Genomic DNA, 56,854 nt, shown 5'->3' with positions numbered 1-56,854 from the left:
GAATACGGCCTTGTTTCACGCGTCATTCAAAGCCACTCCGATTTGGAGTAATCGCCAGTTTGCCAGCAACAGCCCTCAGTGATTACTGAGGGCTGTTGTTTTTTATGCGCAGGCAGGCAGAGTCATCTGGCTGAATGCCGGGCAATTTTGTAAGGATTGCTGCAGTGCCGTTTGTGATCTGCGGCAGGCCACAATATGCATACGATTTGCGGCGGCTGCGGCGCGGTAGTTTTTCATGACGTTATGACCTAAAAAGTCGGTAAATAAAATCATGATATCCATGTCTTTTAAACAGCCGGGCTTGCGCTGATGCGCTGGATTTCTGCCGGTAATGTGCTCGCCTATCGTAATACCATACAAGGCAAGTAATTTTGGAATATGGCCAAGGTGATCGGCACCTACAATATATGCTTGCATATTTGCCCTTTATTCGAAAGGTATGCAGTCAGCGTAGCAGTTCTTTATAGTTCTATTTAGACTATTAAATTTGATTTATATATCGATATGTAATTTGCATGCAGAGGCTGCTTTTCATGCTCAGGCTGTGGGCATGGAGCGAGAGGTTTGCATATACTGAATTTAGCCTGGAGGAAGCCATGTCTTATTTGCATATTCGCAGCTATCGTCCCGAAGACGCCTCACAATTGCATCATGTCTATTACACCAGTATTCATCAGTTCTGCCGGAATGATTACACCCCGGCGCAGTTGGATGGCTGGGCGCCAAAGACGTTTGATCCTGTGTGCTGGGGGAAAATTCTTGAGGGGCTGATGCCAAGGGTGGTGGAGTGCAAAGGCCAGTTGGTGGCTTATGCAGATTTGCAAAAAGACGGGCTGATCAGCCACTTTTTTGTGCATGGCGACTGGCAGGGCAAGGGCATAGGCAAGCGCCTGCTCAGGCATTTGGAAGACAGGGCGTTTGAAAAGAATCTGCCAGAGGTATCCAGCTTTATCAGCATCAGCGCCCAGCCTTTTTTTCTGGCGCATGGCTTTACTTTAGACCATACACTTTCAACTGAAGTGCGCGGGCAGTGGATTGAAAATGCCTTGCTGCGAAAACGAATTTTGCCGCCATCCCCGTTGTAAACTTCCCTGTATCAGTGCTGAGTATTGCTGTCCAGCCGGTACAGTAAGCCCATCTCCTGGGCAATTTTAAATCTCCCCTTTACTTGCATTCTGTCAGTGCTCACTTTGACTGGCTGCTGACTGTTCACCAGCACCATTTCTTCTGCGCCGCCGGGCATACAGGTGGCACAAGTGGGCTGCTTCGCAGACAAAATAAAGCGCCGCACTTTCTCCCCGGATTGCAGTGGAAACATAAACCCGGCCAGCCTGATGTCTTTTTGCTCCAGCGATTTGATGGCCGGGTCAAAGATGGTTTCTTTATCCCCGAATAATCCCTGCCTGATTTCAACTTTGGCTAAAAGTGACCAGCTCACCAGATTGTCTTCGGCATTAAAAGCCAAAGATGCGAGCAGGCCCGCTAAGGCGAGCAGACTAAGAGTAAGGATGAGTTTGTGCATACTTGGGGGGGGGGGCTTGTTTGGGCTGATTATAAAGTGACTTCAGCTGGCCTTTACAGAAAGCCAAACCTTAAACCACAGAGTAAAACGAGAATACAGAGGCCACAGTGAAAAGCATCGGATCTATCATTTTCTCTGTGCTCTCTGTGATTCGAGGTTTTGCTCCATCCGCTTAAAGCTGATGCATCTTTATCATCATGTAAGTTGAATGGGGTTGGCTTATTTTAAAACATCCAAAATTGCCTGCGTATTATGGCTGAACATCGCCAGCCAGCTGGGGGCGTTTTTAGATAAGGCATCGGTATAAAGCGCCGGACCGACTTTGGCTTGAGTCTCGCGGGCGATTTGCTCGATCAGTTTGGGGTTGCTGATGTTTTCGGCAAATACGGCGCGGATATTATTTTTGCGGATTTCACGAATTAAAGCAGCCATCTGGCGGGCGCTGGGCTCGGCTTCGGTAGAAATGCTTTGCAAAGGCAGCAATTGCAGCTGATAACGCGCACCCAAGTAGCCCAGTGCATCGTGAGAAGTCACCACTTTGCGCTTTGCGGCCGGAATCGCTGCAAAAGCAGCGCTGACTTTTTGATCAAGCTGGGTGATTTGCGTGGTAAAACGCGCGGCATTTTGGGCATATTCTTTAGCGCCTGCCGGGTCTGCCTTGCTTAATGCCTGCTTGATTTCTTCGACCATCGATACCACTGCGCGTGGATCATGCCAGGCATGCGGATCGGTGTGGTCATGCTGATGGCCTTCATGCCCGTGATCATCCGCCATTGCGCGAGGCTTGATGTTTTTGCTGACGGTAATCACTTGACCTTTATAGGCAGAAGCTTGCTCAACCCGCTTTAACCAGCCCTCAAAGCCCAAGCCATTCACAAAAAATAGTGATGTTGCTGAGAGTTTTTTCAGGTCTGCAGGCCTGGCTTGCCACACATGGGCATCCTCATCCATGCCCACGAGGCTGCTGACCTCCACCCGCTGGCCACCTACTTCCTGAACCAAATTAGAGAGTACGCTAAAGCTGGCCGCTACTTTAAGCGGGGCGGCATGGGCGAAGCTGCTGGCAGCCAGCAGCAGGGCGAGTAAGTGTTTATGCATGGGGAGTGTCCTTTTTTTGTGTGTTGATTGTTATTTTAAGAGTCTTCGGCACGCTGATTTTGCTGCGGGATTCCCGCGGAGTATTTGATTTTTGCTTGTTCGCCTTAAACCGCATGGTGCCTTGCTTTTCGGCGGATAAATAAGCCGAAGGGGGCGAAGAGGAGTGAGAGGCAGTACAGAACGCCAGCGATCAGCACAATGGCGGGGCCTGAGGGTAAATCCCATTGGTAAGATGCGATCAGGCCCGCTACACAAGCAAAGAGGGCGATCAGCCAGGATACGGCAAACAGCATTGATAAGCGTTCTACCCACAGCCGGGCGGTGGCGGCGGGGAGCATCATCAGCCCCACGGCCATCAGCGTGCCCATGGCCTGAAATGCGGCCACAAAGTTGAGCACGGCAATCACCATAAAGCCGATATGAAAGCGCATGCCATTGCCGCTGGTGGCGGCGATAAAGCCAGAATCGGCGCATTCCAGCACAATGCCACGGTATTCAATGGCCAGCCAAAGCAGGGTGATGCTGGCCACTCCGCTCACGATAAGCAGCGATGGGTCGTCAATGGCGAGCACCGAGCCAAATAAAAGGTGAATCAGATCAACGCTGCTGCCCCATTTGGAAACAATCAGCACGCCAATGGCCAGTGCCAGTAAATAAAAGCCTGCAAAGCTGGCGTCTTCATTGAGGCGCGATTTTCGCGCTGCCACGCTGGCGGCAAGGGCCACCAGCAGGCCAGCGATCAGGCCGCCTCCGGCCAGCCAGGGCAGAGTCAGGCCGCCAAGTAAAAAGCCAATCGCAGCACCAGGTAAAACGGCGTGCGACAGCGCATCACCAAATAAGGACATGCGGCGCAGTAGTAATAAAACGCCAACAGGGGCGCAGCCCATGGCCAGCGCCATGCTGCCAACCAGCGCTCGGCGCATAAAGGCAAATTCGCTGATTGCGCTGATGATTTCAAATTGAGCCATTATTCGCACACCTCGCACCAGGCCGCATCATTGCGCCAGTGCTGAGCGCGGCGGTTGGCCTCGGCCAGCAGCGGCTCAGTCAGCACATCGGCTGTGTTGCCCCATGCTATGGCCGATTGGGCCAGCAGCAGCGTTTGCGGGTAATGCGCCCGCACTAGCGAAATATCGTGCAAAACGGTGATCTGTGTTTTACCCATGCGATGCCACTGATGCTGTACTTCCAGAAGCTTGTCTATGGTGTTGCTGTCTACATTTGCAAAGGGCTCATCCAGCAGCAGCACATCGGCGTCTTCCACAATCAGCCGGGCAAAACGGGCGCGTTGCAGCTGCCCGCCCGATAGATTGCTGACAGGTGCACTGGCAAAGTCACTCAAACCCACTTGCTCTAAGGCGCTGTCGGCTTGTTCACGATCTTGCTTAGATAAGCCGCGCCACGGGCCACGCCTCGACCATGCACCCGCTAAGGCCAGCTCTCTGACCATAAGGGGGAATTGTTTATCCAGCGTTGAAAGCTGCGCCAGGTATGCCACTTTGCCGTGGGCATGGATATGCCCTTCGTCCGGCGTTTTGATGCCAGCCAGGGCAGAAAGCAGTGTCGATTTGCCCGCGCCATTGGGGCCGACAATCGCAGTGTGGCTGCCCGTTTCGAAGCGGCCAGAGAGGGTATGGACCGCAGCCCGGTCGCGATAGCACAGGGTAAGGTGGTGGACTTCCATCATGCTTGCAAAGCCCAGTCTGTCAGCGCCCAAAGCAGTAATAATAAAGGCAGCACACACAGCACCCGCTGCCATGCTGCCATTTCAAATAAACCTTTCACAGCCTTATCCTTTTTTACTTGTTTTTATTTTCCTTTTTTACAATAGCAATTTATTGCCTCTTTGTGCAAGTCAGTTGCATTTGTCGTGAATATTACTGGCGCATATGAAGTGGGTGTTGATTAGCCCTTACCGGGTTTGATTTTGAAGCAGATGACTGATTTAGCCCTTACCGGGTTTGATTTTGAAGCAGATGACTGATTTATTCATAAAGAGCATTGGAAAATGATTATTTGTTCCGATCCGGGATAAAAAAAGGGCCGCACAGCGGCCCTTTTTAGTAAAGCAATGCAGGCTTAGAGTTTGCCTTCCAGCCAGGCCGGAACGCTTTCTAATGCACCAGTCAGGTTTTCTGGCTCGCTACCGCCGGCCTGGGCCATATCCGGTTTGCCGCCGCCTTTGCCACCCACTTGCTGGGCCACAAAGTTGACCAGTTCACCGGCTTTGACTTTGCCGGTCAGGTCTTTGCTGACACGGGCGATCAGGCTGACTTTGCCTTCACTCACGCTGGCGAGCAGGGCAATACCACTTTGCAGGCGGTCCATCAGCTTGTCGCTCATTTCACGTAAGACCGCGCCTTCTGCACCTTCTACCACGGCAGCCATGCACTTGATGCCGTTGATACTGCGCAGACCGCCACCAATCAGGCTGTCCAGCTGGGCAAAGGCCATCTGGCCTTTCAGGTTTTGTACTTCTTTCTGGGCCAGCTTCAGCTCGGCTTGCAGTTTTTCCAGTTTAGCGACTAGCTCGCCAGGCTTGGATTGTGTCATCGCGGCAAGGGCTTTGATTTCGCTGTCCTGTGCTTGCACCAGGGCGAGTGCCGCATCGCCGGTGATGGCTTCAATACGGCGAATCCCCGCTGCAATACCGCTTTCGGCAACGATTTTGAAGAGGCCGATATCGCCCGTGCGGCCAACGTGGGTACCACCGCATAGCTCGGTAGAGAATTCGCCCATTTTTAATACGCGTACATCGTCACCGTATTTTTCGCCAAACAGCGCCATGGCACCGGCGGCAATCGCGTCGTCAAAGCTCATCTGGGCCGCGGAAACAGCGTCATTGCGCATGATTTCTTCGTTCACCAGCGCTTCGATCTGAGCGATTTCAGCAGGTGTGACAGGTTTAGGCTGGCTAAAGTCAAAACGTGTGCGCTCAAATGTCACCAGTGAGCCTTTTTGCTCTACATGCGTGCCGAGTACGGTGCGCAGTGCAGCGTGCAACAGGTGCGTGGCGCTGTGGTTGCGCTGGCTGGCCTGGCGTTTGGCCAGATCAATGCTGGCAGTGACGGCATCGCCTACTTTCAGATTGCCGTTGCTGACCGTGCCCTGATGGCCAAATACATCGGACTTCACTTTTTGGGTGTCAGTGACGTCAAACAGGATACCGCCCGCAGCACGAATGCTGCCCACGTCACCGGCCTGGCCGCCTGATTCGGCGTAAAACGGGGTGTGATCCAGCACAACCACGCCTGTTTCACCTGCGTTCAGCACTTCAACCGGCTCGCTGCCACGGTAGAGCGCCAATACTTTGGCGGCATGGCTGCTTTCGGTGTAGCCATGGAAACAGCTTGCTTCCCCGTCGTACACGAGGCCGGTTACGGCTTTAAACTGACCGGCTGCTTTGGATTGCGCACGCTGGGTGTTCAGCGCCACTTCAAAGCCTTCCATGTCCACACTGACATTGCGCTCGCGGCATACGTCAGCAGTTAAGTCGATTGGGAAGCCATAGGTGTCAGAGAGTTTGAAAGCCGTTGCGCCATCCAGCACGGTTTTGCCACCCGCCAGAGCGGTGTCGAGCAGGGCCATGCCGTTTTCCAGCGTTTTGGCGAACAGCTCTTCTTCGTACTTCAGTGTTTCTTCGATCAGCGTTTGTTTTTGTACCAGTTCCGGGTAAGCCTGCCCCATTTCTGCTACGAGCGCTGCAACCAGGGTAAAGAAGAAGGATTTCTTCTGGCCCAGTTTATAGCCATGACGTACAGCGCGGCGGATGATGCGGCGCAATACATAGCCACGGCCTTCATTACTTGGCAATACGCCATCAGCAATCAGGAAGGAACACGCGCGGATATGATCGGCAATCACTTTAAGCGAAGGTGTTTCCTGATTGTAAGGCACGCCTGTTGCGGCCGCTGCAGCTTGCAATAGGGCAACAAAGGAATCAGTTTCGTAATTGGTATGTACTTTTTGCAGCACGGCAGACAGGCGTTCCAGCCCCATGCCGGTATCAACCGATGGCTTAGGCAGCGGGTGCATTACACCTTCTGCATCACGGTTGAACTGCATAAAGACGTTATTCCAGATTTCTACAAAGCGATCGCCGTCTTCTTCCGGGCTGCCCGGAGGGCCGCCCCAGATGTGATCGCCATGGTCGTAGAAAATCTCCGTACAAGGGCCACAAGGACCGGTATCGCCCATGGCCCAGAAATTATCCGAAGCATAAGCACCGCCTTTATTGTCGCCAATGCGGATGATTTTATCTGCGGGAACACCAACTTGCTGATTCCAGATCTCAAATGCTTCGTCATCAGAGGCATAGACTGTCACCAATAATTTTTCCTTGGGGATAGCCAGCCACTGAGGACCAGTCAGAAATTCCCATGCGTAATGGATGGCATCACGCTTGAAATAATCGCCAAAGCTGAAGTTGCCCAGCATTTCAAAGAAAGTGTGGTGGCGTGCAGTGTAGCCAACATTTTCCAAATCATTGTGCTTGCCGCCAGCACGCAAGCATTTTTGGCTGGTGGTGGCTCGGGTGTAATTGCGCTTATCAAAGCCCAGAAACACATCTTTAAATTGCACCATGCCGGCCACGGTAAACATGATTGTTGGATCGTTGCCTGGCACAAGCGGACTGGAATTAACGACCTGATGGCCTTTGGAGGCAAAGAAGTCGAGGAATTTCTGGCGGATTTCGTTTGATTTCATAGTGTGTAGGGTCGGTATTCGGTGAATACGAAAGCACCGATTCTAAATGAAAGCCCTTCATCAGGGTAGCGCCCTGTTAATAAGGGGTAGAGCTTTCAGGCAGGAGGAGGAATCTGACGGCTTGCTGGCGCATTTTTAATGCCATGGTCATGGCGGAGCGACAGATTTTACTTTGTTTTACGGGTTTATCCGCCACACAAACAGCTATTCATTGCTTGAGCCGCTGTGTATGGCGGGCGTGGTTCCTAGGTGTGTCGCCCCGAAGCGCGACACTTTGAATGTGATTTAAGCCTTTGCAGCGGTTCCGCTGCGATTCAGAAACCACGCGCCTGTGCCGCATGTGGCGAGCAGAGTCAGCAAGGGGAGTGCGCTGTTGTCATGCCACAGGCCAATTAATAAACCGGCCAGTGTGGCGCAGCCAAATTGCAGGGTGCCAAGCAGGGCAGAAGCCAGCCCGGCTTGTTTGCTTTGGTGCTGCAAAGCCATTGCCGAGGTATTGGGGGTGATAAAACCCATGCTGGTGATAAAAACAAACAGCCCCAGCAGCAAGAGCGGGAAATTGAGCAGGCCAAAAATTTGCAGTAAAAACAGACTAAGCCCGGAAATAGCAGGTAAATAGAGTGCGCGTCTGAGCAAATGAGCCGTGCTGTGGTTTTTAAGTGCGCGGGCGTTAAATTGGCTGCTGATAATAAAACCCGCTGCATTGCTGCCAAAAATCCAGCCAAAGTGCTCGGCCGGTACGCCGAATAATTCGATAATAATATAAGGTGAGCCAGCGATATAGCCAAAGAAACCACCCATGACAAGCGAGCCTGTCAGGGTATGGCGCATAAAGCCTTTATCACGGATCAGCGCGGCGTAGCCTTTTAATACTTTGCCCAATTCAAGTGCCGGGCTGTGCTGGGTATTGTGTGTTTCTTTAAAAAAGAAATGCACATTAATTAAACACGCCAGCGCAAACAGCATCTGGAAAGCAAAAATAGCCCGCCAGCCCAGTGTGGTGACCACCCAGCCGCCCACAATCGGCGCCAGGATTGGGGCAAGCCCCATAATCAGCATCAGGGTAGAAAACGCTTTCGCCATTTCCTGCACATTGCAGCGATCCCTGACTACGGCTCTGGAAACCACCATACCGGCGCAACCGCCTAAGGCTTGTAAAAAGCGTAAAGCAATAAGCTGATCAATATGCGTGACAAAGATGCAGCCTGCGGTGGCCAGAATATAAATCACAAGTCCAAAGTAGAGCGGTGGCTTACGGCCAAAGCGATCGCTGAACGGGCCATAAATTGCCTGGCCAATAGCCAGACCAATGAAAAAGCTGGCCAGTGTGAGCTGCACCGAGCCTGGCGAGGCATCCAGGCTATGTGAAATAGCAGGGAAGCTGGGTAAATACATATCAATGGAAAGTGGGCCAAGTGCGGTAAGCGCACCCAGTAAGAGCAGCCAAGGCGGGAAATAGCGCATGCAGTTTTGCTTTTTTTGAAATGAGGTAAGGTGCTTAATTGTACGCTGACTAAGCAGGGTACAAATAGCGCAGCATTCTATTGTTATGGTGTTTAATAAGGACAGATCGAAGTGACTTGCGCTTTTATGCGGTATGTTTCAAATCTGTGGCAGCAAATTGCGTTATCAGTATTAATAAGCGCCCCATTCTCCTGATGCGGATTGTGGGGCGCTTTTGGGGGCTTTATGCTAAAGCCTGTGTATTAATTAATAGCCCACGGTAAAGCGCTGACGGCTGTGCTGAGCGTTTTCTGCTTCATTCAGCATGGCTACAGCAAAGTCTTCTACCGAGATGCGGCTTTCGCCCTGAGCATCAAGCAGCAATTGATCGCCGCCCAAACGGAACTGACCTGTGCGTGCGCCTGGCTCTAAATGAGCGGACGGGCTGAGCAGAGTCCAATCCAGTGCGCTTTCTTTGCGCAGTAATTCCAGCGCTGTGCGGGCGCCCAGTGCCGAGCCTTTCCATTCGGCTGGAAAACTTGGGGTGTCAACCACTTGCACGCCAGGTGCTACTTCTAAGCTGCCTGCGCCGCCCACAACTAAAAAGCGGGGAACAGCAGATGCTTTTACGCTGTTCAGAATGTGCTGAAAGCCATCTACAAAATACTGGTAAACATCACCTGCCGCATGGCCGCTGAATGCGCTGATTACTAAGTCATGGCCTGCTAATTGAGCTGTCAGTGCAGCTTCATCGTTTACATCTGTTTTAACTGCGGTCAGGGCTGCATGTGTGGGCAGTTTGCTGATGTTTTGTACCAGGGCACTGACCTGATGGCCGCGCTCAAGCGCTTCGTTCAAGAGTTTAGAGCCAACATAGCCTGTTGCGCCGATGATTGCGATTTTCATGGTGATTCCTTGTTTGAATGTAAGTTAAGAGTGAAGCGGGTGCTGCTTTGCTACAAAGTCAATTAAATCTTGCGGGTTCTGGTACATCAGAGAGCTGGGAACAACAGACAGTTGGCCGCCCTTTTGTAATAGCAGTGTGGGTACACCACGTAAGCCGTTTTCTTGCATTAAAGACTGAGCCTTCTGTGTTATAGCGCGTAATTCTTTGGGCCAGCCTGCGGCAAAGTCTTTGGCAAATTGCCCGGCATCCAGACCAAACCCGGCCGCCAGCTCAATAAAGGCCGCTTCTTCTTGTGTGCCTTTTGCATAGCGTAGTTGCTGCACCCGGTGCAGCACATCCAGCGATTGATCCGGTACGGCCTGACTGATCAGGTAGTAAGCCAGTGTGGATGCGCTTGAATCAAATGGTGTATCCAGGTCGGCTAAAATTTGTTCTTTATAAGCCTGGCTGAATTGCTGCCCTGTCATTTGGGCGATGCGCTGATCGTTGCTCCAGAAGTAGCTTGCCATCTCTGCGTTCATTGCCTGCGGATGGGAAAACAGCCCCGTTGGGTGCAGCTGCCATTGCAGCGGGCTGTGTGCTTTTAATGCAGAAAGTGCCGGCGCTGCGCCGTAACACCAGCCACAGAGGGGATCAAATAAGAGATGCAGCATATTGTGTGTCCTGAAAAATATGCTGCTATCTTGCCTGTGTTGATTGATTAGATAAATACGCCAATTAAGAATTGAATGTTTATAAATATGGAACAATGTAGGATAGGGGCTTTGGAGTGCTAAGCAAATTCAAAAAGATCTTTTTAGTACCTTCGGTACGTTAATTTAGGTGCGGGATCCCCGCGAAGTATTTAATTTCTGAACGGCCAGAAATCCTAGTACGCAAAGAAGGCCGCCCCGGCCAGCACGAAACCCCTCGCTGTGGACAATCGAGCGGCGGCTGCGGAACTCGCTTCGCTCAGACAGGCATCAAAGAAACCCCGCCCGCTTGTTCCTCGCTTCGGCGTGCTTCAAGGGGAGGATAAAAGCCCCATGCAGAGAGCGTAATCATTGTGTTTTAGCTTGGTTAGTTCATACGGGACCAATGCCCTGTTTCATAAACCAATAAACGGAATAGTCTTATGTTGGATTTAAATCGTCTCGCCACTTTTGTGGCAGTGGTGGAGTCGGGAGGGTTTACGGCGGCTGGTGACAGGCTGGGGATGGCTAAATCACTGGTGAGCCAGCAAATCAGCAAGCTGGAATCTCAGCTTGGGGTGGCGCTGCTGACGCGCAGTACGCGCAAAGTGCTGCTCACCGAAATTGGTGAGCAGCTTTATGCCGATATTGCCCCGCTGCTGTCTGCTGCGAATGAAGCGCTTGACCGGCTGGGGCAGGTGAAGGCATCGGGGCTGCTGCGTATTACTGTGCCGGTGGATTATGCAGGTGCCGTGCTGGCTCCGCTTTTAGCTGAATTTGCTGTATTGCATCCTCAGCTGGAGATTGAATTACTCGCCACAGATGAGGTACTGGATCTGCTGGCAGAGCGGATTGATGTGGCGTTTCGTTTGGGACGATTACGGGATTCTGCCCTGCATGCGGTTAAGCTGGCGCAGTTTGCCGAATGCGTGGTGGCTTCGCCTGGTTGTTTGGCAAAGTGCCCCGGGCTCAGGCATCCTCAGGATTTAGCTGCGCTGCCCTGGGTGGCGATGACCCGCTTGCATGCGCCACTGACCTGGAAATTTAATCATGGTGAAGAATCGTGCACCGTCAGAATGCGTTCGGTGATGCGGGCCAGTGCGCCGTCTTCTGTGCTGGCGCTGGTCAGGAGCGGGGCGGGTTTGTCGGTCTTGCCCGATTTTATGGTGGCAGAAGACCTGGCTGCCGGGCGTCTGGTGCATTTATTGCCCGAATGGACTATGCCAGCAGGCGGCATCTACGCCGTTTATCCGAGTGCCCGTTATCTGCCTGCCAAAGTCAGAATTCTGCTTGATTTTATGCGCTCAAGGCCGATGACAGGATAGGGCCGTGCTGGTTTGTTTTATCCTCTGGTCTGCTATTGCAATACCTTTGATATGGCTGGAATAAGCTGTCTGCAGAGTTTGCGCAGGAGGCGGTGATGGTACTGAGTTGGATCTTTAGCGCGGCACTGGTGCTTGTCCCCGCTCCTGATGCCGGGGAGGCGCCTTTGCTGCAGGAAAGTTTACTGGCCGCGGCAAAGCTGGAGTCGCAGGATGCCTGGGGGGCTGCGGTTCTTTATTGTGCGGCGGCAAGAAAGGGCTCGATTGAGGCGCAGTATCGTTTGGGTATGTTGTATGCCTTTGGCGAAGGCGTACCGGAAAACAGAAAAATGGCGGCCACTTTGTTTTCCAGTGCGGCAGGGCAGGGGCATGTGCGTGCACAAGCCATGCTGGAAACAATCAGGCTTGGTGCAAGTGTGCTGCCACCTTGCATCATGTCTGAGGTTAAGCCAGAAAAATTGCCCGAGCTGGCTGCGCCAGTTTTACCTGTGCTGAATGCCAGTCAGCAGAAAATTGCCCGCATCGTGCAGCAAATCGCTTTATGGCACGATGTTGATCCGCAGTTTGCTTTGAGCATTGCAAGGGTGGAGTCTCAGCTTAATCCGCAGGCTTTATCGCTTAAATCAGCGCAGGGGGTGATGCAGCTAATTCCGGAAACGGCAGAACGCTTTAATGTGCGCGATACCTTTGATGCCAGCCAGAATATCAGGGGCGGGGTGCGCTATTTACGCTGGCTGCTTGATCGCTATCGGGGCAATGTGGTGCTGGTAGCGGCTAGCTATAACGCGGGAGAAAAGGCAGTAGACCGCTATCGTGGGGTGCCGCCATACCCAGAAACACGGGACTACGTGGCCAGAGTGATGAAGCTTTACCCCTATGCGCAGCACAAGATGAAGCAGCATTACATCAGTAAGGCGCAGATGCGGCCGGTTTTGTAGGGGCTTCACAAATGCGATGCAACGATCTTTGTTTTCGGTGTGCTGATTTTGCTGTGGCATACCCGCGAAGCATTTGATTTTGAACGGCCAGAAATCCTGCTGCTTGTGCCTTTCGTGGTTCAATCGTGGGTTTGAAGCCCTCAATAATCCTCATCCTCCCCGCCCACTACCTTGTAAATGACAGACACAGAAAAACCACGGCTGATAAGAAAGCGCAGCTGTTTGTTTTTTTCCTTGGGGTCCTGGGGCGGGTTGCCAAATTTTCTTCGCCACAGCACACGGGCCTGTTCCAGCTCGGTGTCGCCGTGTTCTTCCATTACGCTGGAAATAATGTCGCTGGAAACGCCTTTTTGCTGCAGTTCGGCGCGCAAGCGTTGCGGGCCATAGCGCTGGGAGCGGTAGAACACCCATTGTTCGGCAAAGCGGGTATCAGATTGCCAGCCGCGCTCGATGAAATCGTCGAGTACTGCATCAACTTCACTGGGGTCATCTGCAAAAGGAAGGAGTTTAAGTCGCAGCTCACCGCGCGAATGATCCCGGCGGGCAAGGTGTTGCAGGGCTTTGTTACGCAGAACGGTCGTCATTTATAACTCTGTTTATTGCACCGGTTCGTATGGGTGAACCGATAGCCGGCCCCTCCGGCAAGGAGGGGCCGGGTCGAACTACTTAAGCATCCAGCTCTTCTTCTTTGCCATCATCAAGTAAAGCGGCCGGATCGATTGGCAGCAAGCCACCCGCGCCTAATTTTGCACGAATTTTCTGTTCAATTTCAGCTGCAACTTCAGGATTATCTTTCAGGTATTGACGGGAGTTTTCCATCCCCTGGCCAATCTTATTGCCGTTGTAGCTGTACCATGCACCGGCTTTTTCAACGATTTTATGCGTTACGCCGTATTCGATGATTTCGCCTTCATGGCTGATCCCTTCGCCGTAAAGAATATCAAAGGTCACAATGCGGAAAGGCGGAGCCACTTTGTTTTTGGCGATCTTCACTTTGGTTTGGTTACCAATGATCTCGTCGCCCTTTTTAACCGCGCCAATACGGCGGATATCAAGACGAACCGATGCATAGAACTTCAGTGCATTACCACCAGTGGTGGTTTCAGGGCTTTGGCCTGGCATCATATTGCCAATCTTCATTCGCAGCTGGTTAATAAAGATCACCAGTGTATTGGTGCGCTTGATATTACCAGTCAGCTTACGCAGTGCCTGGCTCATTAAGCGCGCTTGCAGGCCCACGTGCACATCGCCCATTTCGCCTTCGATTTCGGCTTTGGGTGTAAGGGCTGCAACCGAGTCAACCACGATGATATCCACGCCGCCGGAGCGGACCAGCATATCGGCGATTTCCAGTCCTTGCTCGCCGGTGTCGGGCTGAGAGATCAGCATTTCGGATACGTTTACACCGAGTTTGCTGGCGTAAACAGGATCAAGCGCGTTTTCAGCGTCGATATAAGCGGCCACACCGCCAAGCTTTTGCACTTCGGCTACAACGTGCAGACAGAGTGTGGTTTTACCAGAAGATTCTGGCCCGAAAATTTCAACAACGCGCCCGCGGGGTAAGCCGCCAACACCAAGGCCCAGATCTAAGCCAAGGGAGCCGGTGGAAACCACTTGCAGATCACCCTGAATCTGATTTTCGCCCATTTTCATGATGGCGCCTTTGCCGAACTGACGTTCGATTTGCGCGAGTGCCGCGGCGAGTGCCTTGCTCTTGTTGTCGTCCATGTGTGTGTCCCGAGCGCTGTTTAAATAGATGAGTGATTATAGAACAATCGTTCTGTAAATGAAAAGAGATTTACAGATTTTGTGGATCTTGCCACTTTGAGTCAATGTGGCAAACGGTGATCTGCCTGAGGTTTATTGGGCAGGGTGAAGTAGAAAATTGTCTGGTTGTCTGCCTGAGATTTGGCCCAGATACGCCCGTCGTGGCGGTGAATAATCCGCTGAACGATGGCAAGGCCAATGCCATTGCCAGTAAGCTCGGTGTGCGAGTGCAGGCGCTGGAAGGGTGAAAATATTTTATTGGCATGGGCCATGTCAAAGCCGATTCCGTTGTCCTGAATATAGAAAACAGTCTGGCCATTGATATCATTTGCACCAATGCTGATTTTTGCATTCTGGGTGCGCTCGGTAAATTTCCATGCATTATCAAGTAAATGTCTGAGTGCAATCAGCATGAGTTTAGGGTCAGCATGAGCCCTGAGATTTTCTTCAATCTGGATGTCAATTTGCCGCTGCGGTTGCAGGCTGCGGAATTCATCCACAATTTCTTCGCTTAAGGCGCTCAGATTAATGGTCTGGCAGCGCACCTCAATGCGAGTCAGCTTGGACAGATTGAGTAAATCATCAATCAGGCTGGTCATATTGTGCGTAGTACTGCGGATGCGCGCTAAATAGTTGCGGGCATTCACATCCAGCGAGCCGATATAGTCTTCCAGCAGCACCTGACTGAAGCCTTCTATGGTGCGAAGCGGAATGCGCAGATCGTGCGATACCGAGTAAGAAAATGCTTCCAGCTCATGATTGGCTGAGGCCAGTGCGCGGGTACGGGCTTCTACGACTTCTTCAAGGTGGTTGCGGTAGCGCTCCATATCCAGCTCGGCTTGTTTGCGCTCGCTGATATCAATAATAAAGCCCTGCAAAGTGCGTTTGTTATCGGCATCGCATTGTGCGGAGGCAGTAAGCAGTACCCATTTTTCTTCGCCGCTGCTGCTTAAAAAGCGGCATTCAAATTCAGAAACGCCAGTTTTGCTGGTTTCGCTGAACAGGCGATAAGCATGATGCCGGTCGTCCGGGTGCAGATAGCTGGATAAAAAGCCTTCCTGGTACCATTGGGCCAGCGGATAGCCCAGCAGTGCTTCGGCCTGCGGGCCGACATAGGTAAGCCGCCACTCGTCCGGGTTGGCATCCCATGGGATGATATGCGTTGATTCAACCAGTCTGCGGTAGCGATCCTGGCTGGCGCGCAGGGCCAGCTCAATTTGCCTGCGGCCCAGAATGTCGGTTTCCAGCTGCAGATTTTTTTGTTCCAGCGTCAAAATCAGGTCTTTCAGTGATTTTCGCGTGGTTTCCAGGTTTTGCCCTAAGGTGCCGATTTCATCGCTGCGCCGCCAGACAAAGGCTTCATCCAGCTCACGGCGTGCCAGCTGAATAGCCTGGCGTGACAGCTCGGCGAGCGGGCGGATAATCCTGGATTCAAGCAGTAATAAAATCAGCCCGAGGCTAAGCACAATCTGCAGCAGCACTGCGGCCAGATAAAGGCGCTGTTCGCTGCGGATGCGGGTGGTGGCATTGCCATCATCCAGCTCAATCGTAATGGTGCCAATATTGCTGCCCTGCTTGCTCACCACACGGGTGAGTGAGTGCAAATGCCCGCGGCGGCGCTCTGGTTTGTTGGCCTCAATAAACAGGCCCAGTGTTGAGTCGTTGACGGTAATGCGCACAATGCGCTCATCGCTGATGACCGATTCCAGCAGGGGTTTGCCGGCATCCGGAGACAGATTCCAGAGTGGCTCTTGCATGCCCAGAACCAGAATATCGGCAATACGCTGGTGATCCAGGCTGATCTGGCGCTGGGCGTTGTCCAGCTGGCGGGTCAGGCTGATATAGCCATTTACACCAGAGGGCAGTAATAAGCCCAAAAGAGTGGCAAAAATAATTGCAGTTCGAAGCGACAGATTCATAGCGTGGCGGGGCTTGGTTTTTCGTAAGTGGAGAGTTTCAGATGTTAGTTTAGATCAAGTATCGGCTTTCTAGTAAAACGTATCATCATTTCATGATTCTTAATCAAGTATTATGAATCGCATTTGTTAATCTTTTTGTAAAAAATCATTTAGTACAGAGCCTGTGGCTTGGCTTGAATCAATCTGTTTGCCGGGGCTGGTATATTTTCTAATACAAGACATATTGTTTTCTTTGATTTGTGAGTATCAATTCATTTTTTTGCGGCCGTATAAAAAAATGATGAGTGGCTGCGATATTTTTTGCCCGGTTTTAGCTTGAAAACGTATTCGATTTGAAATTGATTCATAAGGGAAAAATATGAAGGTGATTGTACTGGGGGCGGGCGTAATTGGGATTACTTCGGCATGGTTTTTGAGCCAGGCAGGGCATGAGGTAACGGTGATCGAGCGTGCGCCAGAGGCAGCAAGGGAAACCAGCTATGCCAATGGCGGGCAAATATCGGTGTGCCATGCGGAGCCATGGGCTAATCCCAAGGCCCCCTGGAAAGCATTGCAGTGGCTGGGTGAGGAAGATGCGCCGCTCTTGTTTCGCTTTAAGCCCGACTGGCATCAATGGCGCTGGGGTTTGCGTTTTTTACAACAGTGCACCCGGGAAAAGGCGCGCTATAACCTGCAAAACCTGGTGCGCCTTGGTTTGTACAGCCGCGATACCCTGCAATCCTTACGGGCGGCTACCGGTATCGAATACCATCAGCGCACCGAAGGGATATTGCATTACTACACTGAGCAGGCCGAGTTTGAATCGGCTATCCCTGCAGCAAAGCTGATGGGGGAGCTGGGCCTTGACCGGCAGGTAAAATCTGCCGCTGAGTGCTTATTGATAGAACCTGCTTTGCGCAATTCGATGCGGCCCATTGTGGGGGGCACCTATACGCCCAGTGATGAATCGGGCGATGCGCGCTTATTTACCAATGAACTGGCGGCTCTCTGCGAGCAAGCCGGGGTGAAATTTCGCTATGATTGCGAAATCGCCGGTTTTGATTGTGCAGGCGGGGATGTGGTGGCGGTGCGGACAGAGGGTGATGAGGGGGCAGAATCCCTCAGTGCAGATGCTTTTGTGGTAAGTCTGGGCAGTTACAGCCCGCTGCATTTGCGCCCCCTTGGGATTAATTTGGATATTTATCCGGCCAAGGGCTATTCAGCCACGATTCCGGTGCGTGATGGTCATTGTGCACCAACAGTCAGCCTGACAGATGACGGGCATAAGCTGGTTTTCTCCAGACTGGGGGATTATCTGCGCGTAGCCGGTACTGCAGAATTTGATGGATATAATCTGGATCTGAATGCGGTGCGCTGTAAGGCGATTATTGACCGGGTGAGGGATATTTTCCCTGATGGTGCTGATTATGCTGCGGCCGAGTTCTGGACCGGTTTACGCCCGGCAACACCTGGCAATTTGCCTTATATTGGCCGTACGTGCTATCCGAGTTTGTGGCTCAATACCGGGCATGGCACCCTGGGCTGGACAGAATGTTGTGGCTCGGCACTGGCTATTGCCGATTTAATTTCCGGTAAAAAGCCAGATGTTGATTTTTGTTTTCAGTAATTAACCATGTCTGAATAAATGGCCCGGCTGTTTATTCAGACTAATTACCTTGCGATATGTTTTTTCCAGAGAATATGATGCGATCTGTTAGCTGCTGTTTATTATGCTGTTTGTTTACCCAATCAGCATTGGCGATTAATATCAAAGTGCAATCCAGGGTGCTGCCCCGTTGCACCGTTTCTGATAAAGCAGCTGTATTAACGACAGCTGCTTCAATTTGTTCGCGGTCTTTAAATTTTGTGCGCACATTCAAGCGTACTGAAAATAGCGGTGCATCGGCCGTAGAGCGGGTTGTGATGGAGTTTTAAATGAATAGTAATATATGCCGGTTTGTTTTTTGTTTGTTTTTTGCTGCACTTTCTTTTTCTGTGTCTGCAGAATCTCAGCGTGTGAGTGCCGAAGTTGCAGGGAGCTGTGTTTTTGCCCGGCCTGATGATGTGGTGCTTGATTTTGGTGGTTTAACCCCCGGGCAGGGGGATCGCAAGGTGGCAGGTGAAGTGAGTTTTTCCTGCTCTAAAGGCACGCGCTACAAGGTGGAGCTTGATAATGGCCGCTACTTTAATCAGGGGCAGGGTCAGGGCAGGAAAATGGGCAGCATCAAAGGGGGCGATTATCTGCCGTATAACTTGCAAAGCAGCCTGAGCAGCGGCACCGGTGCGGGTGAGGCCGTGCTTATTCCATTGAAATTAAGTGCCAGCGTGCGCGGCGCTGATTATCTTGCAATTAAAGCCGGTCATTATTCTGATTTGGTTGTTTTAAAGATAAATCCCTAATTTATTATCCCTGTGATAATTTTTTATCTCTGTATTAGTTGTTTCTAATGCAATGTAAAAGTACCCCTAAATATTCATTTGAATGATACAGATCACCTTTTTTTTGTAAAGTATTTAGCTTATTGCGGCAGGAAATTTCTTATAAAATTGTTTTCCCTGTGACTGACTCCATTTAAATAAAAGAGGGATACAATGAAAAGAATGATTTTGGCTTCTTTATTTGCTTCGGCTGCTTTTCCTGCCTTTGCTGCTAATGTAAATGTCCATGTATCAGGCAAAGTATTACCTGTTTGTACTTTTGTAAATCCTTCCGATGTCACGATGACAATTCCGGATATGACACCTGGTGTTGATGCACAAAAACAAACAACTGCGGATATCAGTTTTTGGTGTTCTAAGGGTACAAGCTATACCGTCTCAATGAATGATGGTTTAAATGGTGCTGCAGGTAAAAAAAATATTAAATTAAGCGACGGCGATGCCAGTGATCTAATTGAATATAATCTGTCTGCAGACAAAACATCTGGTGTGGGTGAGGGCGGCTTAACAGAAAATAAAGTATTGCTGACCGCCATTGTTGAAGGTGCAGCCTATCAAAACGCCAGGGCGGGTGATTACGCTGACACGGTAGTGCTGACCGTAGCACCTTAAACGCTCTGCTCCCTTGTATTGCTCCAGCTTTTAAAAATCCGGTGTGCACGCTGGATTTTTAAAAGAGATTGGGGGGGGGTAAATCGGTTTTTCCCTGATTCCCTTTTTCCGGGCAAGGGGCATCCGTTTATTACACTGACCCCTGATCAAAAATTCAATCCGCGTTTCCCTGAAGATACCGGCCTCTTTGCTGCATGCGTGGCAGGGTTGTTTCGTGTCTTTCTCTGCGCCATGCTCTTGCTGTGCTCAATTCAGAGCTGCAGGCTGTTGCGATCAAAATTTACTTTAAAATAAAGGGCCTGATATGCAAAAGCTCTTGATGCTCTTATTGGCGGGCTGGATCAGCCTGTTGTGTGCACCCGTGTTTGCAGCACAATTTTCTGTGTCGCCTGTACGGCTGGATTTTACGGCTAAAGATAAAACCTCCTCTATTACTATTGCCAATGTCGGTGATACTCCGCTGCGGGTGGCGCTGGATGCTAAACGCTGGGAGCAGGGTGCTGCTGGCGAAGATCTTTACAGCGAGACCAGCGATCTGCTGTTTTTTCCAAAGCAGGCAGAAATTGCCCCGCACAGCCAGCGTGTTGTGCGTATTGGTTTACGCGTGCCCAGAGCCGCTGATGAGCTGGCTTACCGCTTGTATGTCAATGAGCAGCCGCCGCTTAAAAGCGAGGCGGGCAGCTCTCAGCTGTCAATGGTGCTGAGTTTTGGCGTGCCCATTTTTGTGCAACCTGCAGCTTTGAATAGGGCTGCCGCCACTATGGAAAATATCAAACTGCAAAAAGGGGATTTAAGTTTTACGCTTAAAAACACAGGCAATGCCACTTTAAGATTGTCTTCGCTCAAAAGCGAAACGCTAAAGCTTGATCAGCAGGAATTCAGTGCATGGTATTTACTGGCGGGCTCAGAGCGCGAATATCATTTCCCTTTGGCACACTGCACACCGGGACAGCATCTCATTTATGTGGCTTTTGACCGTCACAGCCTGAGTGTGCCCTTCAATATTGCAGCAACGGCTTGTAAATAATGGCGGGTAAAATGGCCTTATGGGTCTTGCTCTTATGTTGCTGCCGTTTTGCAAGTGCCGCTGCCGAGCCGCTGATTCTTAATATCATGCTCAATGGCATGGCAAAGGGCGATCTTGAAGCCAGAATCGATGCTGATATTTACTGGCTCGATGCGGATGCTTTAAAAGGCATGGGGTTGAGTGAGGTTAAAGGCAGCAGCCAGCTTTTTTCCGGGCGACGTTTCGTACGGATGGATCAGATCAGCGGCGTAAAAGCCAGTCTTAATCTGGATTTACTGCAAGCCAGTCTTCAGGCCGATCCGGCTTTATTGCCCTTACAAATTTCGGATTTTTCGCAGCAAAATCATATCCGCCCCTGGCAGGGCGGTACATCGGCTTATGTAAACTACGCTGTGTCGGCAGGCCGGGATACCAGCGGGCAAGCGGGAATGGGCTTTGCGCCCACCTTAAATATCGCTTCTGATGGCTGGAACCTGCGCAGCCGCCACGATTACCAAAGCCATGGCCAGGGCTGGCTGCGGCTGGACAGTACACTGAGCTACGACAGCCCGGATCAGATGATGCGCATTACGCTGGGTGATATTTCCTCCACGGCAGGGGCATTAGGGCGTGGCGTGCCGATGGCAGGGATAGGGGTGAGCCGTGTGTTCTCCATGCAGCCTTATTTTGAAACAAAGCCGGGCCTGAATGGCGGTGCAGCCATCACCAGCCCATCCACTGCCGAAATCTATATCAATGGTGTGATTGTTAAAAATGTTGATCTGCAGCCGGGGATTTATCAGTTTCAGGACTTAAGCTATTTTTCCGGGTTTCAGGATATATCGGTGGTGGTGAAAGACCAGTACGGCAATCGTCAGGTTTATAACCTGCCCTATTATTTTGATGATTCCCTGCTGAAATCCGGTTTGCACGAGTTTAATTACAACCTGGGGGTTGAGCGAAAAGAGGGCTTTGATCACTATCAGGGCCTTGCATTTTCAGGCCTGCACCGTTACGGCGTGAATGATTATCTGACCGTGGGTTTACGTGCAGAACGCACCCCGGAGCATCAGAGCGCAGGTGCATTAGCCAATATTCGCCTTGGCGATTACGGCGTGCTGGGTGTGGCGGCATCATGGGCTAAAAATGGCGAAGAGCAGGGCCAGGCCAGCTTGTTTAACTATCGTTACGAGGAGCAGGCTTTTAATGTGCGCGCCATGCTGCAGCAGCAAAGTGCATACTATTTGTCTTCGATGTCTGATTGGCCTTTACCTGCATGGAATGGCAGTGTGGGCTTTGGTTTTGGCAATCAGAGCATGGGCAACTGGGGGGTGGATTTTATGCGTCAGACGGGAGGCACGGCAGAAACAGAAAATGCGCTGAGACTTAGTTTTTCTGCAAGCCCGGCGCGGGATTTCTCGGTGTCAACATCGCTCTCAATCCGAAATAATGGCACCCAGGGGTTTGTTAACTTAACCTGGCTGTTCGATGGCAATCAGTCGGCCGGTACAAGCTTCCAGCGTGATGACTTGAATCAGCAAAGAATCAATGCCTATTACGCCAAAACGACGCCCGCAGGTGAGGGTTGGTCTTATCGGTTTAATGCAGAGCATGACCGGGTGGGTGTAGCGCAGGATGCCTATGTGCAGGGGCGTTTTGCGCAGTCTCAGCTCACCGCCAGTGCAAGGCAGTACGATGGCCGCAGCAGCTACAGGGTGGCTGCTGAAGGGGCTGTGGCGTATGTGGATGGCCATTGGGGCGTAAGCCGGCCTGTAAACCAAAGCTTTGCTCTGGTGCAAAGTGAAGGTTTGTCCGGAGTGGGGGTGACGCAAAACAGCCGGGTGATTGGTCATACCGATGAAGAAGGGTATTTATGGGTGCCCGAATTAAGCAATTACGGGCAACAGCAAATTGCGCTGGTACAGGATGATATTCCTATTGAATATACCCTGCCGAAGCTGCGCCTTGATGTGATGCCGGGGCAAAACATGGGGCGGCACCTTGTTTTTGCGGCGAAAAAATTACGGGCTTTTGAAGCGCGAATTGTAGATGCTCAGCAGCATGCTTTGGTCAACACCACCCTGAGCTTAAAATTGCCTGAAGGTGATTTATCCGCCATGACGGATATCAATGGAAAAATCTACATGGAAGACATCGCGCCTGGAAAATACGCACTTGAAATACAAAACAATGGATTGCCTTGCCCGGCCTGGATTGAAGTGCCTGATGCTGCGGGTGATGTGCTGGACCTGGGTGATTTAATCTGCAGCAGGGAGTAGCTTATGCTAATTAAAAAAATCATCGGTATCGCAGCGGCCTTGCTGCCTGCGTATTCCACAGCAGGGGCGTGCTCTTTTGGATCGGTGCAGGAAGTGGCTTTTGGGCAATACGCCCCAAACTTAAGCACCGAAACTATCAGGCAGGAGCTTATTACAGCAAGCTGCACACAAGCTGGAAAACTGTCTATCTCGTTTGGCCCCAGCCAGGTTTCCGGTACCATTAATGACAGAAAAATGCGCAATATAAGCGGCGGCGGCAGCCAGCTTCGCTATCACCTGTATAAATCAACATGCAAAGCGCCTGAGCTGGGCACGGGTAAAGATGCTTTAAGCGTTGCAGTGTCGGCAGGCGTTGTAACGCCCATCTATTTTTGCGGCGTCATCCCCCCTATGCAGCAGGTCGATGCGGGGAATTATGAGGATTACGTAGTGCTGACTATTTCTCCATAGTTTTTGGGGTGTTTGCTTTGTGGTGGCGGTAATGAGTACAGTGATTCTTTGTGCTGAAATTAAAGGAATAAAATGAACGCAAACACAATTTGTGAGCTGGCAAGGCTTACAATTTCTGGAGGGCTGCCTTTTCCTGAAATTGTCGGGCGTCTTATTGCAGAAGGGGTTGAGTACTATCACGTTGATTATGTACGGCTGCAGTTTGCTTTTTATGGTGCTGATGGTGGCGTTGTTGTGGCGCCGCTTACCATTGAAGGCCTGCCGGAGGTGGCTAGTCAGCTGGATGGGCCGCAGCTGCGTGCTGCTATTCTGGACAGCCAGCAAAACAGTCAGCCATTTTTCCGCTTCTCTGAGCGGGCGATGGAAGCCGGAGTTCAAGCTTACTATGTATTTTTGCGTGGCAAGCGGGTCAGCTATTTAGGTCGTAATGGCGATTGCCACGTTGAATGGTTTCCTGGTGCTCAGCACAAAGACGAATAGCAAAGTATCAAGATTGGATGCGTTTGTTTTTTCAAATAAAAAAAGGCCGGAATCATTCCGGCCTTTTTGCATAACGGGTAATCAGAGTGATTAATCGGTATGGTAATTCGGTGCTTCTTTGGTGATTTGCACATCATGCACATGCGATTCACGAATACCTGCGGCGGTGATTTGCACAAATTCGGCTTTTTCGTGGATCTCTGTGATGGTTTTGCAGCCCAGATAGCCCATGGAAGAACGCAGGCCACCCATCAATTGATGGATGATGGCGGTAATCGGGCCTTTGTAAGCAACACGGCCTTCAATGCCTTCAGGAACCAGCTTGTCAGCGTTGTTTACATTGTCCTGGAAGTAGCGGTCGGACGAGCCATTGCTGCCAGCCATTGCACCTAAAGAACCCATGCCGCGGTAGCTCTTGTAAGTACGGCCCTGGTACAGCTCTACTTCACCCGGTGCTTCGTCTGTACCGCCAAATAAACCGCCCAGCATCACTGAGCTTGCGCCCGCAGCGATGGCTTTAGAGATATCGCCTGAATAGCGGATACCACCGTCAGCAATCAGAGGAATACCGGTGCCAGCCAGCGCATCAGCCACATTGGCCACCGCAGTAATTTGCGGCACACCTACACCGGCCACAATACGTGTGGTGCAGATTGAGCCTGGGCCAATCCCCACTTTAACCGCGTCGGCACCGGCTTCGGCCAGTGCTAAAGCAGCTGCAGCAGTAGCGATATTGCCGCCAATGACCTGAATATGCGGGAAGTTTTGCTTAACCCAGCGTACGCGATCAATTACACCCTGGCTGTGGCCGTGGGCGGTATCAACCACGATCACATCCACACCGGCTTCGGAAAGCAGCTTAACGCGCTCTTCGGTGCCAGCGCCAACGCCAACTGCCGCGCCACAACGCAGGCGACCCTGGTCGTCTTTTGCGGCATTTGGGTGTTCGGAGGTTTTGATCAGGTCTTTAACGGTAATCAGGCCTTTCAGCTTGAAGTTTTCGTCGATCACCAGCACGCGCTCCAGGCGGTGCTGGTGCATCAGCACGCGGGCGGTTTCAATTGAATCGCCTTCGTTGACCGTAATCAGACGCTCTTTAGGCGTCATGATGCTGCTGACAGCCACGTCAAGGCGTGTTTCAAAGCGTAAATCGCGGTTGGTGACAATACCGACCAATTGGCCGGATTTATCAATCACAGGCAAGCCGGAGATTTTGTGCTGACGGGTCAGCTCATGTACGTCGCGTACAAGCATATCCGGGGATACGGTAATCGGATCCTTAACAATGCCTGATTCGTAACGTTTTACTTTGGATACTTCTTTCGCTTGCATTGCAGGGGTCATATTCTTATGAATAATCCCCATGCCGCCTTCCTGGGCAATAGCAATGGCGAGGCGGGCCTCGGTCACTGTATCCATCGCTGCAGAAACCAGCGGCAGATTCAGGCGAATGTTGCGGGTGAATTGTGTCGATAAATCGACATCACGCGGGAGGATGTTGGAATGGGCCGGGACGAGAAGTACATCGTCAAAGGTGAGGGCCTTCTGAATCACGCGCATGGTGCAGAATCCTTAGTCGCCAAAACGGCATTATACCGAACTGTGCGTAATAAGACCAATCTCTGTTAGTACAGTTTTCAATAATCTGCAATTTTGCACTTTATTTAAGAAAACTGGTTGTGGCCATTTCTGTGATCTTTTGGTGCCTGAGCATGAAATCCGCAAGTGAACCCAGCTATTTTCCAGACAATCTTGCAGCCTTGCCGGCTAAGAACTAGCGTAAGAGAGTGGCTGGTTTGTCATGCCTGTTTAAAAATAAAAAAGAAACAAGAGGCGCAAGATGGGGATCAAACGAATGCAGACGCATCCCTCCAGCACGGCTTTAATTTTGTCTGGTGGCGGTGCAAGAGCGGCTTATCAGGTGGGCGTGTTGCTGGCCATTGCAAAATTATTGCCCAAGGGCGCAGCCAATCCTTTTCCTATTATTTGTGGCACTTCGGCTGGTGGTATTAATGCGGTGGCGATTGCAGCCGGGGCAGATCATTTTCGCCGCTCTGTGTTTGAGCTGGCAAGGCTCTGGCAGGGCTTAAGCCCGGAAATGATTTATCAGGCATCGCTTGCGCAATTATTGGCGACAGCTGGGCACTGGTTACTGTCTTTGTTTTTAGGGGGCATGGGTAAATATAATCCGCGTGCTTTTTTAAACAATGCACCGCTGCGTGATTTGCTGGTGGACAGGGTCGATTTCTCCGGGATTCAGCAAAGCATAGAAGCGGGGGCTTTGCGTGCTTTATCGATCTCGGCTTCTGGCTATACATCGGGGCAATCGGTGTCTTTTTTTCAAGGCGCTGCAGATTTGGATATCTGGCACCGCGCTTCCAGAGTAGGGGTAAAGGCCAGTATTTCTGTGGATCATCTGATGGCCTCGGCCGCGATTCCTTTATTGTTTCCTGCGGTGCGCTTACACCGCGAATACTTCGGGGATGGATCGGTGCGGCAAATTGCCCCCATCAGCCCCGCTATTCATTTAGGCGCAGAGCGTATTTTAGTGATTGGGGTGGCACCACAGGTGGCGGATCCGTCCGCCAGAGAAAAACACACCCGCTACCCCACGCTGGCCCAGGTAATGGGGCATTTAATGAATAGTATTTTTCTGGATGGGCTCGATACCGATTTAGAGCGCTTAACCCGAATCAACCGCACGCTGGCGGCTGTGCCTGCTGATTTGGCGCGGCAGCTTCCCCTCGGCTTGAGGCCGATTAAAGTGCTGGCGATTTCGCCTTCACAGCCACTGGAGCGGCTGGCAGTGGCTTTTAAATCAGAGTTTCCTGTGGGAATGCGTTTTTTGCTGGGAGGGATGGGCGCATTTCGCCATCAGGGCTCGGTTGTGGCCAGTTACTTATTGTTTTGCAGTGGCTATTCACGCAAATTAATCGAGCTGGGCTACCGGGATGCCATGGCTAAAGAGCAAGAGTTGCGTGATTTTTTATCGATTAAAACGTCAGAATAAGCAATATTACAGTCAGTGCAGTGTAGGTATTGGCAATTCTTGCCTGATATCAACTCCCTCTTGATCGAGTTGGCTGATAGAATAGTCTGTATCTATTGACTGGCTATCGGAGTACACATGTTGCGCTGGCGTCTGGGCCATTTGGCCCTGTCTCTTTTTTGTGCAGGCACCATTGCCTTTGCGCTCTATCTGGAAAAAACCCAATTTTTAAGCCCATGCCCGTTGTGTATTTTTCAGCGTGTGGGTTTTATTACCTTTGGTCTGCTGTCTTTCTGCGCCGCTGCGATTCCCCTGCCTAAAATGAGCCGCTTCTGGCCCATTGTGCTTACCCTTGTGGGCCTTGCCGGGGCGGGTGTTGCCGCAAGACATGTGGCGATTCAGTATTTTATCGATCCAAGTAAATTGCCTTCCTGCGGGCCAGGGCTGAATTACCTGATGGAAACGCAGCCGTGGCTGCAGGTTTTCAAAGGTGTGCTGACCGGGCATGGCGAATGCGGTGTAATCGATTGGAGCTTATTTGGAATGTCTTTACCTGTATTGGCTTTATTGGGATTCAGCGGCCTGATCGCAGCGACCTGGGGTATTCGTTTCTGGCAGGCAAAAGCATGACGCTGACAGAATTAAGGTACATCGTGGCCGTGGCGCGGGAGCGCCATTTTGGCCGGGCGGCTGCCAGCTGCTTTGTATCACAGCCTACATTATCGGTGGCGGTGAAAAAGCTGGAAGAAGAGCTGGGCGTGGCATTGTTTGAGCGCTCTGCCAGCGATGTCACCCTTACGCCGATTGGTGGCCGCCTGGTTGAGCAGGCGCAACGGGTATTAGAAGAAGTGCAGCTGATTAAACAGCTGGCCGAACAGGGCAAAGACCCGCTGGCTGGCGCTTTGCGTCTGGGGATTATCTACACCATCAGCCCCTATTTATTGCCGCATTTAATCCCGCAGCTGCGTATCGCTGCGCCACAAATGCAGATTTTGCTGGAAGAAAACTACACCGCACGTTTGGTGGAGATGCTTAAGCAGGGCGAAATTGATGTGGCGATTGTGGCCGAGCCATTTTTTGAAGCAGGCCTTGCCACGCAGGCCGTTTACGACGAGCCCTTTGTAGTGGCTACGCCTAAGGGCCATCCATGGGAAAAGGAAACGGAAATCGATTCATCCGTTTTGGCCGATGAGAATGTTTTACTGCTCTCTTCAGGTAACTGTTTCAGAGATCATGTCTTACAAGCCTGCCCGGATCTGAACCGCGAAAGCCTGCCTGCTGGAAGTTTGCAGCGCACCTTGCAAGGCAGCTCGCTGACCACAATCCGGCATATGGTGGCGGGCGGAATAGGGGTCACTGTTTTGCCTGCGTCTTCTGTCAGCGCTGCAGATGATGCTTTGCTGACGATCCGGCCATTTAAAGAGCCTGTCCCAAGCCGGCGGGTGATTCTGGCTTGGCGGCGTAATTTTCCACGCGCTGCAGCCATAGAAGCGGTGCGCCAGGCTGTGTTGAATACCCGCTTGTCATCCGTGCAAATATTACCTGATGAGCCGGTGCATTAGCAGGGTTTTGTTTTTGCAGCAAAAGTAGGGCCCGGCGCGGTGTGTATGAATAAACAGCATGCTGCACCGGGGGTTTGCTGATCTTTGCCAATCCAAGGTCAGCAGGACCAAAGGCGCTGGTTTTTTTTGATCTACAAGTGCATCACACAGGAAAAGACAATGAGTCATCCTATAATCATCATCGGTTCGGGCCTTGCCGCCTATAACTTAGCACGAGAATTCCGAAAGTCAGATCAAACCACGCCTTTAACGATTATCACTGAAGACGCTGCGGATTTTTATTCTAAGCCCATGTTATCTAATGCCTTAGCGGGCAAAAAAACGCCCGCTTCTTTAATTATCAAATCCGCCAGCAAAATGGCCGAAGAATTAAGCGCAGCTATTTTACCCTTTACCGAAGTAGTGGGAATTGATACTGTAAATCAACAGGTTTTATTGATTGACGGGCAAGCGCTGGTTTATCGGGATTTAATTCTGGCGCTGGGTGCAGATCCGGTTTATTTACCCCTGGGTGGCAATGCAGGCGACGACGTGCTTTCTGTGAATAATCTGCAGGATTACACAGAATTTGCCGCAAAACTGCCTGAATTAAAAACCGTAGGTATTCTTGGCGCCGGCTTAATTGGCTGCGAATTTGCCAACGATTTATTAGCGCTTGGAATTAAGCCGATTGTGTTTGACCCGGCAGGCTGGCCATTATCCCGTTTATTGCCCGAAGCCGCTGGCCGCTATTTGGCAGAGCAGCTAACCAGCGCTGGCGCAGAGTTTCATTTTGGATTCTCGGCAAAAAATTATGACCATATGGAAGGGCGCTATTTATTGGGCTTAAACGATGGATCGATTATCGAAGTGGGCATGTTGTTTTCTGCTGTTGGTCTGCGGCCACGTACTCATTTAGCGACGAGTGCGGGCATAAAAGTGAATCGCGGCATTGTGGTTGATCAAACTCTGCAAACCTCGCAGCCACATATCTACGCACTGGGCGATTGCGCCGAAGTGATGGGCTTAAATCTGCCTTTCGTAATGCCCATTATGCACTGCGCCCGCGCCCTGGCTGCCACTCTGGCCGGAACACCCACCCCGGTTAAATACCCTGCCATGCCGGTAGTGGTTAAAACACCTGCCTGCCCAACCGTCGTCGCACCGCCTGCCATTGGTGCACAGGGGGAATGGCAAGTGTCGGAGATTGAAGGCGGCATTGATGCCCGTTTTGTTGATGCACAGGGGCAGTTGCTGGGTTTTGCATTATTGGGGGCGGCAAGCAAAGAGAAGCAGGCTTTAACGGGGCAATTACCGCCTGTTTTGTCCTGAAAGCAGATCGCCATGCTGGGAATCCAGGTGCGGTATTAGCTCTGAATGTTGTAACAAAAATCGTTTTTTTAGCCCCTGCCCATGCTTTTGATTAAAGCACGGGCATTTTTTTGCTTGTTTTATTTCTGAATATTGTCTTGCATCGCTTTCGCAAAAAATTCATGCTGAAATAGCCGCATTCTGAATACATTGTGATAACTGCCGTTGCAGAAATATTCTTCAACTAATTCGGCTTCTTTAATAAAGCCGCATTTCTCATAAATATGCACTGCGGCTAAATTAGAAACATCCACAACTAAATAAAGTTTGCGTAAGTTCAGAACTGAAAAAGCATAATTAGCCGCCAGCAGTGTAGCTTCTGTGGCGTAGCCTTTACCCTGCTTATCGGGGGCAATCATGATCTGGAATTCACCACGGCGGTGAATATAATCCAGCTCAATTAATTCAACAAAGCCTGCCATTTCATTATTGCCGTCAATAGCCACAAAACGGCGCTCGCGCACATCGTGCACATGCTGATCGTAAAGCTGGGTAAGCTCAGAAAAAGTCTCATAAGGTTCTTCAAACCAATAACGCATAATTTTGGCGTTATTGTTCAGCTCGTGGGCAAAACGTAAATCGGATCGTTCCAGTGGGCGTAGTTTTAAATGGCTACTCATATAAATCGCTTAATGAAGAAGATATTCCTCGGACTTAAGGCGATAGGGGGAGTTCAGTGTTTTCAGGGAAATGGTATTTGTGGGGGGGCAAATAGAGGACGAAAGAGAAAAAGTGCCAGGCAAGATATATGGAATATTATTAAGCGATATCTGAGCTGGCATAAAAAACCCACGATCTGCATCGTGGGTTTTTTATGCATTATTCCCAGCTCAAAATAACCTTACCACTTTGCCCCGACAACATGGCCTCAAAGCCCTGCTCAAATTTATCCACATGAAAGTGGTGAGTGATAATCGGGGTGATGTCGAGGCCGGATTGGATGAGGGCGACCATTTTGTACCAGGTCTCGAACATTTCGCGGCCGTAAATGCCTTTGATTTCCAGACCTTTAAAAATGACCTGATTCCAGTCGATGGCGGTATCTGCTGGGGGGATGCCCAAGAGCGCTACTTTGCCGCCATGCTGCATGGTTTCCAGCATGGTGCGGAAAGCTTGCGGGTTGCCGGACATTTCCAGACCCACATCAAAGCCTTCGGTCATTTTTAAATCCGCCATCACGTCTTTTAAATCTTCTTTTAAGACATTGACGGCGCGGGTTGCGCCCATTTTGCGGGCCAGGTCGAGGCGGTATTCATTGACGTCGGTGATCACCACATGGCGCGCGCCTACGTGTTTGGCAATCGCTACCGCCATAATGCCGATCGGGCCAGCGCCGGTAATCAATACATCTTCACCAACCATATTGAACGACAGGGCGGTATGTACGGCATTGCCGAATGGATCGAAAATCGCAGCTAAATCGTCAGAAATATCATCCGGAATAGGGAAGGCGTTAAAGGCAGGCAGCACGAGGTATTCGGCAAAAGCGCCGGGGCGATTAACGCCCACGCCGATGGTGTTGCGGCAAAGATGGCGGCGGCCTGCGCGGCAATTACGGCAATGGCCGCAGGTGATGTGGCCTTCGCCGGATACGCGATCACCAATCTTAAAGCCTTGCACTTCAGAGCCAATTTCTACCACGGTGCCAACATATTCATGGCCAACGTGCATAGGCACCGGGATGGTTTTTTGCGCCCAGTCATCCCATTTCCAGATATGAATATCGGTGCCGCAGATGGCGGTTTTTTTAATTTTGATCAGCAGGTCGTTATGGCCAATGGCAGGTTTTTCGACTTGATTCATCGTCAGGCCGGGTGCTGCTTCTAATTTTGATAAGGCTTTCATCTGGTATTTCCATTATTGATTTAAGGCGGCAAAACCAAAGGCCTGCAGGCACAGAGTGCCAGAGATTCAATGCTGAACACAGAGTAATGCTTTTGGGGTAAAGCTTGATTTTTCTCTATACGCTCTGTGTTCTCATTTAGCTCTGTGTCTGCAGAACTTTCATTTCTTATTCATTATGCAATCACTTTCAGTTCACGGCCGACTTTGATAAAGGCGTCTACTGTTTTTTGGATTTGCTCTAAGTTGTGGCCTGCCGACATTTGCGTGCGGATGCGGGCTTTGCCTTTAGGGACAACAGGGAAAGAGAAGCCGACCACGTAGACGCCTTCTTTAAGCAGCGCTGCGGATACTTCGCCAGCAAGGCGGGCATCGCCCAGCATCACGGGGATAATCGGGTGTTCGCCCGGCACCAAGGTAAAGCCAGCTTCGCTCATGGCTTTACGGAAGTACTCTGCGTTGCGTTTTAAATTGCTGCGCAGTGCAGCGCCTTCATCACTGGACAGAATTTCCAAAACCTTCAGGCTGGCGGCAGCAATGGCGGGGGCGAGGGTATTGGAGAACAAATATGGGCGTGAGCGTTGGCGCAGTAAATCAATCATCGGCTTGCGGCCGGAAACATAGCCGCCTGATGCGCCGCCCAAAGCTTTACCCAGGGTGCCGGTGTAAAGATCAATGCGATCCTGTACGCCGCACAATTCTGGTGTGCCCGCGCCGTTTTCGCCAATAAAGCCCACGGCATGTGAATCGTCCACCATCACAATGGCGTTATAGCGCTCGGCCACATCGCAGAGGTCTTTCAGGTTGGCGATAATGCCGTCCATGGAGAACACGCCGTCGGTCACAATCAGTTTGTAGCGCGCACCCGCTGCATCGGCAGCAATCAGCTGTGCTTCCAGATCTTGCATGTCGTTGTTTTTGTAGCGGAAACGCTTGGCTTTGCACAGACGAACACCATCAATGATAGAGGCGTGGTTCAGCTCGTCCGAGATCACTGCGTCTTCTTCGCCCAGTAATGTTTCAAATACGCCGCCATTGGCGTCAAAACAGCTGGAATACAAAATGGTGTCATCTGTTTTCAGAAAGCCAGAAATCGCCTGCTCGAGGTCTTTATGGATTTGCTGTGTGCCGCAAATAAAGCGCACCGAAGCGCAGCCATAGCCGTAATCGTCCATGCCCTGTTTGGCAGCTTCAATCAGACGTGCATCATCGGCCAGGCCCAGATAATTATTGGCGCAAAAATTGAGTACTTCCTGGCCGCTTTGCAGGGTGATATCTGCACGCTGCTTGCTGGCAATCACACGTTCTGGCTTGGCAAAGCCATCGTTGTGGATTTGTTCGAGGGTGGCATTAAGGTGTGAAAGGTAAGCGTGATTCATAGTCATCCTGTGTGCGGGTCTATAATCTGATGTTCAGATTGTAGACCGCAGGCAGATGGGCGATCAGTAGCAGTTCTTACAAATAAATGATGCCTAACTGTTTTAGCTTCATAAAAAAAGCCGGGCATTGCCCGGCCTTGTGTTTAATCAATCAGCATTTATTTAGTTTTACGGCGGCGTGCCGCGAATAATCCAATGATGCCCATACCCATTAATGCGTAGGTTTCAGGCTCTGGAATGGGGGCTGTGGCGGTAGCAAGAGATAAATTATCCAGGCTGTATTGTTCCCCGTTTACTAATGCAGTGCCTTGTGTGCCGGCCATCAGTTTTAGTGATGTGAAGGCGGTGTCAGAAACCAGGCCAAAAAAGCCGCCGGTGGCGTATTTGCTGATTTCCTTAGGGATCAGATAATTACTGAAAGTATCGCCACTGAGTACCAGCTTGATACCCATGCCTGGCTCATTGAGGGAGAGGTCAAAATCGCCGCCAATTCCAAGTAATTTGGATGTGTAATTGATGCTGGTGCTGTGTTTTTCGGTAAGCCGGTCAACTAATTTTCCGCCTGTAACTGTGTAGCTGTGGGAAAAATCAGCAGGGTCTGTGGAGTTTGCTTTGATCGAAAGGCCTTTTATAAATGTGCCATCAGCAAAATCTTCACCAGAAATAATGTTTTTAAGGGCTTTTGTCCATTCTGCTTTATCAGTAAATACTTTAACGCTGATTGCCTGTGCCGGAGCAGAAATAATCAGCGAGCTTAAAAGAACCGCAATGTAAGATTTCATAGAAATAACCTGTGTTTGTAATTGAATGATCAAATTATATTCTATTTATTATTTTTTTCTTTATTAAATTCAATTGGGTTTAATTATAAGAATTATCTAATTAAGCATATGTAGTTGTTTTAATGTATTGTTATTGTTTCTTACGGATTGAGTGATAATTAAATGGTTTTTTTGGTGTAAAAAGGTTTAATTGTAAGTATCAATTGCTGATTTTCTGTATTTTAAATTAAAATAATAAATATACGGTTTGGTGTTTGGATGAAAATACAACAGCGCTCATGGCTTGTTTTTGTGGTTTTATACGATAGTGCTGTGATCTGCTCCATAGTAATGAGCGGCGATTAGTTGCTTTATGGACTCAATAGGGCTTGATTTTCCACATTTTCTGTTATGGCTAATGCTGAAAATGAAAGAGTTTGTTTTGTAAGAGAATACGGTTTGGGTAATAAAAAAATGCCGCTCAAATTTGAGCGGCATTGCGTGTTTATTTCAGATTTAACCTGCGGCTTTGGCCAGTGTGGGGTTCAGCATTTTTTCCTCACGTTTGGTTTTATTGGCTGGCGTGTCATGAAACATTGTCAGGGCCAGTAAAATCATTGCGGCGATACAAGAGCCGATCAGCAGCATAAAGCCGCCATCCCAGCCAAAATGATCCACGGTATAACCCACCACCGCACTGGCGGCAACCGATCCGCCAAGGTAACCAAAGAGGCCGGTAAAGCCTGCCGCTGTTCCTGCGGCTTTTTTCGGCGCCAGCTCAAGTGCATGCAGGCCAATCAGCATCACCGGGCCATAAATAAAGAAGCCAATGGCGATCAGAGAAAGCATGTCTACAGTAGGATTGCCTGCCGGGTTCAGCCAGTAAACAATGGTTGCGATGGTAACAAGGCCCATAAAGAACAAGCCCGTTGCGCCGCGATTGCCTTTAAAGACTTTATCCGACATCCAGCCGCACAGCAGCGTGCCCGGAATGCCTGCCCATTCAAACAAAAAGTAAGCCCACGACGATTTATCAACCGTAAAGTGCTTCACTTCTTTTAAATAGGTAGGGGCCCAATCCAGTACGCCGTAACGCAGCAGATAAACAAACACGTTGGCAAAGGCAATACACCAGAGCAGCTTATTGGGCAGGATGTATTTTTTAAAGATTTCTTTGGCGCTCAGCTCTACTTCGTGCGCCTCGTTGTAATCTTTCGGGTAATCGTTTTTATATTCTTCGACAGCAGGCAGGCCGCAGGATTGCGGGGTGTCGCGCATGACCACAAAGGCCAGCACAGCAATGGCAATGGCAGCCGCAGCTGGCACATAGAAGGCCGAGCGCCAATCGTTAAACCAGCCCATGCCTAAGATAAACAGCGGGCCTATCATGCCGCCGCCCACATTGTGAGCGCAGTTCCATACCGAAACCACCGAGCCGCGCTCTTTCTGGCTCCACCAGTGCACCATGGTACGGCCGCATGGCGGCCAGCCCATACCCTGTACCCAGCCGTTTAAAAACAGCAGTACAAACATAATGGTGACGCTGGATGTGGCCCATGGCACAAAGCCCATAAACAGGAAAATAGCCGCGGAAAGCACCAGCCCAAGGCTTAAAAATACCCTTGGATTAGAGCGGTCTGATACCGCGCCCATTAAAAATTTAGATACACCATAAGCAATCGCCACACCCGACATGGCAAAGCCTAAATCGCCACGCGAATAGCCCTGCTCAACTAAATAGGGCATGGCAAGTGAGAAGTTTTTGCGGACTAAATAGTAGCCCGCGTAACCCAGGAAAATACCCAGGAAAATTTGCCAGCGTAAACGTTTATAAGTGCTGTCAATTTTCTGCTCATCCATGCGTGTGAGATGGCTGGCAGGTTGTAAAAATTTAAACATGAAAAATCCCTGTGTGCAGGCATTGGAACAGGATGCCTGCATTGGAAACAAGCCTCAGGAAAACGCTGGCAAGCAGCTGGCCAGCGGATAAAAATCGTATTTTTCCGGGCGGGTGAAGTTTAATGAATGCCGTGGGCAAGAGCTGCGAGCGCGGCACCAATAATCGAGCCTGCTACAGGAATCCAGGCATAGCCCCAATCGCTGTTGCGCTTGCCGGAGATTGGCAGAATGGCGTGCATCAGGCGCGGGCCTAAGTCACGGGCAGGGTTCATGGCATAACCTGTTGTGCCGCCTAAAGAAACACCAATCCCCAGTACCAGCAGGGCTACCGGCAGGGCGTCAATGGCCCCTAAAGACATTTTTGGCGCAACCATACTTAAAATCGCAAATACCAATACAAAGGTGGCGACAATTTCTGAAACCAGATTGCCCGCTACATGGCGAATTGCCGGGCCGGTGCAAAATACGGCGAGCTTGGTGTCACCGCATTCGGTGCTTTCAAAGTGCTTGTGATAAATCAGCCACATCACAAAAGCGCCTGCCATACCACCCAGCATTTGCGCGATGATATAGCCAGCCACATCGCTCCATGCAAATTTACCGGCAACTGCCAAAGCAATGGTGACGGCCGGGTTGAGGTGGGCGCCACTAATGGCGGCCACGCTGAATACACCTACAAATACGGCCATGGCCCAGCCAAAGGCAATCACAATCAGGCCGCTGTTCTGGCCCTTGGTTTTATTGAGTAATACATTGGCGACAACGCCATTACCTAAAAGAACCAATAAAGCGGTGCCAATAAACTCGGCAAATAATGGAGTCATTTGAATTCCAGTTTGAAGCGGGCAGAGGCCCGGATAATGAGGGGGTAGTTTGTTTTTGTACTTCAGGATTTTGATCGGAATAAATCCCGAATTAAGTCTGCTGATAAAGCGTGCCCGAAGCGGCGCTGAGCGACTCATCACTGTCGCCCGCAGCGCTTCGGTTGCGCTCTGCAGTCCTCTTAATCCGCTTCGTGATTGGCCCAGGTTTTGGTGGCTTCTACTGCGCGGTGCCAGCCTTTCAGTAATTTACCCGAGCCTTCTGCGCTCATCTGGCTGCTGAAGCGCTTATCCAGCTGCCACTGGCTTTGCACGTCTTCAATGCTCTTCCAGTAACCCACGGCAAGGCCAGCCAGGTAAGCCGCGCCCAGAGCGGTGGTTTCGGTGATTTTTGGGCGGATCACATCGGTGCCCAGGATATCGGCCTGAAATTGCATCAGTAATGGATTAACACTTGCACCACCGTCCACACGCAGCTCAGGAATACTGATGCCTGCATCGGCTTCCATTGCTTTTAATACATCGGCGGTCTGGTAAGCGATGCTGTCGAGCGCAGCGCGGGCGATATGCGCTGATTTTGTGCCCAGCGTTGCGCCAAACAGCGAGCCACGGGCGTCCTGATTCCAGTGCGGTGCGCCAAGGCCGGCAAAGGCGGGTACCAGATACACGCCATCGCTGTCTTTAACCTGGCCCGCTAATTCATTGACTTCGGAAGACTTGCTGATCATGCCCAAGCCATCACGCAGCCATTGCACCACTGCGCCGCCGATAAAAATACTGCCTTCCAGCGCGTATTCAACCCGGTCGCCAATTTGCCATGCGATGGTGGTGAGCAGATTGTTTTTAGAGATGATAGGGGTAACGCCCGTGTTCATCATCATAAAGCAGCCCGTGCCGTAGGTGTTCTTCACCATGCCGGGGCGGGTGCATTGCTGGCCAAAAAGGGCCGCTTGCTGATCGCCTGCGATGCCGGATAAAGGCACGCGGCTGCCCAGCATCGATTCATGGGTGTAGCCGTAGATTTCGCTGGATGAGCGTACTTCCGGCAGGATGCTGGCAGGAATATCCATCAGCTCCAGCAGGTCTTTATCCCAAGTCAGTGTTTGAATATTAAACAGCATGGTGCGGGATGCATTCGATACATCAGTCACATGCACTTCGCCGTGGGTGTAGTTCCAGATCAGCCAGCTGTCTATTGTGCCAAATGCCAGCTTGCCTGCATTAGCCAGCTCACGTGCGCCTTCTACATTATCTAAAATCCACTTGATCTTGCTGCCGGAGAAATACGCATCAACGGGCAGGCCGGTCTTGCTGCGAATCGATGCTTCAAGGCCCAGGGCTTTGATTTCATCGCAATACTGCGCGGTGCGGCGGTCTTGCCAGACGATGGCGTTATAAACCGGCAGGCCGGTTTCACGGTTCCACACCACGGTGGTTTCGCGCTGATTGGTAATGCCGATGCCGGCGATTTGGGTGCTGTCAATATTGGCGCGGGTAATGGCTTCGTGCGCTACGGTGGATTGCCCAACCCAGATTTCCAGCGCGTCGTGTTCTACCCAGCCCGGCTGAGGATAAATCTGTTTGAATTCTTTTTGCGCCATCGAAATGATGTCGCCTGCCTGATTAAACAAAATTGCGCGTGAGCTGGTTGTGCCCTGGTCAAGCGCCAAAATGTATTTGTTTTCCACTTCTATCCCCTTTGCTTTAGCTGGCAAGCGATGTGTTATTGAGTGTGTTTTTATGGGTGAATTGTCGGCCTCACAGGCTGTATGAGGCAAGCAATTGAGTGCAGAAAAGGCTTGTTGTTTGTGTAATGTTCTTTTCTGATCGTTTCTGATTTTAATCGTTGCAAACTTGTTTTATATCAGGGGATACCGCAACTTGTAATCGAAAAAAAATGACTACAAAAGCGAAAAGGTGAGGTTTTACGCGGTGTGCAGCGGGGTAAATGTTTTTTTAGATTTGTTGCATTTTTATGCGAAATGAGAAAAAAATAGTTCAACTCAAGTAAATGTACGGATTTTTTTTGCAGGTGGTTTATCGTTTTTGATTGAAAAAAAGTGTTTTTCTCTGCATGAGGGGCGTTAGAGATCAAATATTCTTGTTTCAGTGGGGAAGTCAGTTGGCGATTGTTGGAGGGCTGAGTGCGCGAAGCAAAGTCACAAAGATTTTTTTAGTGCCTTTGGCGCGTTGATTCAGGTGCGGCCATCCCGCTGGACCTTCTTTTCTTGCGTGGCCAAGAAACGAAGCCAAGCTACAAAACACGAAGGCCCCTGCTGCGGTCCAATCGAGCCGGCGGCGGGCGGGATTGGCTCGCTGCATCGCTCTGGCGTGTTTCAATGGGAGATTTAAGCCCCGTATCAAGAGTGTAGTCACCCTCTTTGGTCTTTTTTGCTGCGAAGAACCAAACTGCTTAGCGCAAAAGGGCTGAAGCCCGCGAGCACTCCTGAATAAATACGCGGGTTTCAACCGCTCTGCGAAACCCGGCATCAATCCCTTATTGAGGCGTTTCTGCAATATAGAGCTGGGTTTTTGATTCTTTAATCACTGCATCCATGGAAGCATCAACCGGCTGATCAGTAAATAACGCGGTGATTTGCGATAAATGGCCCTGGCGGGCGAGGGCGGGGCGGCCAAATTTGGAGTGGTCTGCCACTAAAAAAACATGCCTTGATTGTTTGATAATTGCTTCGGCAGTACGCACTTCCCTGAAATCAAAATCACGCAGCGTGCCGTCGGCTTCGATGCTGGAAATGCCGATAATGCCGTAATCCACTTTAAACTGATTAATAAAGTCGATGGTGGCCTCGCCGGTAATGCCCCGGTCTCTGCCGCGCACCATGCCCCCCGCAATAATCACTTCGCACTCATGGTATGTGCACATGATGGCGGCGACATTCAGATTATTGGTAATCACATGCAGGCCGCGATGATGGCGCAGTGCTTTGGCCACTTCTTCAGTGGTGGTGCCAAGGTTAATAAATAAAGACGCATTATTGGGAATATGCGCTGCAACCAACTCAGCGATTCTTTGTTTTTCTTCGATCAGCAACACTTGCCTGGCTGCATAGGCCACGTTTTCTACGCTGGATAAGGTGCTGACCCCCCCATGCAGTTTTTGCACCAGCTTGTTTTCAACCAGCTGGTGAATATCGCGGCGTATGGTTTGCTGCGTAACATCAAAGTGTTCTGCCAGCTTTTCAACGCTGACATAAGCCTCTCTTTGCACCCATTTTAAAAGTTCCTGCTGGCGTAGATTCAAAATCATGCTGCGTCTCGTTGGCTGAAAAGAGTTGTACAGAGTTTAACAAGCCATTGTGGACAATGCGATGGGGGAAGCTTACAAGATGCAAAAAAGGGTATAGGGGTTTTCCATAGCAAACATTTGCGAAAATATAATGTTAGTATTTTGTTGTTTTATATTTGTTTGTGTACAAATAGAATCAATAATGAATAATTGCATCGCATCTGGGGCAGAAAAGCGTGGAAGATAAAATTTACGATGTACTGGTCGTAGGCGGGGGCATTAACGGGGCAGGGATCGCGCGTGACGCGGCCGGCCGTGGCCTTTCTGTCTGCCTGTGTGAAAAAGATGATCTGGCGCAGCACACCTCATCGGCCAGCTCTAAGCTGATTCATGGCGGCTTGCGCTATCTGGAATATTACGAATTTGGTCTGGTGCGCAAAGCGCTGCAAGAGCGTGAAGTGCTGCTCGATTTAGCCCCGCATATTATCTGGCCACTGCGTTTTGTGATGCCGCACGATCCCACTGGCCGCCCTAAGTGGCTGATCCGTACCGGTTTATTTCTTTACGATCACTTAGCCAGCCGCAAAGTTTTACGCGGCACAGAATCTATCCGTTTTGACAGCCATGCATCGGGGCAACCGCTCAAGGCCGGTTACAGCCATGGTTTTGCTTATTCAGATGGCTGGGTACAAGACGCCCGTTTAGTGGTACTGAATGTGATGGATGCGGCAGAGCGCGGTGCGGTGGTGCATACCCAAACGGCCTGCGTGGCGGCTAAGCGTGAAAATGGCGTTTGGCATTGTACTCTGCAGGGCGCAAATGGGGTGCAGCAGGTCAAAGCGCGCACGGTGGTGAATGCGGCCGGTGCATGGGTGGAATCGGTGCTTAAAAATGTAGTGGGGCAAAAATCAGCCCACGCGCTGCGGCTGGTAAAAGGCAGCCATATTGTGGTGAAAAAGCTGTTTGATCACCCAGATGCTTATATTTTCCAAAACCCGGATAAACGCATTATTTTTGCGATTCCCTATGAAAAAGACTTCACGCTGATTGGCACCACCGATGTGGAATACCATGCAGACCCTGCCCGAGTCAGCATTGATCATGACGAAATTAGCTACCTCTGCCAGATGAGCAATCGCTATTTTGAGCAGCAGATCAGCCCAAATGACGTGGTGGCGACCTTTTCAGGCGTTCGCCCGCTGCTGGATGATGCTTCCGGCAATGCGGCCAGCGTAACCCGTGATTACTCACTGGAGTTTGATCCTGCTGAGGGCCTGCTGTCTGTGTTTGGCGGCAAGATCACCACCTATCGCAAGCTGGCCGAGCAGGCCGTTGATTTGCTTGCGCCGCATTTGGGTAATCATCACGCAATTTGGAGTGCAACTAAAGCCCTGCCTGGCGGCGATTTGCACGGCAGTTTTGAGCAATTTATGCAAAAGCTGGCAAAAGATTTTGCATGGATGCCGGGTGATTTATTGCAGCGATATGCACGTACCTATGGATCAAGAACGGCTGTTTTGCTTAAAGGCGCCCGATGTGTGGCCGATCTGGGCGAGGAAATTCTGCCTGCGCTTTACGCCGCAGAAGTGCGCTATTTAATGCAATTTGAATGGGCAAAAAGCGCTGAAGATATTCTTTGGCGCAGAACCAAGCTTCGCCTGCATTTACCTGCCAATGCAGATGAAATTTTGAGCCAGTGGCTGGCAAAAACGGCGGTGCGTTCAACTGATACAGCGCTTGTTTCATAAAAGGACACCATGATGCAAATCACATTAGATCGCCTGGATGCAACCATCAGCTGCCCGGTTAATTTAGCTGCGCCACGCGCCAGAATGGTGGTGGCCAATTGGAAAATGTTTGGCAATCTGGCACTGTGCCGTGAAAGCCTGCCGCGTCTGGCTGCGGCAGCTATGGAGAGTGTCGAGCTGGTTGTCTGCCCGCCTGCGCCTTATCTGGGCGAAGTAGGGCGCTTGGCCAGCAGCTCTGGCGTGCACTATGGCGCGCAAGATGTGGCTGAGGTTACGCATGGTGCACGCACGGGCGAATGGTCGGCTGATATGCTGGCAGAGTTAGGTTGCCGCTACGCCATTGTTGGGCATTCTGAGCGGCGGGATCGCCACCGCGAATGTAATCAAACCGTGGCGGTAAAAGCCGCCATGTGTATTGCAGCAGGGGTGATCCCGATTGTGTGCGTGGGTGAAACCATGAGTGACCGGGAATCAGGGCAGACTGAGGTGGTTCTGGCAGAGCAGCTGAGGGCTATTTTGCAGCTGATGAAAAAAAATGCCATGTTTGTACTTGCTTACGAGCCGGTCTGGGCGATTGGTACCGGCCTTGCCGCTACGCCAGAAATGGCACAGGACGTACATGCATTCTTACGCCGGCAGCTGGCGCTGTTTTCACCCGCATGGGCCGGATCTGTCACGATTTTATATGGCGGAAGTGTGAAGGCTGACAACGCCGCATCGTTGTTTGCCATGCCTGATATTGACGGTGGATTAGTTGGCGGGGCCTCGTTAAATGTGAATGATCTGCTCAGCATTTATAAGGCTGCCAATATTTAAGCTGAATTTCTGCACAGTTAAAGCCCGCCGTACATCGTACAGGCGGGTTTTTTTTGCGCTCTATTTTTGTAAGATTAATTGTTGATCTCATTACTATCCTTGCTTTTGTATTCAATATGCTTACAAATTTATTTTTTCATTCTTTCTTATAATTAAATATTCCATGGCGTAATAAGGGGCTCAAACTATATTGGTTTCACTTGTCTGGCTGGGTATTGCCTTGGGCAGGATGGGCTGGGTGATGTTCTGTGCTGACGGTGCGCTGACGCAGTTTGCTATGGGTGCGGAGCGCCTTTATGCCATCTCTTATCAGGCGCAAGAGAAAGGCATCCCTTGTTGGTCTGTTTAATTGGAGCAAAAGATGCAAAACACATGGATCAAAACGAATAATGTCGCTCAGTATCAAGAGGCCAACTGGGCCAACTGGATAGGCACAAAAGCATGCGGCAGCGTGGAGGCCGCTCAGGCTTATGCCGCGCAAAATGCTGAAATCAGCTTCTTTTTTTATTGCCGTCAGAATATGGTACTGACCAATGGCCGCAGTTTCAGCCCGGGGGATGCTGCGTTTTTCTCCGGCCAGCCATGGTATGGCAGCGCACCGCAATGCGATTCGTATCAGAAAGTTGTGTTTAATACGCCAGCATTTATTAATGATTTTCCGGTCAATTCAGCACAAAACGATGCCGTTTGCCTGCAATGGAACACCAATATCAGTGGCTTTACCGCGCAGGCCATCATGGGCGACCCGTGGAATCTGCTTTATGCCAGCAATCAAACCTCTTATTTTGATACCCAGTTCACCACCATTCCCAGCACCGCAACGGCGGCCTTAATTCAATGGACGGCGTTTCCAAACCGCCTGAGCCAATATCTGGGTAAGGGCGCATACCCTGCCAATCCTTACAACTATTTGCCTGCGCAATTGTTTGCGATTGCTGATCAATACGGCACAACTGAAGTGCCTGTGCCCGCTTTCCAGAATATCCCCACCCAACTTTGCCCGCAGGCTACATGGAATAGCGAGCTGCATATGTACGGCCCCTATGGCCCGCGCGGCTGGCAGGATGAGTATTGCGAGTGGAGCGTAGTGCGCGATCCGCAAAGCAATAAAATCACCCGCATTGATATGACCTGCGAAAACCCGGAATACTGGAACACGCTGTGGATGATTGATCCGCAAAAAGTGGCCGATGTGTATACATCTACGCTGAGCTTTGGTGCGCCAGCTTCGGCGCAGGTGGTGGTGCCAGTCAGCGATTTATACTTGCAAGATCCGGTGACTAAAGCCGTGGTGATTGATCCGTCAACCGGCCGCCCGGCTTATAACCCGCTGAATAAATGGAACAGCGGCCCCGTTGCCGTGCGTGGCAGCAGCAATAATTATGGTGGTGCGATGCATCTGACCAGCACCCCAAATACGCTGCAAACAGAAATGGCCCTGGCGGGCGGCGCGACGATACAGCGCAATTGCGGCAACAGCGTGCCGCAAACACTGATTTGCTGCGCGCAATACGGGCAGGCTTACCGCAATAGCGATCCGCATATCGGGCAATCGGTGAATCAGGCGATTGGCGGGCAGCTTACCGGTTTTCCCTGCAAGGCTGCACTGGCAAATCCAACCGGCTTGTATATCCAGGTGCCGGATTTAAGCGGCTTTACCCTGCCTGCAGATCCAAAATTGCCCGCGGGAGCATCAGCCCAGGATTGCTGGCAGATTGTGCGCGGGTCGGCAGAATTAACTGATCCTGTTACCGGAATGTTGTTTGGTGCCACAGCAGCATCGCCACAAAATGGCGGTAATTTTGTGCTGCATGCGGTGTTTCAATTGCCACAATCGTGGGTGGATGCGGGTGTGTCGTTTACGATAGGCGATATCACCGATGCAAGCGGCGAGCTGATTCAGTGGGGCGGGCAAGTCACGCAACAGATGTCGATTGGCCTGTGGGCGCGCCCGATTCAGGTTTCGGCAGCCCCTGCCAATGAAGCTTGCGTTTTACCGCCACCAACGGGTGTTACCCCGCCTGCCAGCCCTGTGCCGCCTGATTACGCCCAGCCCTTACAGCTGTTTCACTCGGCTATTTGGAATGCCTACTTTAATACCGAAGTCAGCAATCCAATGAATACACCGATTTCGCTGGCCAGTAATTCCACCCTGATTGCTCCGATTGTGCGGCTTGGGCAAAGCAATATCCCTATGGTGCTGACCTGCACTACTACGCAGCTTGGGCCACAGGGGCAGCTGCCAGCGGTGGACTTTGGGCCGGATGTGACGGTGGTGGTCAGTGGCTTTAACGACAACGTTAATTACGCTGTGCCAGGTAATTCTTATCCATCCCAGTGCGCTTCGCTTAATTTAAATGTCAGTGTGGGCGCAAATGCTGCTTTGGGTTTACGTGGCCTGGCGCTGACAAACTATGGGGACGAGGTGCAGGCGCCTATGTCTGCGCTGCTGAATATTATTCCGGCTTGATTGTGAAGAGTTAAAGGGGTTTGCCATGCGTATATTGAATCGTTTGCAGCTATCCGCTTATCTTGGGCTTGGGGCGGGCTTGGCGGGGGCATTCGCCCATGCCGCTTGCCCCACATGGAATGGTGTGCCGGTGATGCAGCCGGTTATTCCTTGCGATTCGCTTGGGACCAATCAAAACGCATTTAATAATCTGGCATGGCAGCAGTTTATTACCCTTAACTGGGCGGCTGACCCCAATTTACCGGGGCAGCCCGATACCAGCGTGCCTGCTTCCTCTTTCGGGGTGGCAGGCACGAGCAGCCCGGTGGTTTGGGAAAGTTATAAAGAATCTTCCGAGGTGTTCCGCCCCAATGGCGCGCCTCCTTTGCCATGGGCCAATAAGCAGGCTATTCCGCTGGCGATGCGGTCTTTAATGAAAACGAAAACCCTGCAGGCCACCTCGGCGCTGGGCATCAAGAGTCTTTACCACACGTCTAAATTTACGGATACCTCGCCGGCTGCATTAAAAGACATTGCCGAGGCGGGCACCAATGGGGCATGGCTCACCGCGCAGCCCAAAATGAATAACTACGTCACCCTGTTTGAAAAGCGGCTTAATCAGGATGAATACAACTATATCAACCAGAACCAGCTGTATATCGCCAATAAGCAGCCCTCATTTGCCACCACACAGGGGCTGAATTTGCCCGATGGCTCGGCGACGTTCTCAACGTATGGCACGGTGGGGGCGATTGAAATCAAGGCGGCATGGATTGAGCTGGATGACCCCACGCTGTGGCCGATGTTTAAAACATCTAAAGCATGGGTGAGTTATCCGATTACAGGGGGCGGCAGTACGACGCCAAAACAGGTGACGGTAGGGCTGGTGGCTTTGCATATTATTCGTAAAACACCCAATGCCCAGCAGTTTATGTGGAGCACATTTGAGCATGTTTATAACGCGCCAAGCAAAACCGAGCTGAGCGCGCCGCCCCTGCCCTGGTACACCTATTTCAATCTGAACTGTGATCCGGCAACGGATTACTACAAATGTGTGCAGAATAAAATGCCGGTGGTGGGGACAGATCCTTACAATGCGCCGGTGCAAGTGGTGCGAACCACGCCGATCAGCAGCACCACCGCCAATAATATCGCCGCGCTCAATACCAATACCTGGGCCACGATTAAAGCGGCCAATCCTAACTCGGTATTTCTGAATTACCAGCTGGTAAATGTGCTCTGGCCAAACAGCAACACCCCCATCTACCCCGGTGCAACAGCGCCACTGCCAGATGGCAATGCCCAGCCTCCGGTGGCGCAGCAGCCTGTGGCTAATACGGTATTGGAAACCTACCATCAGAACCTGAGCTGCCTGTCCTGCCATACTGGTGCAACGATAGCCGGGCAGGGGCAGACGCTGGCCAGTGATTATTCATTCTTATTCGGAGAAGCCAGCAATCCTTCGGCTCAATCCAAAAAGAGTAAAAGTAAACTGATGCGGGTGAAATTGCCTTAAATCGTCATCTGAATGTAGCTTGTTATCCCCGCATACATTTATCGGATGGCCAGCGCAAACGCTGGATTCCTGCCGAAGCCGAGGGCTGCAGCTGTTTTTTTAAACCTTGTTGCCGGATGTTTCAGCGTTGGCCAGCTCAAACATCCGGCGTAATTCATCCAGTACCACGGGCAGGGTATCAAAACCCTCGCCCAGTAAAAAATGCCCGCCATTTTTTACAATTAAAAACTGCGCATCTAATTGCTGGCCAAGTGCCTTAGTCAGGGCAAAAGGAATAGTGGCATCGTTATCCGCCGCGATCACAGAGCGCTGCCTAATCAGCTGGCGCAGATGTGTAGTATTTAAAGGCTGCGCTGTAAACTCATCCAGCTGGGGCAAAAGCGGCACGGCCCCGGCAAAGCCCGCCACCAGCACTACGCCGCCAATGGCTTGATTAATTCGCTCTAAATGCCGCAGCACCGTAATGCAGCCAAGGCTGTGCCCCACAAAATAAACATCCTCGTTATGCACTGCCACGCTTTGCTCAATTTTAGTCAGCCAGGCATTTAAATCTGGCTGGCCGGAGTTGGGCATCTCTAGAATATGGCAAGGCACTCCAAGCGTAGCCAGCTGGTCCTGCAGCCAGGGAAACCAGTGGTGAGAAGGCGCGGCATCATAGCCGTGGATGATGTAGAGGGTGGGCATTCAGAGTAATCCTGTCTGTTTGATTGCAGATTTTACGCAGTAAAGATCTTAAACCACTGGTGCCCCGGAGAGAACTGCGCCAGGGATGATGTGGATTAAGAAAACAGCGATGCAGCCGGATTATTAAAGGCAGCGCAAAAAACGGCCAGTATCATTTCGTAAAAAATAAACCGCCTGAGGTCATGTGAATAGCCGGGGCGGTTTATTTGATATGGCCGCCCATATTTATTTCTGGGTAATGCCAGGGAAGTAGAATGAAGTCATGTCGATGATTTGTTGCTGTATTTTGCATCCCAGCCCTTCTCGGGCGGCATTGGTCAGCAGGCCATTATCGCCATCGCCGGTCCATACAAAGAGGCCACCCAAACCCTGCTCACGCACATACTGCGCTTTGGCCCGCACTGAACGTGGCGTATCCAGCGACATAAATACCTGACTGCTGCTGTTATAGAGAAAATCCGCATCTGCGATTGTATCGGTATACAGCTGAAAGCCATTGCGGCCGCTTTGCTGCTCAAAGTCGATATAGTTGCGCACAATGTCCGGCCACTCTGTGACACCAGATTCAAAGCTGCCCACTGTGTTGTTTGTGCTTTGATTATCGTAACTGCCCTGCAGGGGGGATACCGAGGTGATCCGCGCCCCTTTGGCATTGCGGGTATAGGCGGCATAACCCAGGTGGATTTTTTTGGGGTCAACGCCTAAACCCAGCAGGTATTCGGCTGCGCGTGCAGCAGAGTTCTGAGTAGGGTCTTCGCTTTGCAGATTGGTCTGATGGCCTAAGCCTTCGGCCCAAGGGGTGCCAAAGAAGTCATAGCTCATCACATTCAGCCCATCTGCCCCGGCGGCAATCAGTTGAGGAATATTGGCGTGCTGCATTTTTTCAGGCGCAGCATTCACGGCAATGCTGATATGAATGTTGGGTATCGCCACCTTGATGTCGCGAATCAGAAGGGCAAAATTGAGAGCATCTTCCGGCCCAAAGCAATTGCCATTGCCTGAGCAGCCTGGAAATTCCCAATCAAGATCCAGATCGGTAAACATCGGGAAGGTGTCGACGATATGCTTCAGGCTCTGTACCAGGCGTGCGCTTAACGCGGTATTTGCCGCGATAAAGTGAAACGCCTGACTCATCGTCCAGCCACCCAGGCTGAGCGATACGCGCAAATCGGGCTTGCTCTGCTTGAGCCGGACTAAGCAGCCCAGTACGCCTTGTGCAGTGGCAGGGTTAAAGAGCTGTGCAGGCGTCCCATCTTTGTAGCCTGGAAAGCCACAATTGATGTATGACTGCACATCACCCCATGGATCGGTAAAGGTGGCCTTGCCTTTTTGATTGGGTAAATCGCTTTCGCTGCTGGCAATACTGAAAGCCAGTGCTGCTTTATTGATTGCGTCAGCTTTTTCGCCCGTGTCGCCAATAATGCCAGCAAAACCAATAACGATTTTGTCAAAAGGGCCGGCATCTTGTAAGCGCATCAGGTCGGTACCACGACCTCCTTCTTTAAAGTCGCTGCTCGTTTCATAACGCGAATCATACTGCGACCAATCTGTGTAATAGCAGGCAACTTGAAACTCATTGTTCTGATATTTATTGAACACATTTTTAACCACGCGGCCCGGCGTGTATGAAAAGTTGCTGTCTTCCATACTGGGGTTAAAATGATTGACCGCATAGGTTTTCTCTGCCGCCCCCTGCCCTAAAATCTGCCCGCCGACAAGGGTACCGGGGTCGGATGGATAAATTAAAGCACTGTCAGTTGTCTGAGTTAACTCTGTTGCTTGTTTTGCTGTGGTTTCCATGTTTGTTACTCCTTGAAACGCAGTCCGTTTGCCGGGCGTCAGTTGGGGCAGGGGAGAATGCCGTACGTATTGAGTGGAAGATTAAAAAGATGGGGCAGAAGATAAAATGGTGAGTAATAAAAATGACTCACCATTTTTATTGTTTATGTCGTAAAAATAATGACGCCATTTATTCGGGGCATTATTCGGTTAATAAAGCGGGGTTTTATTGGTTAATCAGAATAACTTGCAGCTCTTCCCCTTGTGATGAGACGTCCTGGGCTTGCTGCTGATTTGGACGGAGACGGTTGAAGCCATATTTAATGGCATCATAAATAAGATTGGCAACCACACCGCTGGCAACGCTGACTAAAAAGGCCACTACTGCAGAGTTAACCCCGCTGGCTTCATATTCACTATCAGCGGTTTCTGATGTTAAAGCCTGATCGGAATTTAGTGCGGACAGAAACAGTACGCCATTCTTTGATGTGGCGCGAACTTTCAGTGCTTTATTGTTGTTAATTTCCTTGGCCATTTTATTGGTAAAATCGGAGTCATTTTTAATGACTACGGCTGTCTTTTCAGCAACTTCAGGTTTTTTTTTGCTGTTAATAAATACTTTTTTATCAGGCATGGTTAATTCCTTTGTTTTGAGTATGTATATAGATATGGAGGCTTTTCTATAAGGAGTTCTTTAATTCGTCAGCTGTGCCGCCGGATTTTCCATCTATATGGGGTGTGGCCATTAAGAAGGCAGTAATGTATTTACTGCCTTCTTTTTATTGCTGTGGCTTATTTGTAAACCACGCTCCATTGGTTGTTAATATCCAGAGTAACTACGGCTGAATAAATATTGGCTGGATAATCAATTTCAAATGAATCTGAGATTTCTTCCAGATCCAGCACTTCACCCACTTCATAACTGCCAAAGGTGATCCAGTACTTAGGATGGGGTGTAAATGCAAGGAGAATATTGGGTTGTGCTTCTACAGCCAGAGCGGGCTGGCCAGAGATACCTACCCCAACCGATGCTTTGCGTAATGGCACGCTCGAGCTTTGCTTCACGATAAGTGAGCCTGCCGGAGCTGCGCTTGATTTATTGGTAAAGGTATAGCCGTGCTCGTCATAAGTCAGCAATACTGCATTTTCCCCGTGTGGATCAATCGCCCATGTTTGGGATGCTTCAAATGTGGCACCAGGTTTAAGAGTACCGTTTTCTGACCAAACAAGGCTGTAATCAATATTCCAGTCAAAATTTAATCGGGTTGTAGGGTGAGATGATTTAGTCAGCCATGCCAAAGACATTACATTAGGCACGCCAATATCAGGCGCTGTGGTGTAAACGCAAGCGGTGGCAGAGTTGCTGGAATTATTTTGAAACGAAAGTGTATAAGCAGTCATGTTGTGATCCTCAGGGGTTGAATAAATTAAATTTGGGTATTGTGTTTTTGTGTCTGATTCTTTAGTTCTCCTTAGTTTTGAAATTGATCATAAAAATATTTTATTTGTGATGATATTTGTAATGGTTGTTAATAGTTATCCATTGGTATTTCAATATTTTGGCCATATTCAGGTGTTGGTGTTGTGTTGGCAACTCTGAGTTTTCTTTTTATTGCGCATTCATTGTATGTCCAGCTTATTGCGGGTATAAATTGACAGACAGGCTGATTGTTCTGTGTTCTGATCAGCAGGTTTGTAAAAAAAGTGCCTGAATAGCCTTTGTTGTCGGATGAATATGTTTTTGCCTTGTTAACGCTGATGTATGCGGATTCTTTTTTTGTGCTTAGCATAATGTAATTGTCGTTTGCGGTGCATATAATATTGGTATGTGCCTCACGCATTTTCTTTTTAAATTCACTGGTAAATAAACGGGGGTTGTTGTTTATTTCATCTGCAAATTCTTTTACTTTTTTATCTGATTGAATGTTTTTTGATATGAGAGTGACTTTGAACCCGTGCCGTATTTTGTTGCGTGCTGATTTTATTGGGTTCATTTTTGTATTGCCCTGTTGTAAATAAGACGATGCAGAATGTTTTTTTGTGAATTAATTTCAGACTTGTTTTTTAAGATACGTAAACAGAGTGTGAGTCGTGCGCTGTTGTTAAAATATATGCCTTGCTTTGGTTGTGTATTTATTGCTGGCCGTGAAATAAAAATCGCTTTCTTGCAATGATCTCTAAGCCATCGTTGCTGAAATATAATGTCCAGCCTTTTGCTTTTAAGTGTTTCAGCTCAATGAGTGCTTCGCTCAGTGACTCGTAATTAATCCGCAACTCAGTCATTATTAATTCCTCTGTATTGATCAGCGAGTCAGCATGATTTTTGAATGCGTTTAATAATGTGTAAGCCAATTGAGCGCAGAATGAATTTAGTCGGGCAGATCAAAAAATGCGGAGGTGTGTGCTTCGTGCTCGAATTGTTCTGCACCGTGAGCGCCTTTATTGCCGGCATGATCACTTTGAATGGCGATATTTACATAAGTCCAAAGTGCGGGTTTTAATAAATTACGAGCCAGCTGAGCGCGTTTACGTGCCAGTTCCTCACTAATTTTCAGTAGCTGAGCTATTTCTCTGAAAGGCATTTCTTCTACAAAACGGTAATAGGCTACGTCATGTAAATTTTCAGGCAAGGTTTGGAATACTTCTTGTATTTGTTTGAGTAGTTCGTCTCCAAGAGCCTGATATTCAGGAGAAACAGGTCTGTGATGGTCTGTTTCTTCATGATGCAATTGAAGCCTCAGGTTTTCTGCATTCAGCCAGCGCTGCTGATCAATAAACTTGCTTTTGGTTACCTGACGCAGCCAGCCTCCAAGGTGGCGGATTTGCGATAATTTAAATGGAGATTCTGTATAAATATGAAGCAGGACAAGGCTGTACAAATCTTTGCTGTTTTCCGAATTGCCTGAGCAAAAACGATTGCACAAATACTGAAGAAAATGGTGGTAGCGGGTAATAAACTCTTCAAATGCACCTTCATTGTGACTGGCAAGTGCAATAATCAGCTCTTGCTCGGATGCATTGCCCCAGCGTTGCTGTTGTTGGCTCAGTTTTGTCCCCATATTGCGCCTCTGTGGTGTGTGTTGATGGTTTTCCTGTCTCGTTTATTGGTTTTTGCTAAGATTTGAGACAGGTTTAGGTAAGAGGACGGTGCGGAATGGCTTAATGTGAAAACAAATGGATTTTGTTACGGGGCAAGAATGTGCTGGAGGGCGGGGCGGGTTTTTTGAAGGCGGGCCAAGCAGGGTGGGAGGCGTACGGTAGTCTGATGTGTAATCAACATCCTGACAAAAATGCCGCAGATACCATGAAGGTCATGCGTAAATATCTAATGCAGGGGGTATGTCGTTTGTTCAGGGCTGCTGCCACTTTATTCACTCAATCAGTAAGGCCGGTGTGATTGATGCGTGGCTGGAGCTATATCGGGCTGTAAAACTTAAGCTGATTTGGATTCGCTGCACATGATGATCATGATGAGGAGGGATATTTCATAAAAGACAAAGACAGAGGATTTAAGCAGGCGCACAAGCTGTTTAGCGGCTTGTGATCAGATATTGATTAAGCACACGCAATATACCTGCAGATGCTTTACAACTGCCCGCAGCCACTGTGTGTGGCTGGTTTATGGCTGGTTTATGGCTGGATTTAATCTCTGTTTAGCAAGGCAGAACGTGGAATATTGAACGTGGATATATGTTTTAAAGTTTAGATTACAGCCCCTTCAATCCATCGCCCCTCAGCCCCACCAGTAACGCTTTCCCATCCGGCATGACTCTGAATTCCCCATATCTGGCTTGCGCCCAGCGGCTGGCTTCGCCTTCTTTAAAAAACCATGCGTCGGTAACGAGTACCCAGCGGCCGTTTTTGGGGCTGAGTTCGATTTTAAATTCGTCCGCCGCCAGTGGCTCGCCATGATCGATACGCTGGGCGCTGCCGATGTTTTGCTTGTCTCTTTTCATAACGAGAAAAGGGCGGGATGGATTGCTTATATCGCCAACTGCCGGTGTATCAAAGGGGATTTGAAAATTAAGCTGCATAAAATCGCCCTGCATCAGGGAGCGCGGGTCGGCCGGGGCGAGTGAGATATACAGCGGCTGGCCGCGGGCGATCAGGTTTTCTTTTTGCCAGATGCCAATATTGGCGGCCAGCAACACACATGCAGCGGTCAGTGCGATACCCCATTTTTGCTGAGGGCTAATCATGGTCCTGGTGCTGGCTGCTGCAGGTGGGGCCAAGGCCCGCCATGCAATCGCCCCCAGAAGGCTGCCTGCCAGCATAAACAAAAGCGCTTTGTTGGCCAGTGTCCAATCCAGCTGGTAGTAAAACGCGCCAATCATCCATGCACAAGCCAGGCCTGCGCTGCTGGCAGTGCGCCAGCGCCCGGCCATCAGGCTGATGGATAGGGCCAGTAATACCGCGCCCAGTGCAGGCATCAGCCAGGCCAGCGCCGCTAAAATCACCGCAGCGAAAGCGTAGCTGCGAAGTGCTGGCCAGCTGCGCCCCATTAACAGCGCGGCTGCCAGAGCAAGCAGGGTTGAGCTAAGCGCGAACAAGCTGTGGCTTGTTGCAGACTGTGGTGCTGCTTCATGCATGATTTCAGCAAAAACGCTATTACTCAGGCTGGCCCCGGCAAGAAAAGTCATGCCTGAGCTAAAGGCCAGCCCGGCAAGAATCACCAGCAGCCAGCCGGTAAAGAAGGACTCAAATGCCGCTGCGATCAGTGCTTTTGCGCCGTTGTTGAGTATTTTGTATTGCACGGCGCAGGCAAGCAGCCATAGCAAAAACAGGGTGTGCAGCGCCAGCCAAAGCTCGGAATGAGTATCGCTATGGCCATTTTTAATCCAGATCAGGATGGAGCAGCCGGTGAGCGCGGCAGAGGCTGCACCCAGCAAGACACGCAGCCAGGGTCTGGGGATGGCCCATGTCAGCCCGCCTGCCAGTAAGGCCAGCAGGGTGCAGGCCAGTGCACTGGGTAAATGGGTGAACAGACCATAAGCAATGAGGGCAGGCCCCACCATCAGGGCAGGGATAGCCAGTTGCTCAACAAATAATGGAATATCCTGGCCGCGCAGCAGCAGGATGGCTGCTGCCAAAACCAGTACCCCCACAAAATAAGGACCCGCCACGCTGTGAATAATGGTGTCGCCCAGCATCAGGCCAATCACAATCAGCAAAGGAATGGCGGCCAGCCATGCACCCAGTGCCGTGAGCAGCACCACAGGCCATGGCCTGCTCTCTGGTGTTTCAACGTGGGCATCACCAGGCACAAGGCCAGCGGCGATGGCTTTTTCTAAGAGGGGATGGCTCATAATGTTTTGGCCTGGTGTCTGGAAAGGCGCAGTAAGCTGCTGACGGTGAAGGCGAGTAAGCCTGCTGCGGCAAGGCCGATCAGTAGAATCTGGCCGATAAAGTTGTCGTTGATATGCCCGTTAAACAGCAAGCGGGCCAGGCCGGAGATCAGCAAAATATTCAGGCACAGGCCGATAATGCTTAAGCCGTAAATATCGAAAGTGGCAGGCTGAGCCATGGCCGCCGCCGCCAAAGCAAAAAGCATCAGTCCTAAAAAGTAAAGCAGCAAAACATCCTGAGCGAGCAGTGCGGTGAAGGCGCTGCTGCAGATCATGATACTGCACAGGGTCATGGAGGTGCGAAACGCCCAGTGGCCGGTGCCTTTTAAGTAAGGCAGTTTTGGGCTGAGCAGCAGCGTCATCAGCAGGGCCGCACTCCAGCCCAGCAAGAAAACCTGGGTGTCAGCCTGCTCAAGCCGCCAGCGGTGGCCGGTATGCGCGTGTATCCACAATGAAATCCCCGTGCTGACGATCAGCGCCCAGGGCGCCCACAGCACATCGCTTTGGGCACTCAGGCACAGCGGCAGGGTGAGGGCTGCCCAGATTGCAAACAGCTGCCACGGGTCTGCGCCAGTTTGATAAGTCTGCCCAAAGTAAGCAAAAAGACCGCCAACAGACAGGAGCGCCAACAGGCAAAGGGGAATACGGGCTTTGGCCAACACAATGGCGGCGGTGCAAAGTAAAACGCACAGCGCCTGCAGCAGCACAAAATGCCCCAGCCGCCCCAGCGTATCCCAATTGGCGGCAATCCAGAAAACCAGCCCCAGCCCAAACAGCGCCGCAGCTGTCACTGCTATGATTTTTGGCAGGCGGCTGGTGATTGCCGCCGGATCAGGGGCGGCTAATTGCTGTAATTGTTGTGTGGCAGCGGCATCCAGCTGGTATTTGGCTGCCAGTGCGTAGAGGCTAAGGCGCTGATCCATCAGGTATTCCTTGGGTGTGGCATTAAGCTACTGCGTAAAGATGCTGAAACAATGCGTTTACTATTTTTTCTGTGTTTTTGTGACAAGGAACAATAAACTTTGCCATCTTGCCAAAACAGGCTTCAGGCACAAGCTGCTGCTCAACCAAGTGGTATTCGCAGCGCTCCGCGTAGTCATCCCACAGGATGATTGCACCAGGCTGAAGCTGAAGCAGCGAGTACAAAAAACACGGTACTCTGAAGCGTCCGTCAATCAGAACCAGATCAACATCAAGGGCAAAACGCCAAGGCTGGCTGTAGTAATCGGGCCACTGGCTTTGCATTTGCGTATTTTCAGGAAAGCCCCAATCCATGGTTTCGCCAATGGGCGCGTGCAGCAGCTTAATCTGGCTGGGGGACTGCAGCGGGGCGATTTGCTCCCTGACCTTTGCCAGCCATTCTTCGCTTGAATCAATGGCCACAATGCGCGGCACACCCAGCTGCGCTGCCAGTACCGTGCTGCCGCCCATGCCATATTCCACATAGCTTTGGGTGCTTGTCAGTGCGGCTGTCAGCGCTTCGCACTCTGCTTGCGGCATATGGGGCAACAATGCCGCATGGGGCGTCATTGTGACCACACTGCAAATTCGCTGCCGTTTGGATCCCTAAACTGGAAACGCCTGCCGCCAGGGAAGGAAAATATCGGTTTAATAATGTGGCCACCGGCCGCCAGCACGGCAGCCTGGCTTGCTTCCAGATTGCTGCTGTATAAGACAATTAAAGGCGCGCCAGTCTGGCTGGAAATACTTAAATCAGCCAGATAAAAACCACCATCAATCCCTTCATTAGAAAAAGCGCAATACTCCGGGCCGTAATCTGTAAATGCCCAGCCAAACACCGCGCTGAAAAATGCTTTGCTTTTGTTTAAATCTTTGGAAGGCATTTCAATATAATTAATTTTATGGTGCTGATGCATGGCGGGGCTCCATATCAATGGAATGCTGAGTTGGGGAGAAGGCCAAATTGAATTTCAATTTGGTTCTGGTTTGATTGCGGCGATTCCCATAAATGATAAACCTCACGGCTTTCGCCGCTGAAAGCACGGCCGGATTGCTTGATTTCAGCAATTAAAGGCGCATAGCCCTCATTAAATAAATCAGCCAGCGGCCCCTGATAGTGGCGGACGGCGCAATCAATTGGGGCTAAAGTTTTGCAGGCAAAATCCCCTGCATAAGCCTGCGGGCGGCAAACCGGAAAACAAATATCCAGTGTAAATAAGCTGCGCGCATCCTGCGGCACCTGGTAATACACAAAAATACACGGGCCATTAAAACCCAGCTGATTGCGTTCAATTTCGGCAATCAGTAAAGGCGTTTGTTCAGTGGCAAAAGCGCCAACATCAGCAAGGCAAAGTTGTTTGCTGGTGAAAACAACAGGAATAGCATGGGTTTGTTTGGTTTTCATAAAGCCTCCTTTAGCGTGATGTATTAAATCGCAATTTGCCGGGTATTTATAATAAAGACTGAATCTGTGTTGCCGGATTGCCACTGGCTTTCCACGCATGCCATTGGCGCTGCAGGCGGTATACTTTTTGCGCGAGAATGGGCTCGCTTACATACTGGCTGATTTTATTTTTGCTTAGCATTTCCTGCGCCCATGCACTGACATCCTCAGGGTGTAATGCCCATGCCTGATGAATATCAGAAAGCTGCCAAAGCCAGTAGGGCGACAAATGGCCGTGTACGTGTAACAGCCCTGGATGAATATTCGCTCCCAATTGCTCCAGCTGTTTTTTCCAGATGCCCTGCACATGGATATTGGCAAATTCGCTGCTGATTCCGGCGCTGCGCTGTTTTAAATGCTGGCGGTAACGCACTAAAGGAATGCCCATATTGGCAAGCTGCCCATGCTGGCTGAGACGAATTACTAAATCCCAGTCCTGTGCCATATCCATTTTTTCTGTGTACTGAATATTACTTTTAAGCCATAGCGCACGGTTAATCATCATTGCGGGCTGGGCCATGGCGCAATAAAACAAATTATCCACGCAGATATCATGGTGATACAGCGGAAAAAGGCGCAGCGATTCTTCTGTGCGCTCTTCATTAAAAACCAGCATATCCCCGCTGACGGCGATCACATCCGGGTGCCCGGCCAGAAAACGGGCAGAGAGGGCAAAGCGTTCCGGCAGGCTGATATCGTCTGCATCATGCAGGGCAATGTAATC

The 56,854-nt window shown here is 50.5% G+C and carries 54 protein-coding genes (2 of these 54 only partly in view); 20 read left to right on the top strand and 34 right to left on the bottom strand.

From position 1 onward, the window contains the following. Positions 1-51, top strand: partial view of an ATP-dependent Clp protease proteolytic subunit gene (locus tag HA050_RS05190; RefSeq protein WP_166822964.1) — the final stretch only. Its footprint begins 528 nt before the window's first position; only the last 51 of its 579 coding nucleotides appear in the window; its start codon lies beyond the left edge, outside the window; the stop codon is at positions 49-51. A gap of 51 nt (positions 52-102) precedes the next feature. On the opposite strand, the gene HA050_RS05185 is transcribed toward HA050_RS05190, so the two are convergent. Beyond that, the gene (locus tag HA050_RS05185) at positions 103-417 is read right to left on the bottom strand and encodes a DUF2325 domain-containing protein (RefSeq protein ID WP_166822961.1); all 315 of its coding nucleotides are present in this window, start codon (positions 415-417) and stop codon (positions 103-105) included. A gap of 179 nt (positions 418-596) precedes the next feature. Here HA050_RS05185 and HA050_RS05180 point away from each other — a divergent pair, with 179 nt between their 5' ends. Continuing rightward, on the top strand, positions 597-1,085 hold the full coding sequence (locus HA050_RS05180; protein ID WP_166822958.1) for a GNAT family N-acetyltransferase: 489 nt from the start codon (positions 597-599) through the stop codon (positions 1,083-1,085). An 11-nt stretch (positions 1,086-1,096) separates the two neighbouring features. On the opposite strand, the gene HA050_RS05175 is transcribed toward HA050_RS05180, so the two are convergent. The 8 genes from HA050_RS05175 to HA050_RS05140 form a co-directional block, all read right to left on the bottom strand. Next, positions 1,097-1,522 carry a DUF3299 domain-containing protein gene (locus HA050_RS05175; RefSeq protein ID WP_166822956.1) on the bottom strand — a complete coding sequence of 142 codons (426 nt, stop codon included), beginning with the start codon at positions 1,520-1,522 and terminating at the stop codon, positions 1,097-1,099. A gap of 219 nt (positions 1,523-1,741) precedes the next feature. Continuing rightward, a complete protein-coding gene (locus HA050_RS05170; RefSeq protein ID WP_166822953.1) occupies positions 1,742-2,620 on the bottom strand; it encodes a metal ABC transporter solute-binding protein, Zn/Mn family in 879 nt (292 codons plus the stop codon). Positions 2,621-2,724: 104 nt separating this feature from the next. After that, entirely contained in the window at positions 2,725-3,588 is an 864-nt protein-coding gene (locus HA050_RS05165; RefSeq protein ID WP_166822950.1) for a metal ABC transporter permease, read from the bottom strand. Then, positions 3,588-4,307, bottom strand: a complete 720-nt coding sequence (locus HA050_RS05160; RefSeq protein WP_166822947.1) for a metal ABC transporter ATP-binding protein — start codon at positions 4,305-4,307, stop codon at positions 3,588-3,590. Before HA050_RS05160 ends, HA050_RS05165 begins: the two co-directional genes overlap by 1 nt. A gap of 392 nt (positions 4,308-4,699) precedes the next feature. Beyond that, positions 4,700-7,327, bottom strand: coding sequence for an alanine--tRNA ligase (gene alaS, locus HA050_RS05155; RefSeq protein WP_166822944.1), 2,628 nt, complete (start codon positions 7,325-7,327; stop codon positions 4,700-4,702). Between the two features lie 285 nt (positions 7,328-7,612). Then, a complete protein-coding gene (locus HA050_RS05150) occupies positions 7,613-8,791 on the bottom strand; it encodes a Bcr/CflA family multidrug efflux MFS transporter (RefSeq protein WP_166822941.1) in 1,179 nt (392 codons plus the stop codon). Positions 8,792-9,037: 246 nt separating this feature from the next. Next, a complete protein-coding gene (locus HA050_RS05145) occupies positions 9,038-9,676 on the bottom strand; it encodes an NAD(P)-dependent oxidoreductase (RefSeq protein WP_166822938.1) in 639 nt (212 codons plus the stop codon). Between the two features lie 24 nt (positions 9,677-9,700). Continuing rightward, positions 9,701-10,330: a DsbA family protein gene (locus tag HA050_RS05140; protein WP_166822935.1), complete on the bottom strand. Its 630-nt coding sequence runs from the start codon at positions 10,328-10,330 to the stop codon at positions 9,701-9,703. A gap of 461 nt (positions 10,331-10,791) precedes the next feature. Here HA050_RS05140 and HA050_RS05135 point away from each other — a divergent pair, with 461 nt between their 5' ends. Both HA050_RS05135 and HA050_RS05130 read left to right on the top strand, forming a co-directional pair. Next, positions 10,792-11,673 (top strand): LysR family transcriptional regulator, encoded by an 882-nt coding sequence (locus HA050_RS05135; protein WP_166822931.1) that lies wholly within the window; start codon positions 10,792-10,794, stop codon positions 11,671-11,673. A 95-nt stretch (positions 11,674-11,768) separates the two neighbouring features. Next, a complete protein-coding gene (locus HA050_RS05130) occupies positions 11,769-12,608 on the top strand; it encodes a transglycosylase SLT domain-containing protein (RefSeq protein WP_166822928.1) in 840 nt (279 codons plus the stop codon). A gap of 140 nt (positions 12,609-12,748) precedes the next feature. On the opposite strand, the gene recX is transcribed toward HA050_RS05130, so the two are convergent. The 3 genes from recX to HA050_RS05115 form a co-directional block, all read right to left on the bottom strand. Continuing rightward, positions 12,749-13,192 carry a recombination regulator RecX gene (recX, locus tag HA050_RS05125; protein ID WP_166822925.1) on the bottom strand — a complete coding sequence of 148 codons (444 nt, stop codon included), beginning with the start codon at positions 13,190-13,192 and terminating at the stop codon, positions 12,749-12,751. A gap of 82 nt (positions 13,193-13,274) precedes the next feature. Further along, on the bottom strand, positions 13,275-14,336 hold the full coding sequence (gene recA, locus HA050_RS05120) for a recombinase RecA (protein ID WP_099397616.1): 1,062 nt from the start codon (positions 14,334-14,336) through the stop codon (positions 13,275-13,277). 101 nt (positions 14,337-14,437) lie between these two features. Then, entirely contained in the window at positions 14,438-16,294 is a 1,857-nt protein-coding gene (locus HA050_RS05115) for an ATP-binding protein (RefSeq protein ID WP_166822922.1), read from the bottom strand. A 358-nt stretch (positions 16,295-16,652) separates the two neighbouring features. Here HA050_RS05115 and HA050_RS05110 point away from each other — a divergent pair, with 358 nt between their 5' ends. From HA050_RS05110 to HA050_RS05080, 7 genes are all read left to right on the top strand, one after another. After that, positions 16,653-17,900: a D-amino acid dehydrogenase gene (locus HA050_RS05110; RefSeq protein ID WP_166822919.1), complete on the top strand. Its 1,248-nt coding sequence runs from the start codon at positions 16,653-16,655 to the stop codon at positions 17,898-17,900. Between the two features lie 308 nt (positions 17,901-18,208). Next, complete coding sequence (locus HA050_RS05105) at positions 18,209-18,673, top strand: Csu type fimbrial protein (RefSeq protein WP_166822916.1); 465 nt, start codon at positions 18,209-18,211, stop codon at positions 18,671-18,673. Positions 18,674-18,865: 192 nt separating this feature from the next. Next, the gene (locus tag HA050_RS05100) at positions 18,866-19,324 is read left to right on the top strand and encodes a spore coat protein U domain-containing protein (protein WP_166822913.1); all 459 of its coding nucleotides are present in this window, start codon (positions 18,866-18,868) and stop codon (positions 19,322-19,324) included. Positions 19,325-19,628: 304 nt separating this feature from the next. Next, the gene (locus HA050_RS05095) at positions 19,629-20,351 is read left to right on the top strand and encodes a fimbrial biogenesis chaperone (RefSeq protein WP_166822910.1); all 723 of its coding nucleotides are present in this window, start codon (positions 19,629-19,631) and stop codon (positions 20,349-20,351) included. An 11-nt stretch (positions 20,352-20,362) separates the two neighbouring features. Then, positions 20,363-22,609, top strand: a complete 2,247-nt coding sequence (locus tag HA050_RS05090) for a fimbria/pilus outer membrane usher protein (RefSeq protein ID WP_166822907.1) — start codon at positions 20,363-20,365, stop codon at positions 22,607-22,609. A 3-nt stretch (positions 22,610-22,612) separates the two neighbouring features. Further along, the gene (locus tag HA050_RS05085; protein WP_166822904.1) at positions 22,613-23,059 is read left to right on the top strand and encodes a Csu type fimbrial protein; all 447 of its coding nucleotides are present in this window, start codon (positions 22,613-22,615) and stop codon (positions 23,057-23,059) included. Positions 23,060-23,131: 72 nt separating this feature from the next. Next, a complete protein-coding gene (locus HA050_RS05080) occupies positions 23,132-23,539 on the top strand; it encodes a DUF1398 domain-containing protein (protein WP_166822901.1) in 408 nt (135 codons plus the stop codon). A 90-nt stretch (positions 23,540-23,629) separates the two neighbouring features. Here HA050_RS05080 and guaB read toward each other — a convergent pair whose 3' ends face one another. Further along, positions 23,630-25,099, bottom strand: coding sequence for an IMP dehydrogenase (guaB, locus tag HA050_RS05075; protein WP_166822898.1), 1,470 nt, complete (start codon positions 25,097-25,099; stop codon positions 23,630-23,632). A gap of 295 nt (positions 25,100-25,394) precedes the next feature. Here guaB and HA050_RS05070 point away from each other — a divergent pair, with 295 nt between their 5' ends. The 4 genes from HA050_RS05070 to HA050_RS05055 all read left to right on the top strand — a co-directional run bounded on the left by HA050_RS05070 (position 25,395) and on the right by HA050_RS05055 (position 29,401). Next, the gene (locus HA050_RS05070; protein ID WP_166822895.1) at positions 25,395-26,549 is read left to right on the top strand and encodes a patatin-like phospholipase family protein; all 1,155 of its coding nucleotides are present in this window, start codon (positions 25,395-25,397) and stop codon (positions 26,547-26,549) included. Positions 26,550-26,666: 117 nt separating this feature from the next. Then, positions 26,667-27,158 carry a disulfide bond formation protein B gene (locus tag HA050_RS05065; protein ID WP_115227656.1) on the top strand — a complete coding sequence of 164 codons (492 nt, stop codon included), beginning with the start codon at positions 26,667-26,669 and terminating at the stop codon, positions 27,156-27,158. Then, complete coding sequence (locus HA050_RS05060; RefSeq protein WP_166822892.1) at positions 27,155-28,090, top strand: LysR substrate-binding domain-containing protein; 936 nt, start codon at positions 27,155-27,157, stop codon at positions 28,088-28,090. Before HA050_RS05065 ends, HA050_RS05060 begins: the two co-directional genes overlap by 4 nt. 159 nt (positions 28,091-28,249) lie before the next feature. Next, positions 28,250-29,401 (top strand): FAD-dependent oxidoreductase, encoded by a 1,152-nt coding sequence (locus HA050_RS05055; protein WP_166822889.1) that lies wholly within the window; start codon positions 28,250-28,252, stop codon positions 29,399-29,401. 119 nt (positions 29,402-29,520) lie between these two features. Here the strand turns inward: HA050_RS05055 and speG are convergent, their stop codons facing one another. The 8 genes from speG to HA050_RS05015 all read right to left on the bottom strand — a co-directional run bounded on the left by speG (position 29,521) and on the right by HA050_RS05015 (position 39,410). After that, positions 29,521-30,060 carry a spermidine N1-acetyltransferase gene (gene speG / locus HA050_RS05050; RefSeq protein WP_166822886.1) on the bottom strand — a complete coding sequence of 180 codons (540 nt, stop codon included), beginning with the start codon at positions 30,058-30,060 and terminating at the stop codon, positions 29,521-29,523. 199 nt (positions 30,061-30,259) lie between these two features. Next, positions 30,260-31,285: an L-threonine 3-dehydrogenase gene (gene tdh / locus HA050_RS05045; protein ID WP_166822883.1), complete on the bottom strand. Its 1,026-nt coding sequence runs from the start codon at positions 31,283-31,285 to the stop codon at positions 30,260-30,262. Positions 31,286-31,458: 173 nt separating this feature from the next. Beyond that, positions 31,459-32,661 (bottom strand): glycine C-acetyltransferase, encoded by a 1,203-nt coding sequence (locus tag HA050_RS05040; RefSeq protein ID WP_166822880.1) that lies wholly within the window; start codon positions 32,659-32,661, stop codon positions 31,459-31,461. A gap of 158 nt (positions 32,662-32,819) precedes the next feature. Beyond that, positions 32,820-33,443 carry a PEP-CTERM sorting domain-containing protein gene (locus HA050_RS05035; RefSeq protein ID WP_166822877.1) on the bottom strand — a complete coding sequence of 208 codons (624 nt, stop codon included), beginning with the start codon at positions 33,441-33,443 and terminating at the stop codon, positions 32,820-32,822. 495 nt (positions 33,444-33,938) lie between these two features. Beyond that, positions 33,939-35,321: a glycerol-3-phosphate transporter gene (gene glpT, locus HA050_RS05030; RefSeq protein WP_166822874.1), complete on the bottom strand. Its 1,383-nt coding sequence runs from the start codon at positions 35,319-35,321 to the stop codon at positions 33,939-33,941. A 119-nt stretch (positions 35,322-35,440) separates the two neighbouring features. Beyond that, positions 35,441-36,145, bottom strand: coding sequence for an MIP/aquaporin family protein (locus HA050_RS05025; RefSeq protein ID WP_166822871.1), 705 nt, complete (start codon positions 36,143-36,145; stop codon positions 35,441-35,443). 179 nt (positions 36,146-36,324) lie between these two features. Further along, positions 36,325-37,830 (bottom strand): glycerol kinase GlpK, encoded by a 1,506-nt coding sequence (glpK, locus tag HA050_RS05020; RefSeq protein ID WP_166822868.1) that lies wholly within the window; start codon positions 37,828-37,830, stop codon positions 36,325-36,327. 809 nt (positions 37,831-38,639) lie between these two features. Further along, positions 38,640-39,410 carry a DeoR/GlpR family DNA-binding transcription regulator gene (locus tag HA050_RS05015; RefSeq protein ID WP_166822865.1) on the bottom strand — a complete coding sequence of 257 codons (771 nt, stop codon included), beginning with the start codon at positions 39,408-39,410 and terminating at the stop codon, positions 38,640-38,642. 215 nt (positions 39,411-39,625) lie between these two features. Between HA050_RS05015 and glpD the strand changes: the two genes are divergently transcribed. The 5 genes from glpD to HA050_RS04990 all read left to right on the top strand — a co-directional run bounded on the left by glpD (position 39,626) and on the right by HA050_RS04990 (position 45,918). Continuing rightward, entirely contained in the window at positions 39,626-41,137 is a 1,512-nt protein-coding gene (gene glpD / locus HA050_RS05010) for a glycerol-3-phosphate dehydrogenase (protein WP_308418886.1), read from the top strand. A gap of 12 nt (positions 41,138-41,149) precedes the next feature. Next, positions 41,150-41,953, top strand: a complete 804-nt coding sequence (tpiA, locus tag HA050_RS05005; protein WP_166822863.1) for a triose-phosphate isomerase — start codon at positions 41,150-41,152, stop codon at positions 41,951-41,953. 190 nt (positions 41,954-42,143) lie between these two features. Continuing rightward, complete coding sequence (locus tag HA050_RS05000) at positions 42,144-42,302, top strand: hypothetical protein (protein WP_166822860.1); 159 nt, start codon at positions 42,144-42,146, stop codon at positions 42,300-42,302. 12 nt (positions 42,303-42,314) lie between these two features. After that, complete coding sequence (locus HA050_RS04995) at positions 42,315-44,423, top strand: DUF8225 domain-containing protein (protein WP_205836297.1); 2,109 nt, start codon at positions 42,315-42,317, stop codon at positions 44,421-44,423. Positions 44,424-44,448: 25 nt separating this feature from the next. Further along, positions 44,449-45,918: a hypothetical protein gene (locus tag HA050_RS04990; RefSeq protein WP_166822857.1), complete on the top strand. Its 1,470-nt coding sequence runs from the start codon at positions 44,449-44,451 to the stop codon at positions 45,916-45,918. Positions 45,919-46,017: 99 nt separating this feature from the next. On the opposite strand, the gene HA050_RS04985 is transcribed toward HA050_RS04990, so the two are convergent. From HA050_RS04985 to HA050_RS04925, 13 genes are all read right to left on the bottom strand, one after another. Continuing rightward, positions 46,018-46,602, bottom strand: coding sequence for an RBBP9/YdeN family alpha/beta hydrolase (locus HA050_RS04985; RefSeq protein WP_166822853.1), 585 nt, complete (start codon positions 46,600-46,602; stop codon positions 46,018-46,020). 225 nt (positions 46,603-46,827) lie between these two features. Continuing rightward, positions 46,828-48,402 carry a glycosyl hydrolase family 18 protein gene (locus HA050_RS04980; protein WP_166822850.1) on the bottom strand — a complete coding sequence of 525 codons (1,575 nt, stop codon included), beginning with the start codon at positions 48,400-48,402 and terminating at the stop codon, positions 46,828-46,830. Positions 48,403-48,607: 205 nt separating this feature from the next. Continuing rightward, positions 48,608-49,015, bottom strand: coding sequence for a hypothetical protein (locus HA050_RS04975; protein WP_166822847.1), 408 nt, complete (start codon positions 49,013-49,015; stop codon positions 48,608-48,610). A 158-nt stretch (positions 49,016-49,173) separates the two neighbouring features. After that, positions 49,174-49,782, bottom strand: a complete 609-nt coding sequence (locus HA050_RS04970; protein WP_166822844.1) for a RhiA family protein — start codon at positions 49,780-49,782, stop codon at positions 49,174-49,176. A 128-nt stretch (positions 49,783-49,910) separates the two neighbouring features. Then, the gene (locus tag HA050_RS04965) at positions 49,911-50,375 is read right to left on the bottom strand and encodes a hypothetical protein (RefSeq protein WP_166822841.1); all 465 of its coding nucleotides are present in this window, start codon (positions 50,373-50,375) and stop codon (positions 49,911-49,913) included. Between the two features lie 139 nt (positions 50,376-50,514). Further along, positions 50,515-50,664, bottom strand: coding sequence for a hypothetical protein (locus HA050_RS04960; protein ID WP_166822838.1), 150 nt, complete (start codon positions 50,662-50,664; stop codon positions 50,515-50,517). Positions 50,665-50,750: 86 nt separating this feature from the next. Then, positions 50,751-51,440 carry an RNA polymerase sigma factor gene (locus HA050_RS04955; protein ID WP_166822835.1) on the bottom strand — a complete coding sequence of 230 codons (690 nt, stop codon included), beginning with the start codon at positions 51,438-51,440 and terminating at the stop codon, positions 50,751-50,753. 648 nt (positions 51,441-52,088) lie between these two features. Continuing rightward, the gene (locus HA050_RS04950; protein ID WP_166822832.1) at positions 52,089-53,687 is read right to left on the bottom strand and encodes a GDYXXLXY domain-containing protein; all 1,599 of its coding nucleotides are present in this window, start codon (positions 53,685-53,687) and stop codon (positions 52,089-52,091) included. Continuing rightward, the gene (locus tag HA050_RS04945) at positions 53,684-54,649 is read right to left on the bottom strand and encodes a DUF2157 domain-containing protein (RefSeq protein ID WP_166822829.1); all 966 of its coding nucleotides are present in this window, start codon (positions 54,647-54,649) and stop codon (positions 53,684-53,686) included. Before HA050_RS04945 ends, HA050_RS04950 begins: the two co-directional genes overlap by 4 nt. 22 nt (positions 54,650-54,671) lie before the next feature. Continuing rightward, positions 54,672-55,256, bottom strand: a complete 585-nt coding sequence (locus HA050_RS04940; RefSeq protein ID WP_166822827.1) for a class I SAM-dependent methyltransferase — start codon at positions 55,254-55,256, stop codon at positions 54,672-54,674. Further along, on the bottom strand, positions 55,253-55,603 hold the full coding sequence (locus HA050_RS04935) for a VOC family protein (protein WP_166822824.1): 351 nt from the start codon (positions 55,601-55,603) through the stop codon (positions 55,253-55,255). The genes HA050_RS04940 and HA050_RS04935 overlap by 4 nt, the downstream gene beginning before the upstream one ends. 14 nt (positions 55,604-55,617) lie before the next feature. Further along, positions 55,618-56,091, bottom strand: coding sequence for a GyrI-like domain-containing protein (locus tag HA050_RS04930; RefSeq protein WP_166822821.1), 474 nt, complete (start codon positions 56,089-56,091; stop codon positions 55,618-55,620). Positions 56,092-56,137: 46 nt separating this feature from the next. After that, positions 56,138-56,854, bottom strand: partial view of a glycosyltransferase family 2 protein gene (locus HA050_RS04925; protein WP_166822818.1) — the 3' portion only. The gene runs 264 nt beyond the window's last position; 717 of the gene's 981 nt are visible here — the last part of the coding sequence; the start codon falls outside the window, past its right edge — the gene reads right to left on this strand; its stop codon occupies positions 56,138-56,140.

Source organism: Iodobacter violaceini, from assembly GCF_011601265.1.
In the GTDB taxonomy this organism is placed as follows: Bacteria; Pseudomonadota; Gammaproteobacteria; order Burkholderiales; family Chitinibacteraceae; genus Iodobacter; species Iodobacter violaceini.
This window is presented reverse-complemented; position numbering and strand designations above follow the sequence as displayed.

What these genes read in the sequence shown, in the direction of transcription:
- HA050_RS05095 (WP_166822910.1), top strand. Translation starts at nt 19,629, where the DNA reads ATGCAAAAGCTCTTGATGCTCTTATTGGCGGGCTGGATCAGCCTGTTG.
- HA050_RS04995 (WP_205836297.1), top strand. Translation starts at nt 42,315, where the DNA reads ATGCAAAACACATGGATCAAAACGAATAATGTCGCTCAGTATCAAGAG.
- HA050_RS05180 (WP_166822958.1), top strand. Translation starts at nt 597, where the DNA reads ATGTCTTATTTGCATATTCGCAGCTATCGTCCCGAAGACGCCTCACAA.
- HA050_RS04965 (WP_166822841.1), bottom strand. Translation starts at nt 50,375, where the DNA reads ATGAACCCAATAAAATCAGCACGCAACAAAATACGGCACGGGTTCAAA.
- HA050_RS05135 (WP_166822931.1), top strand. Translation starts at nt 10,792, where the DNA reads ATGTTGGATTTAAATCGTCTCGCCACTTTTGTGGCAGTGGTGGAGTCG.
- HA050_RS04940 (WP_166822827.1), bottom strand. Translation starts at nt 55,256, where the DNA reads ATGACGCCCCATGCGGCATTGTTGCCCCATATGCCGCAAGCAGAGTGC.
- HA050_RS05130 (WP_166822928.1), top strand. Translation starts at nt 11,769, where the DNA reads ATGGTACTGAGTTGGATCTTTAGCGCGGCACTGGTGCTTGTCCCCGCT.
- HA050_RS04930 (WP_166822821.1), bottom strand. Translation starts at nt 56,091, where the DNA reads ATGAAAACCAAACAAACCCATGCTATTCCTGTTGTTTTCACCAGCAAA.
- HA050_RS05160 (WP_166822947.1), bottom strand. Translation starts at nt 4,307, where the DNA reads ATGATGGAAGTCCACCACCTTACCCTGTGCTATCGCGACCGGGCTGCG.
- HA050_RS04975 (WP_166822847.1), bottom strand. Translation starts at nt 49,015, where the DNA reads ATGCCTGATAAAAAAGTATTTATTAACAGCAAAAAAAAACCTGAAGTT.
- HA050_RS04980 (WP_166822850.1), bottom strand. Translation starts at nt 48,402, where the DNA reads ATGGAAACCACAGCAAAACAAGCAACAGAGTTAACTCAGACAACTGAC.
- HA050_RS05115 (WP_166822922.1), bottom strand. Translation starts at nt 16,294, where the DNA reads ATGAATCTGTCGCTTCGAACTGCAATTATTTTTGCCACTCTTTTGGGC.
- HA050_RS04960 (WP_166822838.1), bottom strand. Translation starts at nt 50,664, where the DNA reads ATGACTGAGTTGCGGATTAATTACGAGTCACTGAGCGAAGCACTCATT.
- HA050_RS05070 (WP_166822895.1), top strand. Translation starts at nt 25,395, where the DNA reads ATGCAGACGCATCCCTCCAGCACGGCTTTAATTTTGTCTGGTGGCGGT.
- HA050_RS05080 (WP_166822901.1), top strand. Translation starts at nt 23,132, where the DNA reads ATGAACGCAAACACAATTTGTGAGCTGGCAAGGCTTACAATTTCTGGA.
- HA050_RS05145 (WP_166822938.1), bottom strand. Translation starts at nt 9,676, where the DNA reads ATGAAAATCGCAATCATCGGCGCAACAGGCTATGTTGGCTCTAAACTC.
- tpiA (WP_166822863.1), top strand. Translation starts at nt 41,150, where the DNA reads ATGCAAATCACATTAGATCGCCTGGATGCAACCATCAGCTGCCCGGTT.
- HA050_RS05085 (WP_166822904.1), top strand. Translation starts at nt 22,613, where the DNA reads ATGCTAATTAAAAAAATCATCGGTATCGCAGCGGCCTTGCTGCCTGCG.
- HA050_RS04955 (WP_166822835.1), bottom strand. Translation starts at nt 51,440, where the DNA reads ATGGGGACAAAACTGAGCCAACAACAGCAACGCTGGGGCAATGCATCC.
- HA050_RS05170 (WP_166822953.1), bottom strand. Translation starts at nt 2,620, where the DNA reads ATGCATAAACACTTACTCGCCCTGCTGCTGGCTGCCAGCAGCTTCGCC.
- HA050_RS05165 (WP_166822950.1), bottom strand. Translation starts at nt 3,588, where the DNA reads ATGGCTCAATTTGAAATCATCAGCGCAATCAGCGAATTTGCCTTTATG.
- tdh (WP_166822883.1), bottom strand. Translation starts at nt 31,285, where the DNA reads ATGAAAGCCTTATCAAAATTAGAAGCAGCACCCGGCCTGACGATGAAT.
- guaB (WP_166822898.1), bottom strand. Translation starts at nt 25,099, where the DNA reads ATGCGCGTGATTCAGAAGGCCCTCACCTTTGACGATGTACTTCTCGTC.
- HA050_RS04990 (WP_166822857.1), top strand. Translation starts at nt 44,449, where the DNA reads ATGCGTATATTGAATCGTTTGCAGCTATCCGCTTATCTTGGGCTTGGG.
- recA (WP_099397616.1), bottom strand. Translation starts at nt 14,336, where the DNA reads ATGGACGACAACAAGAGCAAGGCACTCGCCGCGGCACTCGCGCAAATC.
- HA050_RS05110 (WP_166822919.1), top strand. Translation starts at nt 16,653, where the DNA reads ATGAAGGTGATTGTACTGGGGGCGGGCGTAATTGGGATTACTTCGGCA.
- HA050_RS05150 (WP_166822941.1), bottom strand. Translation starts at nt 8,791, where the DNA reads ATGCGCTATTTCCCGCCTTGGCTGCTCTTACTGGGTGCGCTTACCGCA.
- HA050_RS04985 (WP_166822853.1), bottom strand. Translation starts at nt 46,602, where the DNA reads ATGCCCACCCTCTACATCATCCACGGCTATGATGCCGCGCCTTCTCAC.
- HA050_RS05060 (WP_166822892.1), top strand. Translation starts at nt 27,155, where the DNA reads ATGACGCTGACAGAATTAAGGTACATCGTGGCCGTGGCGCGGGAGCGC.
- HA050_RS04970 (WP_166822844.1), bottom strand. Translation starts at nt 49,782, where the DNA reads ATGACTGCTTATACACTTTCGTTTCAAAATAATTCCAGCAACTCTGCC.
- HA050_RS04950 (WP_166822832.1), bottom strand. Translation starts at nt 53,687, where the DNA reads ATGAGCCATCCCCTCTTAGAAAAAGCCATCGCCGCTGGCCTTGTGCCT.
- HA050_RS04945 (WP_166822829.1), bottom strand. Translation starts at nt 54,649, where the DNA reads ATGGATCAGCGCCTTAGCCTCTACGCACTGGCAGCCAAATACCAGCTG.
- recX (WP_166822925.1), bottom strand. Translation starts at nt 13,192, where the DNA reads ATGACGACCGTTCTGCGTAACAAAGCCCTGCAACACCTTGCCCGCCGG.
- HA050_RS05175 (WP_166822956.1), bottom strand. Translation starts at nt 1,522, where the DNA reads ATGCACAAACTCATCCTTACTCTTAGTCTGCTCGCCTTAGCGGGCCTG.
- alaS (WP_166822944.1), bottom strand. Translation starts at nt 7,327, where the DNA reads ATGAAATCAAACGAAATCCGCCAGAAATTCCTCGACTTCTTTGCCTCC.
- HA050_RS05035 (WP_166822877.1), bottom strand. Translation starts at nt 33,443, where the DNA reads ATGAAATCTTACATTGCGGTTCTTTTAAGCTCGCTGATTATTTCTGCT.
- HA050_RS05065 (WP_115227656.1), top strand. Translation starts at nt 26,667, where the DNA reads ATGTTGCGCTGGCGTCTGGGCCATTTGGCCCTGTCTCTTTTTTGTGCA.
- HA050_RS04935 (WP_166822824.1), bottom strand. Translation starts at nt 55,603, where the DNA reads ATGCATCAGCACCATAAAATTAATTATATTGAAATGCCTTCCAAAGAT.
- HA050_RS05100 (WP_166822913.1), top strand. Translation starts at nt 18,866, where the DNA reads ATGAAAAGAATGATTTTGGCTTCTTTATTTGCTTCGGCTGCTTTTCCT.
- HA050_RS05025 (WP_166822871.1), bottom strand. Translation starts at nt 36,145, where the DNA reads ATGACTCCATTATTTGCCGAGTTTATTGGCACCGCTTTATTGGTTCTT.
- HA050_RS05140 (WP_166822935.1), bottom strand. Translation starts at nt 10,330, where the DNA reads ATGCTGCATCTCTTATTTGATCCCCTCTGTGGCTGGTGTTACGGCGCA.
- HA050_RS05055 (WP_166822889.1), top strand. Translation starts at nt 28,250, where the DNA reads ATGAGTCATCCTATAATCATCATCGGTTCGGGCCTTGCCGCCTATAAC.
- HA050_RS05015 (WP_166822865.1), bottom strand. Translation starts at nt 39,410, where the DNA reads ATGATTTTGAATCTACGCCAGCAGGAACTTTTAAAATGGGTGCAAAGA.
- HA050_RS05040 (WP_166822880.1), bottom strand. Translation starts at nt 32,661, where the DNA reads ATGAATCACGCTTACCTTTCACACCTTAATGCCACCCTCGAACAAATC.
- HA050_RS05105 (WP_166822916.1), top strand. Translation starts at nt 18,209, where the DNA reads ATGAATAGTAATATATGCCGGTTTGTTTTTTGTTTGTTTTTTGCTGCA.
- HA050_RS05185 (WP_166822961.1), bottom strand. Translation starts at nt 417, where the DNA reads ATGCAAGCATATATTGTAGGTGCCGATCACCTTGGCCATATTCCAAAA.
- speG (WP_166822886.1), bottom strand. Translation starts at nt 30,060, where the DNA reads ATGAGTAGCCATTTAAAACTACGCCCACTGGAACGATCCGATTTACGT.
- glpT (WP_166822874.1), bottom strand. Translation starts at nt 35,321, where the DNA reads ATGTTTAAATTTTTACAACCTGCCAGCCATCTCACACGCATGGATGAG.
- HA050_RS05090 (WP_166822907.1), top strand. Translation starts at nt 20,363, where the DNA reads ATGGCCTTATGGGTCTTGCTCTTATGTTGCTGCCGTTTTGCAAGTGCC.